Source organism: Pantoea sp. EKM10T, assembly GCF_011800685.1.
GTDB lineage: Bacteria > Pseudomonadota > Gammaproteobacteria > Enterobacterales > Enterobacteriaceae > Pantoea > Pantoea agglomerans.
The window spans coordinates 172662-229392 of sequence record NZ_JAALEU010000007.1; the positions used below are offsets into that span (position 1 = coordinate 172662).

The window sequence follows — 56731 nt, forward strand, 5'->3', positions numbered from 1 at the left end:
TATTTCGACAGGCGGGATTCGGTGTAACGCATCGCCGCGAATGACTTGGGATCATCCGGTGCCCCCCAGTTACCCTGGCCATCGACCAGCGGATAACGGTAGGAGAACGGCTGCGCCATCAGCACCATCGCTTCATAGCAGGCGCTGTCGCCGTGCGGATGGTATTTACCCAGCACGTCACCTACGGTACGCGCCGATTTTTTGAATTTTGCGCTGGCGCTCAGTCCCAGTTCGGACATGGCGTAGACGATACGTCGCTGAACCGGCTTTAATCCGTCACCAATGTAAGGCAGGGCGCGGTCCATGATGACGTACATCGAATAGTTTAAGTACGCATTCTCGGTGAATGTGTGCAGGGCAAGACGCTCTGCACCATCCTGAGTCAGTTCACTCATTAATTTCTCATCCTCACATCGTGGCCCACAACGGCGGGACACCCGGCGGTGGTTTGGCGAGGATAGTACCTTATTCGCTGGTGTTAGTCACAGGGGAAGCGCGGGAGAGCAGGCGTCCCGCCGCGCGATTTTATGTGCCGGAGGCACGCCGGATTCAGACCGGCAAGTGTCTGACCTCTCTGCGGAAGTGGATCAGGGCTTTGCGCCCATCCACTGGCGGGCAATGTCACGATATTCGCCGGTGGCGGTGCTGAGATGCAGCCACTGATCGACATAGAGCTTCCAGCTGATATCGTCACGCGGAATCATGTAAGCCTTCTCGCCATACTGCAGCGGTTTGTAGGGATTGATCGCGCAGAGCGTCGGGTAATGTTGCTGCTGAAAACGCGCTTCAGAGGCATCGGTGATCATCACATCCGCCTTGTTGTCCACCAGTTGCCGGAAGATGGTGACGTTATCGTGGAACAGCGTCAGTGAGGCCTTTGGCAGGTGGCTGTGCACAAAGGCTTCGTTGGTGCCGCCTGCCGGTTCAATCAGCCGCACGTCAGGCCGGTTGAGCTGTTCGATGGTCTGGAAGCGATCTTTATCGCTGCAGCGCACCAGCGGGATTTTGCCATCCACATCCAGCGGCCGGGCGAACCAGGCGGTCTGCTGGCGTTTCAGCGTGACGGAGACGCCGCCGACGGCGATATCACACTGCTTTGCCAGAAAATCGGGCATCAGGTTTTTCCAGCTGGTTGGCACCCACTCCACTTTCGCGCCGAGCGAGGTAGCCAGCGCGTTCGCCATGCTGATATCCAGCCCTTCATACTGACCATCGGGTCGCAGGTAGCTGTAAGGCTTGTAATCACCGGTGGTGCAGACCTTAAGCGTTTTAGAACTGAGGATGGTGTCGAGATGAGATTGTGCCTGGACAGCATTGCTGGCCAGCAGCAAAGCGAAGACTATTTTTTTCATTTTGCGTTTTTCTTTAATTGTTTTCATGGTGAGTTTGCCTGCCGATGGTGCCATAAACCGGCGCATTGTTGCTTCCACAGCAAAAGTGTTGTGATCAACCTCCCATTTTTCTGCGACCGCAGCGCGCGTAAGCTAAGCGCCATATTCAGGAAATGAGGCAAACAATTCATGAGCAAGATTTTAATTATCGATGGCGGCAAAACCTTTGCCCACTCTAAAGGCGAACTGAACCACACGCTGACCGACGTTGCGGCCAGCCAGCTGCGTGACATGGGGCATGAGGTGTCTGTGACCCTGGCTGACAGCGACTACGTGGTCGCCGATGAAGTGCAGAAATATGTCGATAGCGATGTGGTGATTTATCAGATGCCAGGCTGGTGGATGGGCGAGCCGTGGACCGTGAAGCGTTATATCGATGAAGTCTTTACCGAAGGCCACGGCTCGCTCTACGCCAGCGATGGCCGTACCCGTTCTGATGCGGCAAAGAAATATGGTTCCGGCGGTCTGCTGCAGGGCAAAAAATATATGCTGTCGCTGACATGGAATGCGCCGCTGCAGGCCTTTACCGACCCGGAGCAGTTCTTTGAAGGCGTCGGCGTCGACGGTCTTTATCTGCACTTCCACAAAGCCAACCAGTTCCTGGGTATGGAAGCGCTGCCGACCTTTATCTGCAACGATGTGATTAAAGCGCCGGACGTGCCACGCGATATTGCCGCTTATCGGACCCATCTTAGTCGCGTTTTTGCGTAAGATGGCTGGGGGACACCCCCTATTTTCCCACGAAAGAGGAATTCGCGAATGTTAACAGTCGTTGCTGAAATTTGTGTCAAACCCGGTCGCCGTCAGGCCGTGCTGGATGCGGTGAAAAAACTGATCCCGCTGGTTTTAGAAGAAGAAGGCTGCCATCAGTATGACGCGCTGCTGGACCATCAGGCGCAGGTGCCGTGGAAACAGAACTCGCCGGACTCCATTTTTATGCTGGAACAGTGGGAAACGCTGCGTCATCTGGAGCAGCATCAGCAGATGCCGCACATGGATGCGCATCGCGCCATCATTAAAGATGATGTGGTGGATGTGAAGATTCTGGTGCTGGAACCCAGCGCCTGATTCGTGCTGAAGGCTTAACCCCTTTTCGGTAAACGGGGTCAGGCTGCTGACAACCTCAAACCTGAGTGCCTCTGGCAGCAATGAATTAGCTCAACGCGAAGGGAACACGGTCAGAAGAGGAAAGCGTCCCGCGCCAGGGATGGCGCGGGTAGAGCGACCAGGGACTGGCTTGAGCGCCTTTCCGATCTGACCGTGTTCCCTGTGCAAGCACAATCTCACAGCGAATCCGGCCAGACTTGCCAGCATCTCCAAACCCCTGCCCTATGACAGGGGTTTTTTATTATGGCAGGAGAGATCATAGCAGCTGACGCCGATCAATCTCGGTGCGGAGAAAATCCAGAAAGCAGCCGATGCGCGAAGAGAGTGTGGTGTTGCGGTAATAGACCGCATGCACCGGCAACCGCAGCTCGCGGGTTTCAGCGGGGAGAACCGGCACCAGCCGGCCTGCCGCGCAATCTTCCCGGCTGACAAAGTCGGAGAGGCGTGCGATCCCCTGTCCTGCCAGCGCCAGCTGCCGGATGGTTTCGCCGCTGGAGGCAGAGATTGTGGGCTTAATGCGCATGAAATCGCCATCAGGCTGCCAGATCGGCCAGACGTTGTGCGCCTCAAGATGGCTGAAGCCGATGATTTGATGCTGCGCGAGATCGGCCACGCTCTGCGGGGTGCCCGCTTTCGCCAGATAGGCCGGACTGGCCATCAGCCGGATCGCACTGCTGCCAAGCATCCGGGCGCGCAGCGTAGAGTCGCGCAGTTCGCCGATGCGAATGGCAATGTCCGTTTGCTGCTCCAGCAGATCGATCAGGATATCGTCGGTATTCAGTTCAAGCTGGATCAGGGGATAGCGGGCGCGGAAATCGTCCACCAGCGGCACAATCACATGCAGCATAAAAGGGGTGGCGGCGTTTACCCGCAGCCGCCCTGACGGCATCTCGCGCCGCAGGGCTATCTGCTCTTCGGCCTGCTCAACCGAGGCCAGGATCTGTCGCGCATGCTCCAGAAAAACCTGTCCCTCTTCGGTCAGCGCCAGCCGTCGGGTGGTGCGATGCAGCAGGGTGGTCTGCAGCTTGCTCTCCAGCCGGGACAACGCCCGGCTGATGCCCGAACTGGTCTGCGCCAGCTGGGATGCCGCCGCGGTAATAGAACCGCTGTCCACCACCGCCACCCAGGCACGTAACTCTTCCAGGGTAATTTTCACAAGGATTACTGTCTCTGCTCTGAATCTGCCGGGTTCTCCGGGGATGTGCTGGCTGAAGCACAAAGAGAACAGGACGCTTTCGCGTCCTGTTCTTTTACACTTCGATATCGGCCTTGTCGCCTTTTTCCTGCAACCAGTTACGCCGGTCTTCGGAGCGTTTCTTCGCCAGCAGCATATCCATCATGCGCAGCGTCTGGTCGATATCCTCTTCACTGATGGTCAGCTGTACCAGACGGCGGGTATTCGGATCCAGCGTCGTTTCACGCAGCTGCAAAGGGTTCATCTCACCCAGCCCTTTAAAGCGCTGAACGTTAGGTTTGCCCTTTTTGCGTTTCAGCTGCTCCAGCACGCCCTCTTTCTCATCTTCATCCAGCGCGTAGTAGACCTCTTTTCCGAGATCGATACGGTAGAGCGGCGGCATGGCAACGTAGACGTGTCCGTTTCTGACCAGTGAACGGAAATGTTTCACGAACAGGGCACACAGCAGCGTGGCGATGTGCAGACCATCCGAGTCCGCATCCGCCAGAATGCAGATCTTGCCGTAGCGCAGCTGTGAAAGATCTTCGCTGTCGGGATCGATGCCGATCGCCACGGAAATATCATGCACTTCCTGCGACGCCAGCACCTCATCGGAAGAGACTTCCCAGGTGTTCAGGATCTTGCCCTTAAGCGGCATGATCGCCTGATATTCACGATCGCGCGCCTGCTTGGCCGAGCCGCCTGCCGAGTCCCCTTCGACCAGGAACAGTTCTGTTTTATTCAGATCCTGCGCGGTGCAGTCCGCCAGTTTGCCCGGCAGCGCCGGACCGCTGGTGAGCTTTTTACGCACCACTTTTTTGGCTGCCCGCATACGTCGCTGGGCGCTGGAGATCGCCAGCTCAGCCAGCTGCTCTGCGATCTGGATATTCTGGTTCAGCCACAGGCTGAAGGCATCTTTTACCACGCCAGAGACAAAGGCTGCGCACTGACGTGAAGAGAGGCGCTCTTTGGTCTGCCCGGCGAACTGCGGATCCTGCATCTTTACCGACAGCACATAGGCGCAGCGATCCCAGATATCTTCAGCGGAGAGCTTCACGCCACGCGGCAGAATATTGCGGTATTCGCAGAACTCGCGCATCGCATCCAGCAGCCCCTGACGCAGGCCGTTGACGTGAGTCCCGCCCTGCATGGTCGGGATCAGGTTAACGTAGCTTTCAGTTAACAGCTCACCGCCTTCCGGCAGCCACAACAGCGCCCAGTCAACCGCTTCCACATCGCCAGCAAAGCTGCCGACAAACGGTTTTTCCGGCAGCGTCGGTAAGCCATTCACCGCTTCGCACAGGTAGTCAGTCAGGCCATCTTCGTAGCACCAGGTCTGTTCGGTATTGTTCAGCTTGTCTTTAAAGACAATCTCAACGCCAGGACAGAGCACCGCTTTGGCTTTCAGCAGATGTGATAAGCGTGACACCGAAAAACGTGGGCTGTCGAAGAAGCTTTCATCGGGCCAGAAATGGACGCGCGTGCCGGTGTTGCGTTTAGCCACCGTGCCGGTAACCGTGAGATCCTGGACTTTGTCGCCATTCTCAAACGCCATGTCATAGATTTCGCCATTACGGCGCACCGTGACTTCGACGCGTTTTGACAGGGCGTTAACCACCGAGATGCCGACGCCGTGCAGGCCGCCCGAGAACTGATAGTTTTTATTGGAGAACTTGCCGCCCGCGTGCAGACGACACAGGATCAGCTCGACGGCAGGCACGCCCTCTTCCGGGTGAATATCCACCGGCATGCCGCGACCATCATCAATAACTTCCAGCGACTGGTCAGCGTGCAGAATCACTTCAACCCGCTTCGCGTGGCCGCCCAGCGCCTCATCGACGCTGTTATCAATCACTTCCTGACCCAAATGGTTGGGTCGCGTCGTATCGGTGTACATCCCCGGGCGACGGCGAACAGGCTCAAGGCCAGTCAGGACCTCAATGGCATCCGCGTTATAGTTAGATTGACTCATCGTAAATGTCTGATTAGAAGGGTGAAATGGGGTGCGATTTCCGCATTACTCAGGGATGATTCAGACCGAGAAAGTCCAGAATCTGCGGGAAATGGCGCTCGAATCCAGTAAATGCATGATTTCCGCCCTCTTCTACCGTGTGACGGCACGCGCTGTAATAGTCGAGCGCCTGACGGTAATCGAGAACTTCATCGCCGGTCTGTTGCAGCAGCCAGAGTAAATCGGGCGCTTCCAGCGGTTCAATCTGCATTACTTTCAGATCGTAAATGTGGCGTGACTCTAACACATATTGCTGGCCGGTGTAGGGATTCTGATTTTCGCCCAGGAAATCCGCCAGCAGCTCAAAAGGCCGCACCGCGGGATTGACGACCACAGCAGGCAGCATAAAGCATTGCGACAGCCAGGTGGCGTAATAACCGCCCAGCGACGAGCCTACCAGCCCCAGCGTTTCGCCACTGCGGCTCAGTACCAGATCTTCCAGCATTGCGGCGGCATCGGCCGGAAACGTCGGCAGCTGGGGCACGATCATTTCGATCTCCGGATGCTGCGCCTCTAACCATTGCCGGAACTGCGTCGCCTTAGCCGACTGCGGCGAGCTGTTAAAACCGTGCAGATAGAGTAATGCCGCCACGCGTCAGTATCCTTCTGAGTCTAAATCGGGACGAAAAGCGTCGGTGTCGAGCCGGTTAACCTCGGTCTCAAGGCCGCCATCCGGATACAGCGTGAACCAGCGCCAGCCCGGTGCCACGGTGTCGATCGTAAAGCTGGTGCAGTGCGGTTTGAACTGAACGCAGGTTGAAGGGGTGGCCAGCACACGACGACCGTGCCACTCAAGATCCAGCTCCTGGTGAATATGACCACAGACCAGCGTCCGGGCTAACGGGTAATGCTGTAACACCGCATCAAGCTGATGTGAGTTGCGCAGGCTGTGCTGATCGAGCCAGGTACAGCCAGAGGCCAGCGGATGGTGGTGCAGCAGGACCAGCGTATGACGTTGCGGATAGCGGGCCAGCGCGTTATCGAGCCACTCCAGCTGATAATCGCTCAGCATCCCGTGCGGCACACCCGAGACCTGGCTGTCCAGCAACACAATCTGCCACTGCTCACCCACCAGCACCTGCTTGTGGGCATTGATATGAGCGGCTGCCAGCGTGTCGAACATCGCGGGCTGAAAATCGTGATTACCGGGCAGCCAGACGCAGGGCCGCGGCAAACGTGAGATGCCCTCAGCAAAATGCTGATAGGCTTCGATAGAGTGATCCTGGGCGAGATCGCCGGTGGCGATAATCAGGTCGTAGTCGCGATGTTGCGCAATAATCGCATCCAGCACCGCTTTATAGCTCGACCAGGTGTTCACCCCAAGCAGCGATTCATGTTTTCCCGCGAACAGGTGGGTATCCGTGATTTGCAAAATCCTGATTTCGGAACCGTTCGCTGCAGGAAGAGTTAGCAGGCTATCCAAAGCGTTTCCTTCGTCTCCACGCCATTTACTGCATTATACGCATCAGCAGACCGGAACTGCCATCGCACCATGTGCCAGGCAGTAGCGCAGCCAGTCTGCGAGAAACTGGTTTATCTGATGTTTTTCATCGCGCTGATGCAATTTTTTATTAGGATAATCATAGCGCGCTTTGAAACGATAGATCTGTTGAGTTGAACACACTTCGGCGACCATCGCATCGTGATAGAGCCTTACCGACATCGAGGGCAGACTCCAGTAACTCACGGCAGGCGCGACCTGGCGGATCTCCACCAGCGTGGTGTAGCGTGTGGACTCCTGGATCGTCAGCTGATAACGGGCGCCACTCACCTGATAGATCACCGATTCTCCCGCCTCATCGTTACGCGGCAGCAGGCGGCGTAACTGGGCGAAATTGGTTTCGCAGAGCCGCATCATTTCGGGAAAGTCAGGGGTATAGCGCTGTTTCATTTTTGTATCCACTCTTCGCGTAGTTTCTCATGGTGCAACGCCAGCCATTGCAGGGCGATGACAGACGCCGCATTGTCAATTATCCCCTCTTCCACCCAGCGGTAAGCCTGTTCGCGGCTTACCACATGGACAAGAATATCCTCATTCTCTTCCTCCAGACCATGGCATCCCTCTGCCTGGCTGGCATCCACTTCCCCAATCAGCACCGACAGACGTTCGCTGGTGCCGCCAGGGCTGGCCAGATAGTTAAGCATGGGCTTAATCCGGCCGACCTCTAATCCTGCTTCTTCAACGGCTTCACGGCGCACGACCTGCTCAACAGATTCACCGGGCTCAATAATGCCGGCGACCATCTCCAGCAGCCAGGGCGAAGCACTGCTGTCATAAGCCGGGATGCGGATCTGTTCAATCAGCACCACTTCATCGCGTAAGGGATCATAAGGTAGCAGCACGGCGGCATGTCCGCGCTCAAAAACTTCGCGCTGTACTTCCCCACTCATTTCGCCGTTAAACTGGCGGTGGCGGAAGCGATAACGTACGACGGAAAAAAAACCATCATAGACGGTTTCGCGTGCAATAATTTCTACATCGTTTTTTGTGAAAGTCACAGGGGATTTTTTTTCTTCCGGCATCATCGGGTTCCTTATGCAGATTGAGGTGGAGCGAAAAAAGCCTGTAACCGTGCTCCATGTAAGTGGTTCTTTCTGAATTATTTACGTAAATTAGGGGGAGAAGGCACGTTCAGCCAACTTATCTCACAGTTGCCCTCTGCTAGAATCGGCGATAATTTTTTGGCTTACCCGGCAGCGCACCCACTGCAATTTGCTGCAACAAAAGGAATGCAAATGAAAAAACTGCTCCCATTTTTTATTGGGCTGAGCCTGGGCGGTTTCAGCTTCGCCAGCCAGGCCGAAGACCTGCTTCAGGTTTATCAACAAGCACGTCTGAGCAACCCGGATCTGCGCAGCGCCGCTGCCGATCGCGATTCTGCCTTTGAGAAAATCAACGAAGCGCGTAGCCCATTATTACCCCAGCTCGGCCTGGGTGCAGACTACACCTATAACAACGGCTATCGCGACAGTAGCGGTCTCCATTCCAACACGACCAGCGGCTCGCTGCAATTAACCCAGACTATTTTCGACATGTCGAAATGGCGCGCACTGACCCTGCAGGAAAAAGCTGCCGGTATCCAGGATGTGACCTATCAGGTGGCGCAGCAGGATCTGATTCTGAACACCGCGACCGCCTACTTCAACGTGCTGAAAGCGATTGATACCCTTTCTTACACCGAAGCGCAGAAACAGTCGATCTATCGCGAACTGGATCAAACTACCCAGCGCTTTAACGTTGGTCTGGTTGCCATTACTGACGTACAGAACGCCCGTGCACAATATGACAGCGTGCTGGCTAACGAAGTGACCGCGCGTAATAACCTCGATAACAACGTGGAAACGCTGCGTCAGATCACCGGCATGGACTACATGTCGCTGGCGTCGCTGAGCATTGATCGCTTCAGAACCGATAAGCCCGAACCGGTCAGCGCGCTGCTTAAGCAGGCGGAAAGCCGTAACCTGTCGCTGCTCTCTGCGCGTCTGAACCAGGATTTAGCCCGTGAGCAGATCCGCTCAGCTGAAGCTGGCCACATGCCGACGCTGGGTCTGACGGCCTCTACCGGCATGTCGAACAGCAAATATGGCGGCAGCCGTGCGAACCAGAGCCAGGGGTCTACTGACTCCATTACCGGTTCTAACCAGGTGGGTCTGAGCTTCTCACTGCCACTCTATAGCGGCGGCAGCGTCACCTCTCAGGTGAAACAGGCGCAGTACAGCTTCGTCAGCGCCAGTGAATCACTGGAAAGCGCGCACCGCTCTGCGGTTCAGACAGTCCGCTCATCGTTTAACAACGTGAATGCTTCTATCAGCAGCATCAACGCTTATAAACAGGCCGTGGTCTCTGCGCAAAGCTCTCTGGATGCGTCAGAAGCGGGCTATCAGGTTGGTACGCGTACTATCGTTGATGTGCTGGATGCAACCACCGTGCTCTACAACGCTAAGCAGCAGCTCTCTGATGCGCGCTATAGCTATCTGATTAACCAGCTGAATATCAGCTATGCGCTGGGTACGCTCAATGAGCAGAGCCTGCAGAAACTGAACAGCCAGCTGGGTAAAGAGATCCCGACCTCACCGGAAACGGTAGCACCGGAAAATGCACAGCAGACCGCGCGCGTGGATAGCGGTCCGGCAGCAACCGGCTCTTCTGAGGCAGCGCGTCCTGCGGCTCGCCACAGCAGCGGTAATCCTTTCGGTAATTAATGAGCGGACGGGCTGCTTTGCGGCCCGTCTCTCTGTTGAACGTATAACTAAGTAAAGATCCCTGTTGTATCAGGCCTCCAGCTTCAATTTTACCCCCCCATCCCCTATTCTATGCGCTACCTTTGGGCACAGGATAATCATAATGAAACGCACAAAATCTATTCGCTATGCCACTTTTCGCAAGAGCTGGCAGGCACGCCATTTAACGCCCGTTGCTATCGCCGTTTCGGCGGTATTTATGCTGGCTGGTTGTGAACAGAACGACGAAACAGTTTCGATGTACCAGAATGCCGATGACTGTTCAAAAGCCAATCCGGGCCAGAGTGCCCAATGTACTACCGCATTCAATGAAGCGAAAAAAGAGGCGGAACGCACCGCGCCAAAATATGCCACGCGTGAAGATTGTGTCGCTGAATTTGGTGAAAACCAGTGTCAGCAGACACCGGCTCAGGCGGGCGTGGGCACCACTAATGCCGAATCGCAGCAGAGTGGCGGCAGCTTCTGGATGCCACTGATGGCAGGTTACATGATGGGTCGCATGATGGGCGGTGGTTCGGGCTTTGCACAGCAACCGCTCTTCTCACCGAAAAATGCCCGCAGCCCGGCCAATGGTCAGTTTGTTGATGCATCAGGCCGTAATTATGGTGCAGCAACATCCGGCAAAAGCATGACCGTGCCGAAAACGGCGCTGGCACCAAAACCGGCTACCACCTCCACCATTACCCGTGGTGGCTTTGGTGAAACCGTCGCGAAGCAGAACAGCATGCAGCGTAGCAGCGCCAGCGGCACTTCCAGCCGCTCAATGGGAGGCTAACGCCCCGATGGAACGCATTGCCATTTCAGAGCGCCCAGGCTGGCGCGAAAAAGCCACCGAGTTCGGTTTTCGTTTTCACACCATGCATGGTGAACCCTACTGGTGTGAAGATGCTTATTATCAGTTCACGCTGGCGCAAATCGAGCATCTGGAAGATGTGACCGCTGAATTACATCAAATGTGCCTGCAGGTGGTGGAAAAAGTGGTTAACAGCGAAGCGCTGCTGGCTAAATTCCGCATTCCTAAACACACCTGGGACTTCGTGCGCGATTCATGGCATCAGCGTCAGCCTTCGCTTTACTCTCGTCTGGATCTCGCCTGGGATGGCAAAGGCGATGTAAAGCTGCTGGAGAACAATGCCGATACGCCGACCTCGCTGTATGAAGCGGCATTTTTCCAGTGGCTGTGGCTGGAGGACCAGCTTAACGCCGGTCAGCTCCCCGCAGGCAGCGATCAGTTTAATAGCCTGCAGGAAAAGCTGATTGAACGCTTCGCCGCGTTACATCAGCAGCACGGCTTCAACTGGCTGCACTTCGCCTGCTGCCGTGATACTGACGAAGATCGCGGCACCGTGCAATATCTTCAGGATTGCGCCACCGAAGCGGGATTGCCGAGTGAGTTTCTCTACATGGATGAAATTGGACTGGGCGAAAAAGGGGAATTTACCGACGCCCAGGATCAGGTGATTAGCAACCTGTTCAAGCTCTATCCGTGGGAATTCATGCTGCGTGAGATGTTCTCCACCAAGCTGGGCGATGCTGGCGTGCGCTGGCTGGAACCGGCCTGGAAAAGCATTATCTCGAATAAAGCCTTGCTGCCGCTGCTGTGGGAGATGTTCCCGAATCACCCTAATCTGCTGCCCGCCTGGTTCGCGGAAGATGACGTGCCGCACATGGACAAATATGTGGTGAAGCCGCTGTTTTCACGTGAAGGTGCCAACATTCGCATCGTGGAAAATGGTCAGGAGATCGCCCGCGTCGATGGGCCGTATGGCGAAGAGGGAATGATCGTCCAGCAGTTCCATCCGCTGCCTAAGTTTGGCGACAGCTATACGCTGATCGGCAGCTGGCTGATTGACGATCAACCGGCCGGTATCGGCCTGCGGGAAGATCGCGACCTGATCACGCAGGATCTTTCCCGTTTCTATCCGCACGCTTTTATCGGTTAATGCACCGCAATAATCTCCGTTTGGTTTAGCGGTTAGACCGAGCCTGCGCAAAGAACACGGTCAGATCGGAAAGACGCAAAAGCCGTCATCCATGACACGCTCGGCCCGCGCCGTCCCTGGCGCGGGACGCTTTCCTCTTCTGACCGTGTTCCCTGCACAATAAGCTCTTCTATGGCTGTCAGCTTCGCCCTAACCTACCTGAACCGACAACATGCTGATCGCCCCCATCTCCATGCCATCAACCGGAATGCTGATGGCGTCATCCGGCTGACGTGCGCCAAGTACATAGAGCAGCGGCAGATAGTGCTCAGGTGTCGGATTAGAAAGCGCCGCACCAGGATGATCCATAAAGTTAACCAGCGGATGAGAAGCAGCATCGCTCTGCACCGCCAGGTTATCGCGGACGAACTGTTCAAAACTGCTGGCCCATGGATAAACTTCGTTGTTGCCATCCCAGCGCACTTTACGCAGGTTATGTACCACGTTGCCGCTGGCGACAATCATCACGCCCTGATTGCGCAGTGCAGCCAGTTTCTGACCCATCTCAAAGTGCCATGCCGCAGGTTTGGTGCCATCAATGCTTAGCTGGACCACCGGAATATCGGCCTCCGGATACATCTTGATCAGCACACCCCAGGAACCATGATCCAGTCCCCACTCGTGATCCAGCGTCACCGCAACGGGCGCTAACTGCTCCACCAGCTGCTGCGCCAGTTCAGGCGATCCCGGAGCCGGATAGCGCGTATCAAACAGCGCCTGCGGAAAGCCCCCAAAATCATGAATGGTCTCAGGCTGTGCCATTGCCGTCACGGCGGTGCCGCGCGTATACCAGTGCGCCGAAACCGCAATAATCGCGCGTGGACGTGGCAGAGTATCGCCCAGGTGACGCCACGCGGCGGTATAGCGATTCTCTTCAAGGGCATTCATCGGGCTGCCGTGACCCAAAAACAGCGCTGGCATTCGTAACTGGCTCATTCGTGATCCCCGGGATCGAGTATTTGATAGCCATTACGATACGCGCATCCGCTGCTTTATCACGCGGATAACCATGATGGTGATCATCAGGAAATTTGAATGAAATTTAACGTGGCCGGTTTAACAGGGTTTTCGGCATGAAGGAGAGAGGAGAAGTCAGCGGTCAGGCCGCGCCATTCCGGGTATCAGGAAGAAAAACAGGCCCGGGAGGGGCCTGTTTATCGCAGCAGCCAGATTAGCTGGCGTGGCGTGTTTCGTGCGCGCGACGCCAGGCGATCAGATCTTCAATGGTTACCACCGGCATGTTGTGCTGACGGGCGAACGCAATCGCTTCTGGCGCATGGGCCATGGTGCCATCGTCGTTGGTCAGTTCGCACAGCACACCTGCGGGCTTAAAGCCGGCCAGGGTGACTAAATCAATAGTCGCTTCGGTATGCCCGCCACGGGTTAATACGCCGCCTTCGCTGGCACGCAGCGGGAAGACATGACCAGGGCGATGCAGATCGGTGGGTTTGGCATTGTCGGCAATGGCGGCGCGGATGGTGGTAATACGATCCTGCGCGGAGACGCCCGTGGTGACGCCTTCTGCGGCCTCAATGGTCACGGTGAAGCCAGTGCCGAAAGAGCTGGTGTTGTTTTCCACCATCATTGGCAGATCGAGCTGCTGGCGACGCGCTTCGGTCAGGCAAAGGCAGACGATGCCGCTGCCGTGACGGATAGTCAGTGCCATCTGTTCAACGGTCATGGTTTCTGCGGCGAAGATCATGTCGCCTTCGTTTTCGCGATTTTCATCGTCGAGTACCATCACACCGCGTCCCTCACGCAGGGCGGCGATAGCACGTTCTACACGCTGTTCAGGCGTGCCAAATTCAGAAAGTAGCGTCTGATTCATGGTAATAAAAACCTTAAAATGTATGGGTTACCAGAATCAGGGCGTGCTTAGGAGTGACGTCAAAAAGACGTGGCAATAACGTGAAGCAGACACAATTGTCCGACAGATGTCGTTACCCTCTCCCATCCGGACTGTAACCGTCGGCCCCGGAATTACACCGGATCTGCTGACCTTTACCTCTCTTTTCATCAAGATAAAGCGCTCGCGGGCTTTCAGCCGAAGCTGATTTACCGCCGGTGGGGAATTGCGCCCCGCCCTGAGAATAAGCACTTTAACTATAACGCCGATCGTTTGAGGCGGCAATCATCAATAGCGCAATTGCTTTTGCATTTCCTGCGTTACCGATTTGAGGTTTATCCTTTTCATTTCTGGCATTACACTTAACACTTATTACGTTGGTAAACACGCTGACACAGCTCCCCGTAACCAGGAAATCATCATGATCGACACGAAAAAAATTGAACAACTTGCCCGTCAGGTTCACGAAGCGATGCCTAAAGGTGTTCGTGAGTTTGGTGATGATGTCGAAAAGAAAATTCGTCAGGTTCTTCAGGCGCAGCTGACCCGGATGGATCTGGTCAACCGTGAGGAGTTTGATGTGCAGACGCAGGTATTACTGCGTACACGTGAGAAGCTGGCGGCGCTGGAGCAGCGTCTGGCGCAGCTTGAAAGTCAGGGTTCATCAGCCGGTACGCCGCCGACGGCAACCGCACCAGTAACACCTGCTGCGGCGACCACACCATCAGCCGCCGTAGCGACCTCACCTGCAGCCTCGCCGTCACCGATTGCGGACGTGGTGAAGCCTGTTGCGGACAACAAGCCAGAATAAGCCTTTAAGCGGGAGCGCGGCTCCCGCTTACGCCGCGCTTTAGCTGCCGCGGATGGTTTTGATAATGTTGGTAGTGGAGATACCATCTTCGAAGTTCAGCACCTGAACGTCGCCGCCATTTGCCCACACTTCTTTGCTGCCCGCGATATCTTCCGGCTTGTAATCTCCCCCTTTGACCAGCAGGTCAGGGAGAATGCCCGCAATCAGCCGCTGCGGCGTATCCTCTTCAAATACCACCACCCAGTCGACTGCTTCCAGCGCGCCCAGCACGATCATCCGGTTTTCCTGCGGATTCACCGGACGGCTTTCGCCTTTCAGACGTTTAGTCGATGCATCGCTGTTCACCGCGACAATCAGTCGATCGCCGAGCTTGCGGGCATTTGCCAGGTAGGAGACATGACCGGCATGCAGAATGTCGAACACGCCGTTGGTCATCACCACTTTTTCGCCTCGGCGGCGGGCCATCTCAACGGCGGCTTTTAACTGCGCTTCGGTCATGATGCCGAAACCCTGTTCCGGGCGGGCATGAATCGCATTTTCCAGCTCAACGGTGCTGACGGTGGACGTACCCAGTTTACCCACCACCACACCCGCAGCCGCGTTGGCCAGGAAACAGGCTTCTTCCAGCGAATCACCGGCCGCTAATGCCGCCGCCAGCACGCCAATCACCGTATCGCCCGCACCGGTCACGTCATAGACTTCCTGTGCCTGGGTGGGCAGATGCAGAGGCGCTTTGCCCGGCTGCAGCAGCGTCATGCCATTTTCTGAACGGGTCACCAGCAGCGCGGAGAGGTCAAAATCGGCGATCAGCTGGGTGCCGCGCGCCACAATTTCCTCTTCGTTTTTGCATTTACCGACCACGGCTTCAAATTCAGAGAGGTTCGGCGTCAGCAGCGTCGCGCCACGGTAGCGCGCAAAATCGGTGCCTTTCGGGTCGATTAATACCGGTACGCCCGCTTCGCGCGCCAGAGTAATCATGGTCTGCACGCTGGAGAGCGCGCCTTTGGCATAATCGGACAGCACCAGCGCACCCGCGGCAGCCAGTGAATCACGCATTTTCTGGTGAATCGGCTCCGGATCGACCTGATCAAAGCCCTCTTCAAAATCGAGGCGGATCAGCTGCTGATTACGGGAAAGCACGCGCAGTTTGGTAATGGTCGGATGGCTTTTGATCGCCACGAAGTCACAATGCACGTTGACGTCTTTCAGCGTGTTACTCAACACACGCGCCGCATCATCTTCGCCAGTCAGGCCAATCAGTCGCGACGCGGCACCGAGTGCTGCAATGTTCATCGCCACGTTTGCCGCGCCGCCAGGGCGCTCTTCAACCGTGTCCACTTTCACCACCGGAACCGGCGCTTCAGGGGAGATACGGCTGGTTGGGCCATACCAGTAACGATCCAACATTACATCGCCAACAACCAGCACTGAGGCTTGGCCGAACGCGGGCAGAGTCACTTTCATTCCAGACACTCCAGACTGCATTAAAAATAGTGCGCGGATGATAGCACAGTTGCGATTTGTGCTATCAGCATCACGCCAGGATAGACGCAGGCGTTATCAGCCAGCGCTGCCAGCTGCTCAGAACCGTCTGCCGCTCCGCTGCATAGGCCTCTGGCTCAACGTGGCCGGGCTGTTCCTGCAGGGCGCGATGGTGCAATGCGTCGCGCAGCGTCACATAAGCCTGCGTCAGCGCCTGTGCTTCATCGGCGGGCATTTTATGGTACTTCGCCATCAGCTCGAAAATGCGCACATTGTCAGACCAGCGCGTCAGTTCAGGCTGCTCAGCGGCGTAGCGTAAGACAAGATATTGGGCGATGAATTCAATATCGGTGATGCCGCCCGCGTCGGCTTTAATATCCCAGCGACCTTTATGTTTGTTGCTGAGGTGAGCGCGCATCTTTTCACGCATCTCACGCACTTCAGTTTGCAGCGCTTCGGCGGCACGTGGCAGCGACAGAATCGCCTGACGAATCACGCTGAAACGTTCACCCAGTGCCGCCTCGCCAAAGACGACGCGTGCCCGGACCAGCGCCTGATGCTCCCAGGTCCAGGCTTCACTGCGCTGATACTCTTCAAAGGCCTCAAAGGTACTCACCAGCATGCCCGCCGCGCCCGAAGGGCGCAGGCGCGCATCCACTTCATAGAGAATGCCGGAGGAGGTGCGGGTACTGAAGAGATGCATGATGCGCTGGGCGAGGCGCAGATAGAACTGACGGCCATCGATGCTGCGCTCCCCTTCTGTCACCGCATCTGCCGGGCAGTCATGCAGGAACACCAAATCGAGGTCAGAACTGTAACCCAGCTCCCAGCCCCCCAGTTTGCCGTAGCCCAGCACGGCAAAACCGCGTTCATGTTCATTACTCAGATGCGAAGGACGGCCGTAACGCTGCACCATCATATTCCACGCCTGGCGCACCACAGATTCGATAATCGCTTCTGCCAGCCAGGTGAGATGATCGCTGACTTTCATCACCGGCAGCGTTCCGGCGATGTCGGCGGCAGCAATACGCAGATGCTGTGCCTGCTTAAACTGCCGCACCGCTTCCAGCTGCTGCTCTTCGTCCTCGGTAGGGATGCGCAGCAGATATTGTCGCAGCTCATCGCGATAGGCATCGGTGGCGGTTGGCTGATAGAGCGTGGCGGGATCGAGCAGTTCATCCAGCAATAAGGGATGACGCGCCAGCTGGCTGGCTACCATCGGTGAGGCGGCGCACAGGCGAATTAAGTGGCGCAGCGCACCGTGATATTCGGTCAGCAGCTCCAGATAGGTGCTGCGGGTCAATACGCCGATCAGCAGCGGCGTCAGGCGGCCGAGCGTCACCGCCGCATCTTCACGCGGGCAGACTTCGCTCAGCAGACGCGGCATCAGCTGGTCCAGCGCCTGACGGCCACGCGGGCCGATGGTGCGCCGGTTGATATCCTGACGAAACGCCTCCAGCGTCTGGTGCAGCGTAATCCGCTGCTCGTCACTGAGCTGCGGCACCAGCGGCGCCAGTTCGCTATCCTCCAGCTGGTCCTGCCACAGCACCTGAAACTCTGCCAGCTCACGCTGATCGCCAATCTCAGGGGTATCTTCGCCAATCAGCTCGTCGAAGATGGCGCGCACCGCCGCCATCTGGCCGTCGAGCCGGGTCATCAGAGCAGGCCAGTCGGCACAATCCATCGCCCACGCCAGCCGGGCGCGATGCAGTTCATCCTCTGGCAGGGTCTGGGTCTGCTCGTCCCCCAGGCTTTGCAGCAGATTCTCCAGCCGCCGCAGAAACAGGTAGGCAACACGCAACGCATCGACCTGTTCCGCGGGCAGCAGGGCCAGGGTTTTGATCGCCTCCAGCGTCGGCAGCAGTGAGCGCAGCTGTAACGAGCGCTCACGCCCGCCGCGAATCAGCTGGAATACCTGCACGATAAATTCGGTTTCACGGATGCCGCCCGCGCCCAGTTTGATATTGTTCTTCAGCCCACGTCGCCGCACTTCGCGGCTGATCATCCCTTTCATGTTACGCAGTGACTGGATCACGCTGAAGTCGATGTAGCGGCGGTAAACGAATGGCCGCAGCATCTGCTGCAGCTCCAGGCTCCAGCGATCGTGGTCATCACCCATCAGCCGCGCCTTGACCATGGCGTAACGCTCCCAGTCGCGTCCCTGCTCCTGGTAATAATCTTCCAGCGCGGCAAAGCTCATCACCAGCGGGCCGCTGTCGCCAAACGGGCGCAGACGCATATCCACCCGATAGACAAAACCATCCATGGTGGGTTGATCCAGCACTTTAATCAGCCGCTGTCCCATGCGGGTAAAGAACTGAGCGTTGTCGAGTTCACGCCGTCCGCCACGCGTTGTGCCGTTTTCCGGCCAGGCAAAAATCAGGTCAATATCAGAAGAAAAATTGAGTTCGCCGCCGCCCAGCTTGCCCATGCCCAGAATCAGCATCGGCTGCGCGTCGCCGTCCGCATTACAGGGCGTACCAAAATCACGACAGCAATCCTGATAAACCCAGTCACGCGCCCGGCTGATCAGCACTTCGGCTAATGCGCTGAGCTGTTGCAGGCTCTGTTCGGTTGTGGCGTGCTGCAGAGACTGCATCCAGGCGATGCGTACCAGCATACGGCGACGAAACAGCCGCAGTTCACGCATCAGGCTCGCTTCACTGTCGATGCCGCTAAGCGCCTGATTGAGCCACGCAGAGTAGTGTTGCCACTCATCAGGCTGCGGCGGCTGGTCGAGCATCGCCTGCCACCAGTCGGGATGTTGTTGCAGGTTTTCCAGCACAAAATCGCTGAAAGCCAGACCGGCAGCCTGCTCCGGGCTTAACGAAGCCAGCGGAACCCCAAGCTGTCGGGCGGCCTCTTCGGCCTGGTCGCGTAGCAACGCGGGAAGTGCTGACAACATAACTCCCTCCTTGATGGCGTGACGGAATACCCGTTAGCGACCAGCGCCGCTGGTGAGCCAGAACGGAGGCTGTTTCAGCGCCTGCATCGCCAGCCAGGCTAACCCGGACGTCTGTTTTTCATGAATTGCCGACAGCAGTTGTTGCCACGGGTCGAGCCAGCTCACGACCGCCTCAGACGGATAGAATCCCGCCAGCAGGTGGACGGTAAGCAATTGACGCGCCAGACGGGTGGCTTTGTCCTGATACTCGTTGGGTTGTTTTACCGTGATGAACGTTTCTCTCAGATCGGCATTGACGCGGCTCAGCATAATGTCGCTGAAGCGTTTATAGGACCCCTGCAGCTTGGCTTCCCCTTTGGCATCGATCCACTGACGCCACTGAGATTCAGCCAGCCAGTGTGTCAGCGCCAGCTGCGTCTCAACCGAGAGGGAAGATAAGCAGAAAGTAGCAGCATCCTGCTCTTCATTCACCAGCGTCTCTTCCAGCGTAGTCAGCTGCTGACGCAGCGCACTACTGGCTTTACGCGGCACCAGCGCACCAAACAGGCTGAACGCCTGACGCAGCAGATCCAGCGCTTCGCGCACCGCATCCTGGGCCGCCGCATTGCCGCGCAGCCAGACTTCTTCATGATATTGCCAGTGATGAAGTCCTGCCGACATCGCGGCCACCATGCCCTGCTCTACGGTGGCTTTGGCGCCCGCTTTCAGCAGCGGGAAAGGCTGTATCTGGCGCGGCGGATTACCCTGCGCCAGCTGATAGCCGCGGGCAGCTTTGCTCAGGCTGCCCATACGCAGACCGCCCAGCGCCACCAGCTGCTGTGCGAAGGCCAGCAGATCCTGGCGTTCGCCACGTTTCAGCTCCAGCTCGATCTCGCACAGCGGTTCGCTGAGATCACCTGCCGTGACCCCGCCCTGATCAAACGCCACTTCAATTTCACTGTTGCCTGTGGTGATCAGCCAGATCTCGCGCTGGAAATGGGTGGTGAACAGGGGCTGCAAGCGCGGCTGCAACGCCGCGACATCGGTGCCCTGCGGCCAGATCTCTGCCGGCAGGCGTGCAATGTCCAGAACCGGTTCGCTGAGCTCAACGTTGTATTCCGGGCGCTGATGCAGTCCGCCGAGCGTCTGCCCCGCCGCTTTCAGCGTCATTTCATAACGCTGGTCTACGCCGCGGATACGCAATCCCATATCCCAGCGTCGTAGCTGGTTGTCGTCGGTTTCAAAGTAGATGTTGGTCAGCTCGCGAGCAGCCTGATGCTGATGCGGCAGAGTGGAGAGCAGTTCAGCCAGTTTCCCGGCCGCCTGTGGAGTTGCAATGAACTTTAGTTCGATTTCGATGGTCATAATTTTTTATTCACTACGCCGCTGGCACTTAAGAGGGTGTTTCCTGCATATTTCAGGCGATTATCAGCAGGTTACTCAAGCTGTCGCCTGGAGGGCAAGGGGTTATCAGGCGAAGATTAATGCACAGAAGCCGCGCTGTCTCTGCTTTCTTTGCTCTTTCGCAGACCTTTTCGCACTCTCATGAGACCAGGATAGTTCTCATTCAGATTTATGCGAGGCCTCTCCAGACTGTGCCGGTAAATTTTTAGTCAGACTAAGCCAAACGAAATCGAATGAAAAAAATTACTCTCGCTGGACTCACTTTGCTGGCCCTTAGCACCCTTGCACCTGCCCATGCCGAAGAAAAACGCTATGTTTCTGATGAACTTTCAACCTGGGTTCGCAGTGGACCGGGCGATCAGTTTCGCCTGCTCGGTAAGCTGAACGCCGGGGAAGAGGTGCAGCTGTTACAGACCAACAATGACACGCATTATGGCCAGATCCGTGATTCGGAAGGCCGCACCACCTGGATCCCCCTGTCGCAGCTCAGTGCTAATCCGAGCCTGCGCACCCGGGTGCCTCAGCTTGAGCAGCAGGTGAAAGATCTGACTGCCAAACTGGATAACATCGACAACAGCTGGAACCAGCGCACGGCTGAGATGCAGAACAAAGTCGCCAGCAGCGACGGCGTTATCAACGGGCTGAAAGGCGAGAATCAGAAGCTGAAAAATGAGCTGATCGTCGCGCAGAAGAAAGTCAGCGCCGCTAACGTTCAGCTGGATGATAAGCAGCGCACCATCATCATGCAGTGGTTTATGTATGGCGGCGGCGTGCTGGGCGTCGGCCTGCTGCTGGGCCTGTTACTGCCGCACATGCTGCCGCGCCGTAAGAAAAGCGATCGCTGGATGAACTGACACCATTTAGCCGGATTTGAGCAGGGGATCGCAGGATCCCCTTTTTGGCATGTCTGCAATCCGGGGAATCTGTGCAACAATAAAATGATATGCACCGCTGATTTCAGGCGCGGGACGCGCCCGGCGTGCAGGCCATTTCTTTTTCTCTGGAGTTTTGCGTGAAGACGTTTCTTGTTGGCGGTGCGGTGCGTGATGCGCTGCTGAATCTGCCGGTTACAGACAAAGATTGGGTGGTGACAGGTTCCACGCCCGAAGCCATGCTTGAGCAGGGCTATCACCAGGTCGGTCGCGATTTTCCCGTTTTCCTGCATCCCGTCAGTCGCGAAGAATATGCGCTGGCACGTACCGAGCGGAAAAACGGGAAAGGCTACACCGGTTTTGTCACCTGGTCCGCGCCCGACGTGACGCTGGAGCAGGACTTACAACGCCGCGATCTGACCATCAATGCGATTGCGCAGGATGAAAACGGTGAGCTGGTCGATCCTTATAATGGCCAGCGTGATATTGCCCTGCGCCTGCTGCGTCACGTCTCTGACGCCTTCAGTGAAGATCCGCTGCGGGTACTGCGCGTTGCGCGCTTTGCGGCGCGTTTTGCCCATCTCAACTTTCGTATTGCCCCCGAAACCCAGCTGCTGATGCAGCAGATGGCCGAAAGCGGCGAGCTGTCGAATCTCACTGCTGAGCGGGTGTGGAAAGAGACGGAAAAGGCGCTGAGTTCCCGTAATCCGCAGGTCTATTTTCAGGTCCTGCGCGACTGCGGTGCATTGCAGGTGCTGTTTCCTGAGCTGGATAATCTGTTTGGTATTCCTGCGCCGATTAAGTGGCACCCGGAAATCGATACCGGCGTCCATACGCTGATGACACTGGCGATGGCCGCCGCCCTTTCCAGTGAGATCGAGGTGCGCTTCGCCACGCTGTTCCATGACGTCGGCAAGGCGCTGACGCCGCCTGAGTTGTGGCCCAGCCACCACGGTCATGGCCTGGCCGGCGTTCCCCTGGTCGGGGCGCTGTGCCAGCGACTGCGGGTGCCAAATGCGATTCGCGATCTGGCGCTGATTGTGACCGAATTTCACGACGTGGTGCACACCATTGAACGGCAATCTGCCGCGTCGCTGGTAGCACTGTTTGACCGAATCGATGCCTGGCGTAAGCCACAGCGCGTTGAGCAGATGGCGCTGACCAGTGAAGCGGATGCGCGCGGGCGAGCCGGACTGGAGAGCATGCCTTATCCGCAGGGCGACTATCTGCGTCGTGCTTTTGCACTGGCGCAGGCGGTGCCGACCAAAGCGGTGGTCGAAGCGGGATTTAAAGGTGCAGAAGTGCGGGAAGAGTTGACGCGACGACGGATTGACGCCGTCGCGCAGGGTCTGGCGATTACGCAGCCTGACTAGCAGGCTGCGTGGGCTTTACATGAAGACCATGTAAACCGCGGCTGCCACAATAAAGCGGTAGATCGCGAACGAGACAAATGAGATGCGTTTGATCAGCTGAAGGAAGGCTTTAATCGCAATCAGCGCCACGATAAACGCCGTGACAAAGCCCACCGCAAACATCGGGAAATCCGCCATCGTCAGGAAGCCGATGCTCTTGTACAAATCCAGTACGGTTGCACCCATCATCATTGGCACTGCCAGGATGAAGGAGAACTCCGACGCAGCATAGCGGCTCACGCCCATCAGCATGCCACCGGAGATGGTTGCACCGGAACGTGAGAAGCCCGGCCACAGCGCTAAGCACTGGAAACAGCCAATCATCAACGCCTGACGATAGGTAATATCATCGACGCCCACCGCTTTCGGCTGTTTCGGCTTAAGGTACTCAGCTGCCAGCAGCAGCACACCCCCTACCACCAGGGCGTACATCACGTTGATCGGATTAAACAGCGTTTTGATCTGATCGTGCAGCACCAGACCCACGACCACCGCCGGTACCATACCCAGCAGGATATGGATCAGCGACAGACGGCCAGTGCCGACGCCTTCATGTTTGACTTCGCCAAAGTGGATGCCGATCAGGCCAAACAGACGGCGCCAGAACATCACTACTACAGCCAGAATCGATCCTAACTGGATCACAACTTCAAAGGTCTCGGCTTTTTCACCCTCAAAGCCCAGCAGGTGACCCACTATAATCATGTGCCCTGTGGAAGAGACCGGTAAAAATTCGGTCAGCCCTTCCACAACGCCCAGGATTGCAGCTACCCAAAGCTGATGAATATCTGCCATCAAATGTTTCCTCTATCCGTTTCAAAACCATTAAAAAGGCGGTAGCGCGTGGCTATCGCCTGAAATCATGCCGCTATCAGCCTGAATTAAACCTTAAGGTCTACACCATTTCGCCTGCTGTAACGAAACGGTACACGCTATGACAGACAGTAATTTGGTTTGGTTTCATTGTGATGGCAATCACATCGTATTTATTTAGGAATAGTCCCGCGCTCAATTCGCACGCCAACCTGTGCTGCCTGGGCTACAGCCCCCGGTTTGCTTACCTTTATGCGGACGCCAGGCGAATTGAAACGGTTCATCAACAGATCCGCGATTTCTTCAGCAACCCGTTCAACCAGCGCAAAACGACTGCCGGTAAGATGCGTCAGAATCGCCGAGGAGACATCCGCATAGCTGAGACAATCTTTCACATCGTCGCTGCTGGCCGCCAGACGGTTATCCCAGGCCATTTCGACATCGAGCACCAGCTTCTGCTGTATGCCCTGTTCCCAGTCGTAAACACCAATGGTGGTGAAAACCGTGAGTTGTTCTATAAATACGATATCCATGATGAGAGTCTCTGTTTTTGGCTAAGCCGGATACCACTTCCGGCTGATTATGCGTATTATCCACGGTTAAAGAGATCAAAACGACCCTAAAGGGAACGGTACGGTGTTATGAGTGCTTTCGCGCTTGGTATGATTATTTTCGCGTATCTTTGCGGTTCGATTTCCAGTGCGATTCTGGTTTGCAAACTCGCTGGCCTGCCCGATCCGCGCACACACGGTTCCGGCAATCCGGGTGCCACCAACGTCCTGCGTCTGGGCGGTAAAACCGCAGCAGCCAGCGTATTAGTATTTGATGTGCTGAAAGGGATGGTGCCGGTCTGGCTGGCCTATCTGATGCACGTGACTCCGCTCTATCTCGGCCTGACCGCCATTGCCGCCTGTCTGGGTCATATCTATCCGGTGTTCTTTCACTTTCGCGGTGGCAAGGGTGTGGCGACGGCATTTGGCGCGATTGCGCCGATTGGCTGGGACTTAACCGGGCTGGTGACCGGCACCTGGCTGTTAACGGTCTTACTCAGCGGCTATTCCTCGCTGGGTGCCATCGTCAGCGCGCTGATCGCGCCTTTTTATGTCTGGTGGTTCAAACCGCAGTTCACCTTCCCGGTTTCTATGCTCTCCTGTCTGATCCTGCTGCGTCATCACGATAATATTCAGCGGCTGTGGCGGGGTCAGGAAGGCAAGATCTGGAAGCGCAAAAAGAAATCTCAGCCATAAAAAAAGCTGGCCTGAAGGTGTCGACAAAGTCTGGCTTTATGTCCGCGACTGCGCAGGAAACAGGGTCAGATCGGAAAGACGCAAAAGCCGTCATCCCTGACCGCTCGGCCCGCGCCATCCATGGCGCGTGACGCTTTCCTCCTCTGACCCTGTTCCCTGCGCGTTGAGCTTATCCGTTACGGCCAGATTCCCCCAGATGCAGGCTTGTGAGCCGGCTTTTTTCACATCAGATGGCGGGCAGTTCCGCCAGCGGCCAGCGCGGTCGCACGCTGACGCTTAACTCTCCCCGCGTTCCGCCTTTTAACCGCACCATGCCCGCATACGCGATCATCGCACCGTTATCGGTACAGAACTCCGGGCGGGCGTAGAACACTTCGCCGCCGCGCTTTTGCATCATGATCGCCATCTGCTCGCGCAGTGTGCGGTTAGCGCTGACGCCACCGGCAATCACCAGACGCTTAAAGCCGGTCTGATCCAGCGCACGCTTACATTTGATCGACAGCGTATCCACCACCGCGTCTTCAAAGGCGCGGGCGATGTCAGCACGGGTCTGAGCATCATCATCATTGGCGCGGATGGTATTAGCGGCAAAGGTTTTCAGGCCAGAGAAGCTGAAATCCAGGCCCGGACGATCGGTCATCGGACGCGGGAAGGTAAAACGTCCCGCCGTGCCCTGCTGCGCCATCTTCGACAGCATTGGCCCGCCCGGATAATCCAGCCCAAGCAGCTTGGCCGTTTTGTCGAACGCTTCACCCGCGGCATCATCGATCGATTCACCCAGCAGCGCGTATTCACCAATGCCGGTGACGCTAATCAGCTGCGTATGTCCGCCCGACACCAGGAGTGCAACAAACGGAAATTCCGGCGGATTCTCTTCCAGCATCGGTGCCAGCAGGTGGCCTTCCATATGGTGGACCGGCACGGCGGGGACTTTCCAGGCAAACGCCAGGGCGCGGCCAATGGTGGCACCAACCAGCAGCGCACCGACCAGTCCAGGGCCTGCTGTGTAAGCCACCGCGTCGATCTGCTGCGGCTCCAGACCGGCCTCTTTCAGCGCAGCCTGAATCAACGGCACGGTTTTCCGCACGTGATCACGTGAGGCCAGTTCCGGCACCACACCGCCATAATCGGCGTGCAGTTTTACCTGGCTGTAGAGTTGGTTAGCCAGTAATCCGGCCTCGTCATCATAGATTGCGATGCCGGTTTCATCGCACGACGTTTCAATACCCAGAATTCGCATTGCATCACCTCATTCTTGCGGCGCGCAGTTTATCACAGCAATTGGATGTGCAGCGCGGGCATCCACCGTAAAAAGTCATTTTCTGTCGGCTAAAGAGTGCGCTATACTCCCGCCCCTGGAAAAACCGGCAGCCGCACAGGCAAACGCTCCTGTTGGTTTCAAATTATCCATGGTGCTTTACAAACCAACTTGAGTTGGAGTAAAATGCTGCACCATTTTGAAATGTGCTGGCGCCGCAGTCAGCAGCAAAAACCGAATTTTATCGAGGTGAGAGTTACATGCCGGTAATTAAAGTACGTGAAAACGAGCCATTTGACGTAGCACTGCGTCGCTTCAAGCGTTCATGCGAGAAAGCAGGCGTTCTGGCTGAAGTTCGTCGTCGTGAGTTCTATGAAAAACCGACTACAGAACGTAAGCGCGCTAAAGCGTCAGCAGTTAAGCGTCACGCCAAGAAACTGGCTCGCGAAAACGCACGCCGCACTCGTCTGTACTAAGTCGTTCCGGAGGTTCGCCTCCACCGCGTGATTCACGCAGACAGAGTCAAGTAAAAGGCCGTGCTTTCCGAAAGGAAGCGCGGCTTGTTGCCGTTTATGAGCTGAAAATCTGGGGCGTATGGCTGGACGAATTCCACGCGTATTTATCAACGATTTACTTGCCCGCACGGATATCGTGGATCTTATCGATGCCCGCGTTAAGCTGAAAAAGCAGGGTAAGAATTTCCATGCGTGCTGTCCTTTCCATAATGAAAAAACGCCCTCTTTCACCGTAAACGGCGAAAAGCAGTTCTATCACTGTTTCGGCTGTGGTGCACACGGCAACGCTATCGACTTTTTAATGAACTTTGATCGTCTGGAGTTTGTGGAAAGTATTGAAGAGTTAGCCACTTCCCACGGTTTAGACGTGCCTTACGAAGCAGGCAGCGGGCCCAGCCAGATGGAACGCCATCAGCGCCAGAGCCTGTATCAGCTGATGGATAACCTGAACGGTTTTTATCAGCAGGGTCTGCAGCAATCCAGTGCGCAGCCAGCACGCGACTATCTTGATCGTCGTGGTCTGAGCGCCGACATCATCAATCACTTCGCCATAGGTTACGCGCCAGCCGGCTGGGACAATGTTCTCAAGCGTTTTGGTAAGCAATCGGAAGATCGCGAGTCATTGATGGAAGCGGGCATGCTGGTCAGCAATGACAAAGGCCGAACTTATGACCGGTTTCGCGACCGCGTCATGTTTCCGATTCGCGATAAGCGTGGACGCGTCATAGGTTTTGGCGGACGCGTGCTGGGTAACGATACGCCGAAGTATCTGAACTCGCCGGAAACACCTATTTTTCATAAAGGCCGCCAGCTCTATGGCCTTTATGAAGCCGTTAAGAACCATCCTGAACCCGCCCGCCTGTTAGTGGTTGAGGGATACATGGACGTGGTTGCGCTGGCGCAGTACGGGATAGATTATGCCGTTGCGTCATTAGGCACCTCCACCACTGCTGAACACATTCAGTTGCTGTTCCGCAGTACCGACACCGTGATCTGCTGTTACGACGGCGACAGGGCTGGTCGTGAAGCGGCATGGCGTGCACTTGAAACCGCATTGCCTTACATGAATGATGGTCGTCAGCTACGCTTTATGTTTTTACCCGATGGTGAAGACCCGGATACGCTGGTACGCAAAGAGGGTAAAAACGCCTTCGAAGCGAGGATGGAGCAGGCAATGCCGCTCTCTTCGTTTTTATTTGATAGCCTGCTGCCGCAGGTGGATCTGAGCTCACGCGACGGAAAAGCGCGCCTGAGCACGCTGGCTTTACCGCTGATTACGCAGATCCCTGGTGAGACCTTACGTATTTATATGCGTCAGGAACTGGGGAATAAACTGGGTATTCTTGACGACAATCAGCTTGAAAAGCTGATGCCGAAGCTGGCCGCAAGCGGAACGACGCCGGTAGCACCACCGCTGAAGCGTACCACTATGCGCGTGCTGATCGCGTTGCTGATTCAGAGTCCGCAGCTGGCCACCCTGGTGCCTTCGCTTGATGGGCTGTCTGAGTCAAAAATGCCGGGTTTACCGCTATTTATTGAATTAGTGGGCCGTTGTAATGAGAATCCTGGATTGACCACCGGTCAGCTACTAGAGTTATATCGCGGAACAAATTTTAGTCAGACGCTTGAAACACTGGCGATCTGGAACCACATGATAGTAGATGAGGAAGCCGAAGCGGTGTTCCAGGACTCGCTGGCCAGCATCTACGACTCTGCTCTTGAAGAGCGCCTGGAGTTTTTGATTGCGCGTGAACGCACCCAGGGACTGAGCGCCGATGAGCGCCGGGAACTCTGGACTCTCAGTCAGGCGTTTGCCAGAAAGTAACTGTTTTCAGCACGCTGCCCGTTCTGACAGATGAAAGGGCAGATTGCCTGTTTTAGTGCCGCGGACACCCGTTTCGCTACCGTGAGTGATGCCGGTACCGAAATAGTCCGCAGTACCACAAGTTAAAGGCCGCAGGCGTTTACGCCAGTCTGGTCACCGCCAGCGCACAGCTTCCGGAACGTACTGAAGTACGTAAGGAAAGCGAGCACTGCCGGGGAGCAGAATGGCGAGTAAGCCAGGCCAGCAGCACAAAATTTAAAGGCCGCAGGCGTCGAAGCCAGTCTGGTCACCGCCAGCGTACCGCTTCCGCAGCGTACTGAAGTACGTGAGGAAAGCGAGCACTGCCGGAGAGCAGAATGGCAAGTAAGCCAGGCCATTAGCACAGAGTTTATACAAGCGGCTTAAGTGCCGAATACTGATGGGCAAAGCCCACGCCGCGACGAAGGCAGCGGCAAGAATTAAATGCCTTTACTGCTATTGTTGGCTCGCTGCCGACCGACACCAATCTAATTTAACAGAAGTGTGGATACCGTCTTATGGAGCAAAACCCGCAGTCACAGCTCAAGCTTCTTGTCACCCGTGGTAAGGAGCAAGGCTATCTGACCTATGCTGAGGTCAATGACCATCTGCCGGAAGATATCGTCGACTCAGATCAGATCGAAGACATCATCCAGATGATTAACGACATGGGTATTCAGGTGGTTGAAGAAGCCCCGGATGCCGACGATCTGATGCTGAACGAAAACAGCTCCGATACTGACGAAGATGCCGCGGAAGCTGCCGCTCAGGTGTTATCCAGCGTTGAATCTGAAATCGGGCGTACCACTGACCCGGTCCGCATGTATATGCGTGAAATGGGTACCGTTGAACTGCTGACGCGCGAAGGCGAAATTGACATCGCTAAGCGTATTGAAGACGGTATCAACCAGGTTCAGTGTTCTGTAGCCGAATACCCTGAAGCGATTACGTATCTTCTGGATCAGTACGACAAAGTTGAAGCAGGCGAATCACGCCTCTCCGATCTGATCACCGGTTTCGTCGATCCTAACGCAGAAGAAGATATCGCCCCAACGGCAACGCACGTGGGCTCTGAACTCTCTGAAGCCGATCGTAAAGACGATGAAGAAGAAGATGAGGAGGATGATGACAGCTCCGACGACGATAACTCAATCGATCCGGAACTGGCGCGCGAGAAGTTTTCTGACCTGCGTAAGCAGTATGAAACTACCCGCGCAGTGATTAAAAGCAAAGGTCGCAGTCATGCTGCCGCCGTTGCTGAAATCCAGAACCTCTCTGATGTCTTCAAGCAGTTCCGCCTGGTACCGAAGCAGTTCGATTACCTGGTAGGCAGCATGCGCACCATGATGGAACGCGTCCGTACGCAGGAACGTCTGATCATGAAGCTCTGTATTGAGCTGTGCAAAATGCCGAAGAAAAACTTCATCACGCTGTTTACCGGCAACGAAACCAATGAAACCTGGTTCAAAGCCGCACTGGCCATGAACAAGCCGTGGTCTGAAAAGCTGCTGGAAGTGCAGGATGACGTGACACGTTCCCTGCAGAAACTGGCGCAGGTTGAAGAAGAGACCGGTCTGACCATTGAACAGGTCAAAGACATTAACCGTCGCATGTCGATCGGTGAAGCCAAAGCACGTCGCGCCAAGAAAGAGATGGTGGAAGCTAACCTGCGTCTGGTTATTTCGATTGCCAAGAAATATACCAACCGCGGTCTGCAGTTCCTTGACCTGATTCAGGAAGGTAATATCGGCCTGATGAAAGCGGTAGATAAGTTTGAATATCGCCGTGGTTACAAGTTCTCAACCTATGCGACCTGGTGGATCCGTCAGGCTATCACCCGCTCTATCGCCGACCAGGCGCGTACCATCCGTATTCCGGTGCATATGATTGAGACCATCAACAAGCTCAACCGTATTTCACGCCAGATGCTGCAGGAGATGGGCCGCGAACCCACGCCGGAAGAGCTGGCTGAACGTATGCTGATGCCAGAAGATAAAATCCGCAAGGTGCTGAAAATCGCTAAAGAGCCGATCTCTATGGAGACGCCGATTGGTGATGATGAAGATTCACATCTGGGCGATTTTATCGAAGACACCACGCTGGAGCTGCCGCTGGATTCTGCTACCTCAGAGAGCCTGCGTTCTGCGACCCATGACGTGCTGGCTGGCCTGACCGCGCGCGAAGCGAAAGTGCTGCGCATGCGTTTCGGTATCGATATGAACACTGACCATACGCTGGAAGAAGTGGGCAAACAGTTCGACGTTACGCGTGAACGTATTCGTCAGATTGAAGCCAAAGCTCTGCGTAAACTGCGCCATCCGAGCCGTTCGGAAGTGCTGCGCAGCTTCCTCGACGATTAAGTCAGACAAAAACCCCGGTTCGCCGGGGTTTTTTATGCCTGCCTGTTACTGCCTCTCCCCTGCCCTGCGCAGATTCATTCGCTCCCCGCATGCAGTTCCACATAGAGCTGACGATACGCCTCTACCATCTCGTCCAGAGATGCGCGATTAAGGCCGCTGGGATTCGGCAACACCCACACCTGCGTTTTTCCCATACATATCGGCTGTTTGCCCCATTCGACTTTGCTCTGTTTAAAAGCACGACGAAACGCATCCTTACCCAGGATAGCCAGCGCAGCCGGCTGGTAATCCAGTACCTTTTCCATCAGCCGTTTGCCGCCATCGCGCAGCTCATCAGGCGCTAACTCACTCGCCTGCACCGTGGGCCGCTCAACCAGCATGGTGATGCCGCAGCCGGTCTCCGTTAATCGCTGCTCCTCTTCCGGTTTCAGCTGCTGCTGGGTGAATCCCGCCAGATGGATCACTTTCCAGAACCGGTTGCCGGGATGCGCAAAGTGAAACCCCTGATGAGCGGTTGACTGACCCGGGTTAATGCCACAGAACAACACATCAAGATCGGAGGTGATGATGTCGCGGATAGCGTGTTCACTCATGCCGCCACCTCCAGCATACGCTGCTTCAGCGCATCGCGGCTGCGTTGCAGCATCTGGCTGGCCTGCTCTGCATCCGGACAGGCTCGCGCCAGTGCCAGCGCGCCAACCATCTCTGCCAGCATGCTGGAGGCCAGCGCTTCCGCCTCGGGCAGCCTCAGCTCACGCAATATCTGCGTCAGGCTGCTGTGCATCGCATTAAAACCCTGTGCGAAGATCTGCCGTGTCGGCTGTGGAAGATGAGCCACTTCACTCACCAGAGCGGCTAATGGACAGCCCTGCGCCGGTGCATTGCGATGCGCCTCGGAAAGATAGCTATCAATAAAATCTGCCAGCTGCTGCGCTGGCTCTGTCACGGACTCCGTGGGCTTGAAGGTATCGGCTTCAGCAAACATATGCTTCAGCACCTCCTCAACCAGCTCCTCGCGTGAGGTAAAATGCGCATAAAAACCGCCGTGTGTCAGACCGACCCGCTTCATTAGCGCCGCCACACCAATTCCTTCGGTGCCGGTTTCACGCATTACGCGCGCCGCCTCATCAAGGATACGCTGCCGCGTATGCGCTTTGCTGCTCTGCTTCTCCATCTCATCTCCTGCGGTGTCTGCTACGTAGCGTCTGGCTATTATAGTAATTATTACGGTCATCATATTCCAGCTTGACGACAGATATGATGATCGTCATATTGATGGCTATTATGACGACCATCATACGAGGAAAAAGAGATGTCACAATCAGGCACAGCTTTAATTACCGGCGCATCCAGCGGTATCGGCGCGACCTATGCAAAACGACTGGCAGCACGCGGTTATGATTTGATTCTGGTCGCGCGCGATCAGGGGCGGCTCACCACCCTGGCTGACGCACTGGCAAAGCAGCACGATATTCGGGTGACGGTTATGGCGGCTGACTTAACGCATGAGCAGGATCTGCAACGCGTGGAGTCGGAGCTCACGAACAACGCACAGATTACGCTGCTGCTGAACAACGCGGGCATGGGCGTTGAGGGTGAGTTTCTGGAGGCGGACATCACACGCATTAACAGCATGCTGGCGTTAAATATTCTGGCACCCACCCGTCTGGCACAGGCGGCTGGCCGGGCTTTCAAAGCGCGCGGAAATGGCATCATTATCAATATCGCGTCGGTGCTGTCGCTGGTGCACGAGATGTTCAACGGCGCCTATAACGCCACTAAGTCTTACATACTGACTCTGACGCGTGCGATGCAGCGTGAACTTGCAGAGAGCGGCGTGCAGGTACAGGCGGTGTTGCCCGGTGCGACCCGTACGGAGATTTTCGATCGCGCAGGCCAGTCTATTAATGACATCCCGGCTGAAATGCTGATGGACGTTGATGAGATGGTGGACGCCGCGCTTGCCGGACTCGACAGCAAGGAGACGGTAACCATTCCGGCACTGGAGGATCTGCAGATGTGGCACGACTACGATCAGGCTCGTGGCACAATGGTTCCCCACCTTTCACGGAATCAATCAGCATCCCGTTATCGTCAGCGCTGAGTCAGCCATCAGCCATAACGACTGAAGTCCGGTTTCACTAAAGGCACGGAGAAGCATTATCCGTGCCTGTTTGCGACTTCGGGATCGCGGTTCGCCAGATTTGTTATAGAAATCAGCAGGTAAATCACTGCTGCTTATTTCAGCAACCGGTGGCTGAGTGCTGGATTGCCCTGAAGAGATACTTTATAATCCCCGCTCCGCTGGCCCCTTAGCTCAGTGGTTAGAGCAGGCGACTCATAATCGCTTGGTCGCTGGTTCAAGCCCAGCAGGGGCCACCAAATTTAGTCATAAAAAACATATACTTAAGCCGCTCATTGAAGCGGCTTTTTTGTTCCTGGCTTTTCGAGTGGCGGCAAAATGGCGGCACATTTTCACCGCCACCGCCTTCCCCCGACTGATTCGCCAGACAAACTCACCTCAAAAGGACGTTTGATAATGCGATTACATTTGGCCCTGATCAGCTCAGCGTTGATATTTTTTCCAGTTGCTGCGGCGCAAGCTTCAGACGTAAGTACCCTCAAAAATAAACTTAAGCCCTGGCAACCAACGGAAATCAGCCTTAAGGATGACCAGCTAACTGTTGTTATACCCGCCGCCAGTATTGATGATGAAACTTATAAAGTAATCACCTCCAGCGGGATATGTTCCCCTATCTGGACAAAAGACGTTCCTGCTGATTACCTTAAAAAAATTAAGGCAATCAACGTGACCAACAAATTTAAAGCCAGCGGATATTCTTTTGAAAACCCGCTATCGACCTGTAATAAAATGGGTAAATTGATGGATAAGCCCGCAATGGCATTGCTGCTTGGCAATACTCACATTTTCAAGGGCAGCGAATAGCGCGCACAAAAAACCCCGCTAATGTGGGGTCTTATGGACTGCTCAAGTTAGTGCAGTAAGGATGGCTGGGATTCATGCCCGGTGAAGATCGGCACACGATTAACCTGGCCGGGCGTTACAATAATCATCGCTAACGTTTCGTGCGTTTTGAAAGAACAGCTGCAATTGATGTTCTGGCACTGGTGATAACGCTCTTTTGTTTCTTTTGAAATGTATCTGCTGCTTTTAGCGTGTGCGGCGGTCTGGCATAACGGACAATGCATCATCGGTGGCGTCTCCCTGTAAGCTCGAAGCTTTAATACCCTTAAATGCCAAAATGAGCAACAACTTTCACTTATTGTGAATCATCTTCGTCTGATTCTGCCTGATACTCCACATCGGATAGTAAGACTTCAAATTCAAGCTGCGTGGTATACCCGCTGCCGCTCAGGCTATGCGTCACCTTACTGATAATCCACGGCTGCGCATCGATCACCGACTTAAAGCCGTTCACCCTGACGGGCGTCTCCGGGTACAGGTCGGCACGTCCCATCGCCAGCGTAAGCGAGAACTCAGCGACGCCGCGCTGCAGCTTATCCCACTTTGCTTTAGCTGCCCGCATCGCGGCCGCTTTCGTCGCATACACGGTCGTCAGCGTAAAAATGTTGTCTTCAGTCCCTGCGAGATAATCGCCCTCTCTGGCCTCCGGTGTTTTGGTCGCAGTCGCCTTTTTCTTCTTCGCCGCGGGGTGCTCCAGCGCGCGCAGGTGCTTTACCTTCGGCTTACGCTTCACCTTAACTTTCTTTGGCTTCGGGTCTTTGGTATGCAGCCAGCTCGCAGAGACGCCCGTGTATGCGCCTCGGTCGGCAATGCTGAAGCTGTGCCGGTCGCCATCCTGCCGCGTGATAGTCATCTGCGGAATCGGCTTGCCGCTGGCAGTGACGCCGTTACCGGGCTTAATAAACAGAAGCCGCCCGGCCTTTACTGCCGCAACAGCGCCGTAAAGTGTGGCGAGTCGCGTCAGGAATTTAGCGTCAGTCTCCTGCGTCTGGTCAATGTGGGCCACTGCAATTCCGGCGAATCCATCGGCCAGCATGGGCTTTAAGTTATTGCGCGCGGCTATCTGCGTGACGACTTCCCCCAGGGTTGTATCGTGGTAGGACACCTCCCGGCGGGAATTGAGCGAGCCACGGAAATCAGCGCTGCGGGCGCGAATAGTCATGGTGTCCGGCGCGCCGTGGTGCTCTACCTCATCAACGGTGAAATTACCTTTTCCGAAAAGCGTCTGGCCTTTCCAGCCGAGAAACAGCGTTATCACTGCGCCGCGTACCGGCATAGCCAGCTGTCCGTCGGCGTCGTCCAGCTCAATATCCAGCTGGTCAGCCTCAAAGCCGCGATTATCGGTCAGCGTCATCGAGATAAGGCGATCCCGGATATTGGTTGTGACGTCTTTGGAATTAACCTTCAGCATGAAATCCGGCGTCAGCTGCGCCCCGGCCTGCACCGGCAGGCTGCTTATCCCGATCATCCGAGCAGCCCCCCGGCAGATGAAATCAGGCTACCTGCCGCCGACTTCACGCCGTCGATTGCTGACGTGAGCTGCCCTGGCAGGCTGGCGGATCCGCTGATAAGTCCGTCAGCCTGCTTTTTCAGATCGCCAAACATGGACGTCAGAGACTCATCAACGCGCTTCAGGCTCAAGGTAAACATGATTTTACTGGCCGTCCCGTTGGGGTAAAACTCGCTGAAGGTGTTAGAAATACTCTCGATCACGTACATGCCGTAAATCATGCCGCTGCCGCCAATCAGCGGCCACGCCATTCCCTCGTCGGCCATCAGGCGGACGGTCATCAGCGACACCGAGCCGCCCGTGATTTCCGGGCGAAGCTCCCCGGAAAGCGTAATTTTCTCATCGCCCGGACCGATAAACTGCGCCGACGGACGCTGCCCGAACCGGCTGTTAGTGGGCCAGCGATAGTCGATATTCTGCTGCATATCCCCGTAAGGCAGGGTCTGTCGCATAAACGGCATCATGCCGTAAATCATCATCATCGTTTAATCCTCCCAGCCCATTTTGCTGCGGTTCTGCGCCTGCCGGTTGCGCTGCTCTTTAGCCTGGTGCTGCGCCATCAGCGCCATTGCGTCGTCTTTGGTCATACCCTCATGCATGTTGATTTCATACTGATAAGTATTCTGGCTGCGGTCGGTGAATCCGCCCCCGCCTGACGGGGCTGAAACCGGGCGGTAAGGCGCGCCACCATAGGCGATGTTGTATTGCAGCCCGCCGGTATCTGCGCCCGCGCCGCCGGTTGCTACCGGATCCGGGGACGGGACTTTGTCTTTGAGGCCATCGGATTTCGTGTCGATAATGCCGAGCTTATCCAGCACCCAGTTGATGCCGCCCATAAGCTGATCGAGCGCGTGGCTGGGGATTTTCAGCGCCTCGGCCAGCATGTTGCCGAACTTCTTACCCATGTCTCCGGCGGTGGCAAGTTCGGTCTGCGTGGATTTAACCGGCTCCAGCAGTTTGCCGAACCAGTCCCAAAGCTCTTTGACCTTGCCGCCTACCCAATCAAACACCGGCTTCAGCGAACCGAAGGAATCACTGATCGGCCCCATCGCTGCGGTAAAGCCTTCGGCCACGCCCGCTATAAAGGCGCTGATGGGTTCCCAGTATTTGCGTACCAGCAGCGCACCGGCCACGATTACCGCCGCGACAGCCAGAACCGGCAGCGTGATAGCGCCGAGCGCTGCCCGCGATGCCGAATGCCGTGCCGAGGAATCCCGCCCCGGCAATCAGGGTATTCACGCCCGCTATCACCGGCCAGGCTACCAGCCCGATTGCGCCCAGCGCTCCGGCTAACATCAGCCCGCCCATTACCACTTTTGCGATACCGCCAGCCAGCTCCGGGTTAGCCTTAATCCAGCCATCCACCTTGAGCAGCAGCGCCGCCGTGTCCTGGGTAAGCGTGCGCAGGCTGCCGTCGTTCTGATCAAACAGGTCGGTGCCGATAGCCTCATAAGCAGACTGCAGCTCTTTCAGGTCGCCGCCGAGATTATCCTGCATGACCTGGACCAGCTCGGCGGTTTTGCCATCAGAGGCTTTAAACGTGGCGGTCAGCTGATCGAGCTTGCCGGTTGAGGCGGCGGTCATCAGTACGGCCGCCGATGAGCTGGCCTCCTCGCCGAAGATGGTCTTCATGTACTCGGCGCGCTGGCCCGTCCCCAGTTTGTGACTATCAAAACTCGCCTGCATTTCTTTCAGGATGGTGAATATCGGGCGGGTATTTCCTTTGCCGTCTGCGGTTTTAATCCCCAGCTCTTTGATAGCCTTGAATGATTCGCCGGTAGGAGCCTGCAGCCTGCTCAGCACGGCACGGCCTCCCGTACCGGCCATTGAGCCGGTGATTTTGGCATCGTGTAAAGCGCCTACCATTGCCGCCGCCTGCTCGATGCTGACGCCCGCGTTTTTCGCTACCGGGGCGACGTAGGTCAGCGCATCGCTCAGCCCGTCAAAGTCAGCGGCCGTTTTATTCATGGTCATCGATAGCACGTCGCCGATATGTGCAACCTTATCGTTTGAAAGCTGGAAGGCTGATTTCATCCCCATCAGCAGCCCGGCGTTTTCCTCCATCGTGCGCTTATTTGCCAGTGCCATATTGAGCGTAACCGGCGTTACCGCCTCAACGGCAGCGGCATCGCCGCCCCCTTTGGCGATAACGATTTGCGCGCCTGCCGCATCATCGGCAGAGGCAGCGGTTGTATCACCCAGCTGGCGCGCCTGCGCACGCAGGGCCGTCATTTCCTTTGAATCTTTCGCCACGCCAAGCACGGCCTGCAGCTCAGAGTTTTTTTGTGCAAACTCAAAGCCCGGCTTCAGCAGCGAGGTTGCCGCCATGCCGCTGACCGTTGCCGCACCGATACCGGCCGCGCCCATATTGCGTACTTTGCCCGATAGCTCCTGCCCTTTACGGTAGCGCTCGCTGGTCTGGTTCAGCCGCTCCTGCTGTGCATTCAGCCGCTGCAGCTCCATTTTCTGGCGGCTCAGGCTGACGGTTGCCTGCGCCGAAGCGGATTTCAGGCGCTGCTGCTCGCTGCTCAGGGCTTTGGTGGAAATCCCCGCCGCGTTAAGCGCCTCGCGCTGCTGCTGCACCGAAAGGCGCAGGCTGTTGGTTTTGGTCTGCAGCTCTGCCGCCGCCTGCCGGGCCTTTTCCAGTGCGCGGGCCTGCTGCGTCGTCGGGCGCTCGGTGTTTTTAAACTGCACGGCCAGCGCGGCCGCCTCCTGCTTCGCGTCCTTCAGGCTCTGCTGCGTGACGCCCATCCGCTCCGGGTTAGCGGCACTGGCGGCCATGCTTCCGACTTCAGCAGTAGCCTTAAGCACGTAGGACGGAAACTTTTCTTTTGCCAGCTCATTAACCGGTACGCATGGCAGGCAATGCAATTGAGCCAGCGCACCATCTATCAGCGTTGCGTCTTCGGTCAGATCGGTAAGCAACAGCAGTTCTGAAACAGTCAGCTGATGAACCTGATCCGGGTTCAGCTTGTTGCGCAGGGTCTGTGCTTTCATGCCTGCACGTTGCGACAGCTCAACCATGCTGTGTGTCAGCGCAAACTTGCGGCAGGCGTCGTCATAGTGGTTATGGGTGGAAGTCTTGAAATCAAACATGTACGAATCTCCCTATTCACTTAATGTGAATTAGCCGCCAATAACGAGCTGAAAACGGGAATGCCCGAACGCCTTGCGCAGTTGTTCTTCTTTCCAACGTGCGTAATAGATACGAATTGGTCCACCCGCTTTCTTACAGCCTTTGCGGATAGTACGGGGTTCTATAGGCAGTTGCGGGTTGTCACCGGTAGTCCAGCGATAAACAGTGCGGCGTGAAACGCCTTCCAGTTCAGCGAACTGCTCAGCCGTGACAATCGGTGCTGGAACTTTGATGATTGCGATTTCAGAAGCCATATAGCATGATTCCTAAATTGATAATATTTAGACAATGAGTGCATAGTTTTTGCCTACTTTTGCCACTTAATGCCACCGTCAATGTCGATACTAATGCTAATTTTAGTATCTAGCAATACAGGAATGCTAATTTTAATGTTAGATGCCAATTTCAATAACGAAGAGTTACTAAACAGAATCTGCGAGGTTTATGGATTTACTCAGAAAATTCAGCTCGCTAATCACTTCAAAATCGCAGCCAGTTCCTTACAGAACCGTTATACACGGGGCAACATGTCGTACGACTTTGCTGTGCATTGTGCACTTGAAACCGGCGTAAACCTCAAATGGCTAATGACTGGTGAAGGTGAAAAAAGCATCTCAGCTGATGAGAACCCAACATCAACCAATCTTCCTTTATTCGAATTAAGTGAAGGTGAATTGAGCAATACTGGAACTCTATTGTTTGATCGACAGTTTTTTACCAAGCAGCCAAAAAATGGAAGTTGTGTGAAAAGTGATAACAGTACATATGTCATAGAGCAGGAAGCCTCTATGTCGGACGGTCTTTGGTTAGTTGATATTGAAAGCGCAATCAGCATCCGTGAGATAACAGTTCTCCCTGGCAAAAGATTGCATGTTGCAGGCGGTAAAGTACCTTTTGAGTGTGGCGTTGATGAAATAAAACTGATTGGCCGTGCGATAGGTGTTTTCAGCGAGGTTAATTAATGACTGTGCGTAAAAATCCTGGTGGCGGCTGGATTTGTGAGCTTTACCCAAACGGTGCAAAAGGGAAACGCATCAGGAAGAAATTCGCCACTAAAGGTGAGGCACTGGCATTTGAGCAATACACCGTTAAAACTCCATGGCAGGAAGAAAAGGAAGACAGGCGCACTTTAAAGGAACTGGTTGATTCATGGTATGGCGCTCATGGCATTACTCTGAAAGATGGCTTAAAACGCCAGTTAGCTATGCACCATGCTTTTGAGTGTATGGGCGAACCACTCGCTCGCGACTTCGATGCGCAGATGTTTTCCCGCTATAGGGAAAAAAGGCTAAAGGGTGAATATGCCCGCTCAAACAGGGTTAAAGAAGTATCGCCTCGTACGCTTAACCTTGAGCTGGCTTACTTTCGCGCGGTATTTAATGAGCTAAATCGACTAGGAGAATGGAAAGTTGAAAATCCGCTGAAAAATATGCGCCCTTTCCGCACCGAAGAAATGGAGATGGCTTGGCTTAATCACGACCAGATTTCGCAACTGCTCGAAGAGTGTAAACGGCATGAGCACCCTGATTTAGAAATCGTGGTAAGGATCTGTCTTGCCACTGGCGCACGGTGGTCTGAGGCTGAAAGTCTTAAAAAAAGCCAGCTCGCGAAATACAAAATCACATACACAAACACGAAAGGCAGAAAAAATCGCACTGTTCCAATCAGCAAAGAACTATACGATTCTCTGACTGATGATAAAAATGGTCGGTTATTCAGTGATTGTTATGGCGCCTTCCGGTCTGCTCTGGAAAGGACTGACATCGAACTACCGGCAGGACAGCTTACACACGTTTTGCGTCACACCTTCGCCAGTCACTTTATGATGAATGGCGGAAATATTTTGGTCTTACAGAGAGTGCTTGGCCATACAGATATAAAAATGACAATGCGATACGCTCACTTCTCGCCTGATCATTTAGAAGATGCTTTGAGGTTTAACCCACTTTCTCGCCATATTAGTCTTTAAAAGGAACTTTAAATGTCAATATTAACCATAATAAACTGTAAAACTGCTAAAGAGTTTCTAGATCTACTAACACCTTGGAATACAGATTACAAGTTAACTGATTATGTATTTAGGGGGCATACAGATGAAAATTTCAAATTGCACCCCAATATAATGAGAAGAAAAAACAACCCTGATCTACTAAAAATTGCCAAAATGATTATCAAAAAAGGGAAACACCAAAACGCTATAAAAAGTGTTGGCCCAACGAACATCAAAGACTATCATGCCACAATTGAAATGACTATTTTGAGAAGATTTTATAGATCAGCGAATGAAAATGGATTGTATGTACCAAACTCTAAGTTAATGAGTTCTCAAATGGAAATAGATGGTTATATTAACTTCAGCTATGTTATGAAGACATTTAATGTTGATAAATGGTTAAACGATGACTCTATTGAGATAGCAGCCCTAGCACAGCATTATGGACTACCTACTAGGCTGATTGATTGGTCATACAATCAATATGTAGCATCATTTTTCGCCACTAATTTTATGAAAAAACCAGCTAATAACAATAAAATAAGCATATGGATGTTGAACTACAAAAAATTAAAAAACCTATTTCCCTCTCCTCTTTCAGATGTTAAAATATTTAGCCCACATTATCAATGGAACGAAAATGCAAAATCACAAAGAGGTTTGTTTACATTTATTCAATCGAAACATGACATCAAAGAAGGACCTTTATTGGGTGAATATTTAGATCACTTCACAACAAATAACTCATTCAGTACAGACCCAAAATTTGATATTATCAAAACAGATCAACGCACTATGGATATTGCACTTGAAGATGCTATAACCGAATATAATTCAAAGAAAACAGTTCAAATTAACACTGATGACATCTTAATTAAATTAACATTACCAAGCTCAGAAGCACTGAAAGTTAACAACTTCCTTAGAGAGATGCAAATCAGCGAAGCAACTATTTTCCCTGGCTACGGCGGGGTTGTCGAAAACTTGAATTCGAGAATACGATTTTAATTCAATTAATGTGTATTCATTAAGCAAACAATAATCGCTATTTTAACGACTTTTAACCATCATATTTCCAGTGGCGATAAAGTGGCGGTGGAAATGGCTAATAATGGAAAATCATTGGCAAAGACTGGCAATCTATGTCAATGATAAATAGAAAAAACCATTGATTTTCGGCTAATGTAGTAGGAACTCATAATCGCTTGGTCGCTGGTTCAAACCCAGCAGGGGCCACCAAATAAAACAAGGAGTTAGATGAGAAATCGTCTAACTCCTTTTTCTTTGGGCGCGAATCAGGTGATGTAGTGGGTGACGTAAGTGAATGGCTGGGTGACGTAAGTAGTGTGGGTTTAAATGTCTGGCTGGCCGGTTGCCAGAAACCTGATTTCCTTTTTCGAAAAGCCTGACAGCCATCCAGATTCAATCATTAAGACAGCCTTATCTGCCCCCCAGGATTGCAGGACAAAAACAAGCCATGAGTTTCGACGATTCCATTCAGCAATTGCGTAATGAGCAACTCGCGCGCCGGTCTGATACAGAACGCTTCATCAGTGTTAAGACTCTATTTGAACAGCTCAAACAGCGTTATCCAGATCAGAGCTACAACGCCCTGTGCCTTTTAGCGCTGAAAAAGTATCGACGTTCAGAGCATCAGCCTCCGCTGTATTGGTTTAGATATGAAAGCTGGTATGACACTTCACCCGTTGCCCCATACCAGCTCTTGGATAAACATGGCGCACCAAACATCGGTGCTCCTGACTATTATCCTAATGCCGAGGCGGCACTGCGGGCGGTAAGTGATGATGTCATGAATACTGATAAGCTGGCTAATTGTGGTTTTCTGCGGACAGAAATTGCTGACGTGCTTGGAGTTCCGCTTGATACTGCAAGGCCAGAAGCACCGATGTGTGAACAAGATACCTCGGACCTAAAGGCTGAAAATCTAGCACTAAAAGAAAAGATTGAGTCGCTGGAACAACGCCTGACTGCCCCTATAGATAAAGCCGAAACCTATGCAGCTAAACGGGAAGAGTTTCTCATCGCTGTCATAGCCAGTTTGTACGACAAAAACAGGCTCATCTCATCAAAGGATTTACTGCCAAAGGCACCGGAGCTTTTGAGATTGGTCGAAAGAAAGATCTCGCTCTTCTGGCCAGCGGAAGGATGTTTTCCAATGAGTGAAGAGCAATGCCTAAAAAATCTCCGCGAAGCGATTAGCCTGCTTGAACGCGACGTAACTGATCTTCATCAATTGCGGGCCGAAAAGAGACAGATGCAAAAAATAAGAAAAATTAAATCTGCTTAATCAGTAGGATAGCAAAGGTCACTAAGGTATCTTTCCAGGGTAACCACGACATAGACACTCTCGGTTTTTAAGATACGTTTCGTCTTTATTCGTTACCGAGAGGTTTAACATGAAACACATCAATTCTTTATCAACGACCGTCAGTCACCTTCCTGGCCCGCAACGCCTGATTCGTATCTGTGAGATGCTTGACCTTCTGAATTGCAGCCGAACCACCCTTTACCGCTGGGTGATCAGCGGTGAGTTTCCTGCGCCCAAAAAACGTTCAGGGAGAACCATGGGCTGGACAGTCACGCAATATGAACAGTGGCTTGATAACTGCTGCTAAACCTCTAAGTAGGGCTGGGATTTCCAGCCTTTCTTTTATCTGCTGATGCAACCATTTGAAACAACCAGCGCATCAAATCGTTACCAATCCATGATTCTTATACAGCCGTAACCCTATGATAAACAGTAAAACTGGCAGTCTGCATTCAGCCATTCAGGAACCGGTAATTAATAATATTACGCGCAGTACGGTTTATCCGGATATCCGGACTAACGGCGAGTTTCTGTATGACAATATTCTCTGGCCAGTCATGCCTGAAGAGAGTCAGCAGGATGTGAAGATCATGAATTCTCTTTTCAGAGCAGTTGATAGAACTTATGCCAGTTGCTCTCGTTTTCTGGCAATCCGTTATGATTTTCATCTGCCTCAGTACACGGCTGACAACCGCGTTATTACCCGCTTTCATCAGCTATTGATTCCTGCTCTAAGGAAGGAGTATCCCAAAAGCTTTGCTCGGGTGTTTTGGGTCAGAGAACAGAATCAGGCACCAGCACAGCATTATCATTACTTACTGATGGTTGATGGTAACTGCGTGCGTCATCCTCTTAAAATTAACAAGCTGGTGGAAAGCTGCTGGAAAATAGCAACGGGCGGAACGGTCTGGTTTCCAAAGCATGGTTACTATTTAATTCGAAAGAATGACACCGAGGCCATGACCGCATTGTTACTGCGGGTGAGTTATTTTGCTAAGCAGCACTCTAAGGAAGGAATTGCTAAAGACATTGCGTGTTCCGGAACTCGGCATTACCCGTATTTAAAAAAAGCCAAACATACTAAAACTACGCAATTACGTACTCAGATTGCTGATTTTGATCGGGCACAAGCGCATTGCCCTCTTCCCGGAAAGCTGGATTCGCTTTTCAATCCCGCAGAGCCTTCTGCTGGTAAGCCTGCGACATTGCCTCTGAAAGATAGCCAACGATTGGATGAGGCTGCCTTACTGCCAATGAAGGCGCTCAGACGAGCGCTGCAGCGTTTTAGTAAAATCAGGGGCCGCCTGCGTGACGGTAATAGCGTCGTGGCTGGCACTAAACTGAGCCCTCACTGGCACCGTCATTTTGAGCGCTACTATCGCTATTACTGGCCATTCAATATCAGCGTTTCACAGTATTGCCGCTGGTATTACCTAAATCCGTCTACAGCAAGCCGCTATTTGTGTAACTACCCGGCTAATCTGGTTAATCCATGGTTGTTAGCGTGCTGGCTGTAAATATTTTGAAAGTTGATAAAAATGAAAAACAAAATAAGCAGAAACGTTAAAATTTCGGTGCCCCACTCACTTAATCGTAAGATGAAGACTTATGTAGGCGGCATTGACTGGCTAACCGGTTATGAAATTGTGCCGCTGACTGATGAACAGCGGCTGCAAAGAAAGCAGCATCTGCATGCTCTGCCTGCAACGCTGGATGAGTTGTTTGAGCGTTTCCTGCTGCCTGCTATAGAGTGCGACGTGCATTACAAGGACTACAACTTCTGGAGCGATACGTGGCGTATCCAATGGGCTTACCACAAACAAAATTATCGTCGTGAAGCAATATTAAGTGGCATAACGCAGCAGCAATATGCAAAAGCACGTAAGCTCCCTAAACGTGTGATGTATGACCATTTGCATAAATGCGGTGGCGCGGCAATTCGTGTGCTGTTTTGGGTTTATCATCGCCGGCAGTTCCACCAGCAGCAGCGGCTTACGGTTCAGGAATACATTTCTGAGCATCAGCTTCCCCAACGCACAGCGTATCGTCAGTTGTCGCGACAGCCACTGAGTGATATCTGGGCTCAGCATTTTGATAACTATTACAGTGATGCATGGCTGAGGCATTGTAACGTCAGAGAATATGCGGATTTCTATGGTTTGAACGTTACCACTACCCGCCAGTATCTGTTTAACTTCCCCATTGGGCTTTTTGACCCAATGTTGATTAAACCCTGGATGTGATTTTTCAAGACAGTCGCTGAAGAATTTGGTCATGAATTCTGATCACTAGATAGTGATCAAAACCGTCAAACGGTAAACAACGCAATGATCAGAATTTGAAAAGCCTAATATCAACCTCCGTATATGAAATGCGCATGCTTTAGCTGGTGTGGGAAAGACATATACCTTGTGCTTTAACTTAGTGACGGGCACTGTAAATCAGCAGCTGATGGCATTTAAGGTGCTTGACGATGAAAAACATGACTTTGCAGCAACTGACCGTCTGCATAAGGCAGTAAACTACTGGTGGAGGAAAACTCTGAGGCGGAAATCACCAACTCTATTCTGTGAAAAATAAATTTTATCCGATTAAGATAAGAGCCTAATTGGATTTTTTGCCCCGGCGTTATGTCAGATTCTTTGTAAGAATGGCAATGATCAATCAGCCAACGAAAAGAGGCCACTAGTGCTGGGATATGCAGCCCGAAATGGTGAAAAGGAATAAAATGATTACGAAAATATGGACGCTCACGAGATTGATGCGGAAGAAGATACAGGAAATCCGCTTGCCGATAGTCCCGGAAATACAGAACCTGAAGAAAGCCTAGTACCTGCATTGGGACCTCACTTTGATGCTATTAAACACAATAAGACTGACGATTGACTTTTCACCACAATTATACATGAACTGGAGTAGCAGCTGATATTCATGATGCTATGTAAAAAAATGGCTTACATATCACGATTGAACACATATAAAGGGGATATAGGCGTCTAGCCATGTTTACCAGCTTTCTTGTTAATGGAGTCGGCTAATGGCTTGAGAGGTTAAATGGCAGAGACGGAAGGAATTTATAGCAAAGTCTCTTACTTTGAAGTAAGGATGACCAGTTTCACGTTAATTAAAAAATTATAATGTCAGTAATTTCTTGCAAAATTGTGCTACTCGCCTTCAGAGTTTCTTGCCCTGTTGCAGGTCCGCTTAGTGCTAGAAACGGAAGTTGCTAATACCTGGCCGATTTAATCAATATAGAGCCGATCATACTGGCCTAGTATAATGAATAACATGTCGGCATTTAGTTAAAAAAGAGAAAATTCACATGACAATGTTACGCAAATAAAAGGCTGGCTATCATATGAGCCAGCCTTTTTATTTAAAAAAATTATTTGTCAGAAAATGTATTTACGCCTGTCAGATTAGCCGTAAATTTCCACAATTTTAAAGCCTCTTCTGGGTCAACAGCATATTCGCAAACACCAACAAAAGGCTCTGGATATTCAGATGCGAGCGCGGATACATCACAATCTTCACAGTAAAGCCCGCCAAGACCATTCAGTTGAGGACTGGTAGCCGCCCAGACTTCGGTTGCTGCTCCCTGAGCTGTGGATTTGAAAGTGGGATCAATTGGATTTCCATCTTTGTCCATCCATCCTTCTCCAGCCATCTCTTCATTTGTCAGATGTCGCTGCAACGGAGTAAATATTTTTCCAGGATGCAGTGAGAATGCTCGAATATCACGACTCTTACCGTAGCTGTCGAGCTGCAACGCGAACAAGATGTTGGCTGTTTTAGACTGGCCATATGCTAGCCATTTGTCGTACCCGCTGGTGAACTGAATATCGTCCCACCGGATTGGCGAGTTGTGGTGTCCTGCTGATGAGACACAGACTACTCGTCCACCTGAACGAATGTTATTCCAGATTAAGTTTACCAGCACATAATGGCCTACATGATTGGTTGCAAACTGGGATTCCCAGCCCGGCCCTACTCTTCGTTCAGGGCATGCCATGATACCGGCATTACACAGCACGTAATCGAATACATAGCGGTTAGCTGAAACAATGGCGGCCACGTTTTTAACAGAGGCGATATCAGACAGATCCAATGGGAGGATAGTGACATTTTTCTGTTCACTGAGATTTTGGGCAGCTGATTTAACATCTCTTGCTGCCACAACAACATGAACTCCCGCAGCAGAAAGGGCCTTTGTTGCCTCAAATCCCAGACCAGAATGTCCCCCCGTGATAAATGCAGTTTTTCCTACAAGGTCGAGACTTTTGAGCACATCAGATGCTGTTGAGGACGCATCAAATCCTGACTTTACCGGTTTCTGAACTGCCATCTTATCCTCCTGACTTTACTGTAATTCTGCTGTGGCATGAGGGGTGTAAAACTCTTCCAAAGCAGCTATCTCACGTTCATCCAGATTGATTTCGACGCTCCGGATATTATCAGTGAGTTGTTCAACCGAAGTGGCCCCAATGATGGGTGATGCCACACCTGGACGGGAAAGAAGCCATGCGAGTGCAACATGTGCAGGCTTGCATTCTTTATTTCTGGCAATCTCATTGAGTACGGTAATGACTTTCACATCGCTGGCTTTAGCCGACTCATACAGCCATGACTGGACTTTATCTGATCGGGAACGGGCAGTTTCCGCGTTTTTAGCAAGCCTCCCTCGAGCCAGTGGGCTCCAAGGTGTTACACCAATTCCCTCAGACACACAATAAGGAAGCATTTCACGTTCCTCTTCTCTGTTAATGAGGTTGTAATGGTTTTGCATACTGATAAACGGCGTCCAGCCATTATTGCGCGCAACATTTTGTGCCTGAATGAATTGCCATGCCCTCATCGAGGAAGCACCAATATAACGAACCTTGCCAGAACGGACTAAGTCATTAAGTGCTGACATGGTCTCTTCAATTGGCGTATTGGGGTCCCAACGATGAATAATATATAAGTCAATGTAGTCCGTTTGCAGACGCTTTAAACTCTGGTCAACCTGTGAAAAAATTTCTTTGCGTGACAATCCACCTGACTGTGGTGAATCACTCATTTTTTCATAAACTTTAGTTGCAATCACGACATCATCACGTTTTGCATGTCTTTTCAGACATTCACCCAAGATCTCTTCGCTCGATCCTAAAGAATAAATATTTGCGGTATCGAAAAAATTGATTCCTGAATCTAGTGATTCAACAATGATTCTTTCACTTCTGGCGAAGTCAAGTGTCCAAGGGTGTGCTCCCCTAGACGATTCTCCAAATGACATACATCCTAGGGCAATACGAGACACGACCAGGCCTGATTTACCGAGGTGAGAATAAATCAACCGCTACCTCCTTAATTGTTTAATTCTGTAAGGCGTGACCAGGATGTCTCCTGCTCATCTAAAGGTATGTCCAGACTTGAAAGATACATGGCTGTCATCCAACAGTGCCCTGCCAAATGTGTTGCATCTGCAATCTCGCCTTGGGAATAAAATTCGTTAAGCTTGCGAAACGCATCAGGTGAGGCTTTGCCATTATTAATACATTCGGTGATGTAGTGAACCATAGCCTGACGACGAGGTTCCATCGCACTATAATTGCCATTTTCAATATCACTTATTTCTTGCTCTGATAAACCAGCTTTAATCGCTAAAGGATAGTGAATGAGTCGCTCGAACTCACTGTCAACGAGTTTAGCCACACGCATCACAATTATTTCGCGCTCATAATCATTGAGATAACCTTTTGTGATGGCACCTCCCAATGCAAGATGAGGGCCAGCGGAGCATTTTGTGAGAAGCAGACTACGAGTCAGATTTGACGGGAACTTCTCATAAACGCTAAGCTGTTCTTGAGTAAAGTCTTTAACATCTGTCAATTTAACAAGTGGCTTATTCATAAATTATCCTCATGCAGGTTGTTGATTAATTTTACTGTTCAAAATACCGAAAACTTCATTTGAAGTGTTTTCGCTGATCTCTATCAAGTCGCTGATAAATCCATCCGGGCGTACAACGATGCAAACAGACTTACTGGGCAATAGGTCCTTCAATAAACCGAGTACCTTTCCGCTTAAATTTACAAGAGTGGCACCTCTCACGGCCGCTGAAGCTTTTTCAAAGTAGGATAGCCAGTCTGAATAGATGTAATGGTTTCCCGGCCAGAATAAAACCGTATGCGTTGTCAGACTCAGATGCGGAGAAAGGAAACTACTACGCCATTCAAGAGGTACTCGTCGTCCTATTTCCAAGCGGTTTTTACCTTCAGGAAGTTCACCGTGTGGAATATCGATTTGAGCAATTCGAGGTGAAAGGAATTTATCAACTAGCCCGGTTCTGGAGGCCATTCTGAATGCTACGTCACGTGCAAATATGGCCTGACGATTTTTATACAGGCTGACGTTGGCTAGGAATGTGGAAAGTTTAGATGTGCGGTTAATCCCATTCATTCTTTCCTCAGAATACGACTCAAGAAGTGATGGATTGTATTCACCGCGGATGACACCGGCGAGTTTCCAGCCAAGGTTTACCGCGTCCTGAAAACCACTGTTCATCCCCTGCGCACCTGAAGGACTCATAGCATGCGCCGCATCCCCCACAAGAAAGACATTCTCATTTCTGTAAGAGGATGCAGAGCGAACATTAGCGTTAAAAATTCCGCAGAAATTCATGTGCCCCAGTGTTTTGTTTCCAGGAACACGGTCTCCTAAAATTTTTTCGAAGAACTCACGATTGATCTCACCTTGGTAGTCAGCAGGCACACTTGCACCTACTCGGAAAAGGCCATCACCTATTGGAGCCAGCACCATGTTTCCCTTGCGATGCAGGTAATATCCTACCTCACGGCTAGTTGATTCACTGACCAGCTCCGCATCAGTGATAGCAAGTCTGGTTTCCATCTGAAAGCCATCAAAAGTGAAACCAAAACACTCCCTGACTTTACTGGAGTAGCCATCTGCACCAATCACCCATGCAAAGGATTCGTGAGTTATGTTTCCATCCGGATTGCGCAAGGTGACATTAACGCGCTCATGGTCGTTATGGCCGTCGATAAATTCACATCCGTATTCAATTTGGATTCCTTCTTCATTGAGTTGGTCTTCCAGAACCTTTTCCGTTTTCCACTGAGGTATCGTAATTCCATAGCGGTAATTAGTGAACTTCAAGCGATCGAAGCAGATATTGCCGATCATCTTCTTGTTTGAGTAATAATTCATCTGGTCAAAGTAATGACCAGACTGGATGACACCCTCTGAAACACCGGTGCGGGATAGCAACTCCAGCACTCGTGGCCATATAATCGTCGCTTTTGAATGCGGTGAATATCGCTCATGCTTGGAAATAATCCTTGCCTTGATTCCAAAAAGCGATAATTCCAGCGCAGTCAGCATTCCCACTGGGCCACCACCAACAATTAATACATCACCTTCATTCTTTTCAGGAAACTTCATTAATTTGATCCCCCTTTTTACTAGCATGATAAAGATTAATAATCATCACAGAAAAGATAAGGCACAGTGCTGATATAGCCATGAGTAATAGAGATGCAGATGTAATGAAGATTTTATGCGTGCTGTCAATTACATTGTCACCTATAATGAAAACATGCTCAAGCCGCCCACTAAAATTGCCATTCAACAATGTAGCCATTGAAGAAGTTAGAGGAATGAAAATAGACTCGCCACCTATCCTGAAAGTATTAAATGTTCCTGCTGCTAGCCCGGTTTGATGAGATGGAACAGAGTTGACGGCCACTCCATCAATATAGGAAAGAGATATACCAAAAGAACTGCCAAAAACAAACATTGCTATCTGGTGAAGGAGAACGCTTTCACTACCTAACACGGCCGTTAAAATAATCGGTGCAATAACAATCGATAGAAGAGTAATCTTCAATAGAAATTCGTCGCTGAATTTCATTCTGAATTTCGCAATCACTGGCGGGAATACTAGCGACGGGAGTGTCGCCACAGTCATAATAGAGCCAATTTGAAGAGTTGAGAAGTCGGTCGCCTTACTCAGATAGAATGGAAAATAAAACAGCACACTTATATATCCAAAACCAAGGAGTAAAGACGTGATGCTCATTGCTGAGAAATCCTGATTTTTGAAGATACGAATGTCAATCAATGGAAATTTTGATTTTTGCTCTACACGGCAAAGCAAAAATCCAAGTAAAACGGATGTGAACAGTAAAACTAGCGTTCTGGGATCGCTAATCGTCCAGTCAGAAAGGAATGACACCATCATTACAGATGTCAGCAAAAACATGGTCAATAGTACCCCGCCAGCCCAGTCAAAAGGATGGCTTGCACGATGCGCTTTTGCAGAAATTAAAATCAATGAAATGAACAGGGCGATCAGTATCAGAGCCATGATCGTACTGAAAATCAGCCATCCATGCTCTATATAGTTTAACAAAGATGCAAGCAGTGGACCGCTAATCATTCCCATTCCCAGAAAAACACCAAAAATGGAAAAAGCACGTGCTTTCTTCGTTTCATTAAGATGAGTCGCCAGCAGAGCGGTTGCTGAAGTTGTGACCGCGGCCGCAGCTACACCACTAATGGCACGGCATGTGAGCAGAAGCACATAGTCATTCACAAGCCCCCCTGAAAAAAAGCCAATGGAAAAAAGGAGAAGGCCGAACAGGAACACATTTTTTTTACCAATATAGTCAGATAGTGATCCTGTTACTGGAAGGAATGCAGCATACATGACCATGAATATATTAATAAACCATTGCGCTTTCTGATAATTCAATGCGTAATCTTTCATAACTGAAAGATTCAGAATGCTAGAAGACGTAATTGTCAATGGGATAATGAACATAGACAGGCATACTGTCAGCAGTACATGTAATTCCCTTCTGTTAAAACTGACTTCCGCCATGCTAACCTCTCACAGTAATCGCTAAATATTTTCCAGTTTGAAAACTTCTGTTTCTTCAAGATGCGCTTTTGTCTGACGGATAAATTCTTTTGTGTACGCTTCTTCCATATGTGCATCAATGGCCGCCTTGTCTGCCCAGCGTTCAATCAATACATATTTGTTCTCAAACCTGTAGAAATCGAAAATGTCACAACCACTTTCTCTTAAGGTCATTTCTTTCAGAGCTGCAAGTTTTTTTCCAAAATCTGTGAAAAAATCGGCTTCTGGTTTAATAAAAACCACGATATTAAGGCTCATATATTTCCTTTTAAAATGATGTATTCAACGTATTAACGAAAAACTGCTGGCCCGGTCCGGCAGTCAACGTGTGAAAAGCACAGTTGTCCAGAAATGTGAAATTAGAATCAACCATCATGACATATTTCATAAAAAGTGAGATCACTCCGCCATGAGAGATAATTAAAATATTGCCAGCATGCTCCCTCGTCACAAGTTCTAGCGCCCGTGAAAACCGACCTATACAAGCATCAACAGATTCACCCTCAGGCGGTATAAATTCCTTTTCTCCCAACATGGCAACCAGAGCAGAAAATTCCGGATTGTGTTTAAACTTCCCATCCATCACCCCTAGATGTCGCTCTCTAAAATCCTTATGGATACTGAAAAAGGTATCCATGGAAGATGCCAAAATATCAGCTGTCTGAAGAGCGCGTAGATAAGGTGAGCTGAAAATGAAATTTATATTCAGCTCTGCAATCGCACAGGCAGCCTGCTTAACTTTTTCAACACCGATTGGGCATAACGGGATATCTGTTTGCCCCAACAATCGGCCTTCAACGTTAAACAGAGTATCACCATGCCTCATCAGATAAATCATGCAGCATCCGCATTGTTACCAAGAATGACACTCACTGAATGGCCAATCGACATTTCTGATTCAACAAGTCCATCAGGTATTTTAAGGTCAAATTCTTTTTCTAAAGCGACTGAGATTTCCAGCAAGACTAGTGAGTCTAGTTCAAGATCGTCATACACAACCTCGGCTGTTACTTTTTGGGAAGGCACGTAATACTTATCAACTAGCATTTCTTTGATACGGCTAAATATTTTATCTTCCATTTTTCTACCTCTATTTTTCGCTAATATCAGCATTGATTTTCTCATTGGGCCACCGGAGTACTACTGCTCCCCAAGTAATGCCTCCTCCAAACGCAGTCAAAACGATTTTTTTTCCAGAATTGATTGTTCCTGCTTTAACATGTCGTGCCAAAGTAATGGGAATTGAAGCTGCCGATGTATTTCCATAATCTTCAAGACTCGTCAACGCCTGGTCTTCTTTTAGATCAAAAAGTTGACTGAGAGTGTCGATAATCCGCTTATTTGCCTGATGGGGAACCAGATAGTCCATGTTTTCTTTAACCAGGCCACCCCTCTTCAGCACTTCATTAATCGACTCTTTCATTTGCGAAATAGCTTTGGTGAATACTTCTCTGCCCTCCATTCTGAAAAAAACATCCGCACCGTCATTATCCTGCTTGAGCGCTGATTCCGTACCGCCATCAGGAATGGTGATAAGGTTTTCATATTCTCCGTCGCTGCCTGTGAAGGTTGCAAGAATGTTGTCATCGTCACTGCGGGTTAAAATCATGGCGCCTGCAGCGTCACCAAACAAGGGATATGTCGTTCGATCCTGCTTGCTTAAAATCGACGTAAATACATCGGCACCAATCAGCATTAGCTTCCTTGATTTGCCAGACCGGATTAAGGCATCAGCAAGCTCTAAGCCGTAGACGAACCCTGTGCATACTGCATTGATATCAAAAGCACTGATTTTTCCTAGGCCCAGCATCGTAGCAACTTTCGGGGCGGTTGCTGGGCACTTTCTGTCAGGAGTAGAGGTGGCAACAATTAGAGTGTCGATGTCACTGCTATCATCATGGGTGAGACTCTTCATTGCCGCCTCGCCAGCTTTGTATGCGAGGTAGCTGGTTGTCTCAAGTGGAGAAGAATGGTGTCTCCTTTTTATTCCAGTTCTCGTTGTGATCCACTCATCACTTGTATCAAGGCTCTGAGATAGCTCTTCATTTGTCACTGATTTCGTCGGTACAGAAGCACCAAGTCCGATTATTTTCACGCCCATAATGACCTCAGCGATTTAACTGGTGAGTAACTGAACATTTGACTTGGATATGATTTAAGTTTGCAACGATATCTGCACTTCGCCATTCAGCATCATGTTTTCGTATGAGTGTTGTATTTTCCAGAACAACATCCAAATGGTTTGAATTCGATGTGGTTTCTTTCGAATGAAATTTAAAATTGACACTCCTCATCCAAAGATTATTGGACCCTTCTCGGGTTATATCATCGAGTTCGTATAATAGTATTTGGCCTAGCTGGAGACCTGAAACAAAAGCATCAATGTAATCGAGTTTTTTAGCTCTTTCACCATTAATGGTTTTTATGACGAGTGCTTCGCTTTCAAACTTACTTTTAATCCTGATGTTTTTAATAGACTGAACTGAATGCTTGAACCCTTCAATATTAAAAGCTGGAGATAGTTGAAGATCGTGTTCTTCATGTCTGATAACTTCGAGGTTGACACTCATATTTCCAACTTTCCCGGAAAAAAAGAGCGTATTCTCAGACTCAGATATAACGTCAAAAATTATTTTGATATAATCGAGTTCCTCTATTGGTTTCTTTGAGGCCCGGATAGTTATACATGATATTTCGAAATTAAAGTTATTTCTTGTTGATAATATTTTTCCGCACGCGCGTGCGGACATAAGCATGACGTCAATACTACTCAGATGAGGTCGAAGCTTATTCTTCTTGACGGACCAATCTTCAGGGTAAATAATTTTAAAGCTAGATGCATACCCATTATCTCGGGCTGACTCATCCGCAATATCATAACTGACCCTTTTGTATCCAGAACTAAAAAAACGATTTCCCGATGGTCCCAGATATGCATCAGCATCTGCGATTAATGTCATGGTAAGTGGTCCTTTTATATCAATTACGAAATGAAGCAGGCTACTTCCTTTGATTTATTTCTGAAGTAAAAGTGGTCACCTTTAAATGTCGTGGTTTTGAACTCGTTCAACGTATAGTTTTTCCAGTTCAACATTTCCTTATCTGATGCAAGTGAATCATCGGTTGCAGCCAGTGCATGAATCGCGCAATTAATTTTGGGGTAATCATCTCTTTTGTAGTTGCCAAGTAACTTGAGATCATTTGCCAGTTTGGATTTTGCTTCTTTAAGCCGTGAAGGGCTTTCAGCAATAACCTGCGGGATGCCCCCCAGTTCTACGATATTGTTGAACCCATTGTCAGCACCTGTACTGAAGATCTTGGAGTTCACAAGCAACTCTGGGGGTTTACAGGCTGACACGACCAGCTTTTTTATGTTGAGTTGGTTGCTAAGTATCACCGCCATTTCATACGCAACAATCGCCCCCATGCTGTGCCCAAAAAACGTAATGGGCGCCTCAATGCTATTTAGCTGTGATTTCAGCCCCTCCAGCATGCGGTTGAAACAGTAAGGTGATTTTGCCAGCTCGATATCGTTCTTTTTGCCTGAATAGGTCAGTGATAGCACTCTTGCACCATATGTAAAATGTTTCTTAAGTATATCGAAAGATGATTTACCACCACCGGCATACGGAAAGCACACAATCACATTTTCCTTACTCATGAACACTCCTATTACAACAATAAAATCAATAGGGAATTCGCACCAACAAAATCACCTCATCTTCTACACGACAAATCTTTACATTTGTTAAACACATGCGTCAACCTTCAATCATTAGCCGCAACGATTAATTCACGAATACTTTACAAAAATTTTCGTGAAATTGCGGTTGATTTGACTTCTTTATAAATTTACTATTATTATCAAAAGCTTAAGTGATTTCGCTCGTTAAATAATTTTTTCATATACATAAGATTATTATATTAATGATTGGCGCAATGTTTTATGGCAGGGCTTTAACTGCGCGGCATTGTGCACGATGCGCTGGCTTCGATTATCAGTAATCGATGGATCTGGATCTTTACTCAATACAGACTCTTACTGACAATGCCTTACAAACACCCGAATTAAACTCATGCCATTGAAAAATATATAAAAAAATTAATTTTATGCTTTTTTTTTCGTAAACTTTTAAAAATGGAAAATTTTCTCCATGAATTAAGTTCCAACATGCAAAACTTGCAGACTACATTCTTTAATAAACCTCAATTAGCCTAGTTGTCCGCTCCTAGCTCATAACAGACGTTCAAGAACACAGATCCGCTTTGTGCCATAAGCGGACACTGCTTACATCGTGATAGGGTGATTTATGTGGAGAAGTAAGCGAAAGTAATGCCTTCAGGTAAAAACGGGTGTCGGATGAACTTAGAAACTGCGCGTTTAAGGCTTGAGCCCTATCATGACTCACACTATGAAGACTTAAGGGTAATGGAAAACGACTCCGGCGTGATGCGGTATATCAGCAACGGCATTGTTAAAACACTAGAAGAGACTTGGGAAAGTATCAGGCGTGTTTAGGCCAGATGGCAGAAATATGAATTTTCGTGGTGGGCTATTAAAGAGAAGGCGTCCGGGGCCGTAGTTGGGGCAGCATGCCTCTAATATCTGGCAAACGTTGAAGGTGCCCACTTAGAGATTGGCTGGCGGCTCGTCCCGGAACACAATGGCAAAGGCTATGCAACAGAAGCTGCTAAAGCGATTACTGATTTCGCAGCAGAGCAGATAGGCGCGACGTATTTAATGGCTGTTGCCGACCCTGAAAATGCGGCTTCTCAACAAGTGATGCAGCGATTAGGCATGACTTACAAAGTAATAGAACAGCATTATCATGTGCCTTACGTAGTCTATGAAATCAGCATTCAGCCCGCTCAATCATATTGAGAATATGAACTCCCAGCTCATAGCGGACGTTAGCCTGAACCCAGTCCGCTTTGTGCCAGAAGCAGACTTTACTAGTCTTCGTCTATGTTGATTAATAGGGACAAGATCAGCCGGTTACTGCCGTCGGGCTGACGACCCGGCAACGCTAGGGAGTTGAAGAAGGAGAGTAAAATCCGCTTGTCTGAAAGATGAAAGAACCCGCGCTGAAACTCAGCTCTTAAAAAGACAGAGACAGGCTTTGCAGTTAAGAAGCTAAGGATATGCATCGAATATTGGCGGGAATAAACATTAGAATGGCACTGAAATTTTTTGTATTCT

General features: G+C 51.7%; 56 protein-coding genes, 1 tRNA gene, 1 pseudogene and 1 riboswitch (1 of these 59 running past the window's edge). Of the genes and pseudogenes, 23 read left to right on the plus strand and 35 right to left on the minus strand.

The genetic code is table 11. The features are described 5' to 3' along the window. Together parC and HFD95_RS14890 are read right to left on the minus strand one after the other, a co-directional pair. Window positions 1-395 carry the 5' end (the start) of a DNA topoisomerase IV subunit A gene (gene parC / locus HFD95_RS14885; protein ID WP_010671122.1) on the minus strand. It extends 1879 nt beyond the left edge of the window, so only the first 395 of its 2274 coding nucleotides appear in the window; it begins with the start codon at window positions 393-395; the stop codon falls past the left edge of the window. A 192-nt stretch (window positions 396-587) separates the two neighbouring features. Beyond that, on the minus strand, window positions 588-1406 hold the full coding sequence (locus HFD95_RS14890; RefSeq protein ID WP_167430419.1) for a transporter substrate-binding domain-containing protein: 819 nt from the start codon (window positions 1404-1406) through the stop codon (window positions 588-590). Between the two features lie 114 nt (window positions 1407-1520). Between HFD95_RS14890 and HFD95_RS14895 the strand changes: the two genes are divergently transcribed. Both HFD95_RS14895 and HFD95_RS14900 read left to right on the plus strand, forming a co-directional pair. Further along, on the plus strand, window positions 1521-2102 hold the full coding sequence (locus HFD95_RS14895) for an NAD(P)H-dependent oxidoreductase (RefSeq protein ID WP_010249028.1): 582 nt from the start codon (window positions 1521-1523) through the stop codon (window positions 2100-2102). A gap of 48 nt (window positions 2103-2150) precedes the next feature. Then, window positions 2151-2459: a putative quinol monooxygenase gene (locus tag HFD95_RS14900; protein WP_010249029.1), complete on the plus strand. Its 309-nt coding sequence runs from the start codon at window positions 2151-2153 to the stop codon at window positions 2457-2459. A 295-nt stretch (window positions 2460-2754) separates the two neighbouring features. Here the strand turns inward: HFD95_RS14900 and HFD95_RS14905 are convergent, their stop codons facing one another. From HFD95_RS14905 to nudF, 6 genes are all read right to left on the minus strand, one after another. Next, window positions 2755-3654: a LysR substrate-binding domain-containing protein gene (locus HFD95_RS14905; protein WP_010671124.1), complete on the minus strand. Its 900-nt coding sequence runs from the start codon at window positions 3652-3654 to the stop codon at window positions 2755-2757. Between the two features lie 94 nt (window positions 3655-3748). Continuing rightward, window positions 3749-5644, minus strand: a complete 1896-nt coding sequence (parE, locus tag HFD95_RS14910; protein ID WP_010249031.1) for a DNA topoisomerase IV subunit B — start codon at window positions 5642-5644, stop codon at window positions 3749-3751. 49 nt (window positions 5645-5693) lie between these two features. Continuing rightward, the gene (gene yqiA, locus HFD95_RS14915; RefSeq protein WP_010249032.1) at window positions 5694-6275 is read right to left on the minus strand and encodes an esterase YqiA; all 582 of its coding nucleotides are present in this window, start codon (window positions 6273-6275) and stop codon (window positions 5694-5696) included. Between the two features lie 3 nt (window positions 6276-6278). Then, a complete protein-coding gene (gene cpdA, locus HFD95_RS14920; protein WP_022623882.1) occupies window positions 6279-7106 on the minus strand; it encodes a 3',5'-cyclic-AMP phosphodiesterase in 828 nt (275 codons plus the stop codon). Window positions 7107-7148: 42 nt separating this feature from the next. Next, window positions 7149-7574, minus strand: a complete 426-nt coding sequence (locus tag HFD95_RS14925) for a DUF1249 family protein (protein WP_008925735.1) — start codon at window positions 7572-7574, stop codon at window positions 7149-7151. Continuing rightward, on the minus strand, window positions 7571-8206 hold the full coding sequence (gene nudF, locus HFD95_RS14930) for an ADP-ribose diphosphatase (protein WP_010671126.1): 636 nt from the start codon (window positions 8204-8206) through the stop codon (window positions 7571-7573). Before nudF ends, HFD95_RS14925 begins: the two co-directional genes overlap by 4 nt. Window positions 8207-8419: 213 nt before the next feature. On the opposite strand from nudF, the gene tolC reads away from it, so the two are divergent. The 3 genes from tolC (at window position 8420) to HFD95_RS14950 (ending at window position 11868) form a co-directional block, all read left to right on the plus strand. Beyond that, entirely contained in the window at window positions 8420-9886 is a 1467-nt protein-coding gene (gene tolC / locus HFD95_RS14940; protein WP_010249035.1) for an outer membrane channel protein TolC, read from the plus strand. 142 nt (window positions 9887-10028) lie between these two features. Next, window positions 10029-10700 carry a DUF1190 family protein gene (locus HFD95_RS14945; protein WP_167430420.1) on the plus strand — a complete coding sequence of 224 codons (672 nt, stop codon included), beginning with the start codon at window positions 10029-10031 and terminating at the stop codon, window positions 10698-10700. 7 nt (window positions 10701-10707) lie between these two features. Continuing rightward, window positions 10708-11868: a glutathionylspermidine synthase family protein gene (locus HFD95_RS14950; protein ID WP_033769850.1), complete on the plus strand. Its 1161-nt coding sequence runs from the start codon at window positions 10708-10710 to the stop codon at window positions 11866-11868. 189 nt (window positions 11869-12057) lie between these two features. Here the strand turns inward: HFD95_RS14950 and ygiD are convergent, their stop codons facing one another. Next, the gene (ygiD, locus tag HFD95_RS14955; RefSeq protein WP_061703108.1) at window positions 12058-12843 is read right to left on the minus strand and encodes a 4,5-DOPA dioxygenase extradiol; all 786 of its coding nucleotides are present in this window, start codon (window positions 12841-12843) and stop codon (window positions 12058-12060) included. Window positions 12844-13078: 235 nt separating this feature from the next. Then, window positions 13079-13735, minus strand: coding sequence for a 3,4-dihydroxy-2-butanone-4-phosphate synthase (gene ribB / locus HFD95_RS14960; RefSeq protein WP_022623886.1), 657 nt, complete (start codon window positions 13733-13735; stop codon window positions 13079-13081). A gap of 110 nt (window positions 13736-13845) precedes the next feature. Further along, window positions 13846-14003, minus strand: a riboswitch (FMN riboswitch). A gap of 171 nt (window positions 14004-14174) precedes the next feature. Between ribB and HFD95_RS14965 the strand changes: the two genes are divergently transcribed. After that, entirely contained in the window at window positions 14175-14564 is a 390-nt protein-coding gene (locus tag HFD95_RS14965) for an accessory factor UbiK family protein (protein WP_167430421.1), read from the plus strand. Between the two features lie 39 nt (window positions 14565-14603). Here HFD95_RS14965 and hldE read toward each other — a convergent pair whose 3' ends face one another. From hldE to HFD95_RS14980, 3 genes are all read right to left on the minus strand, one after another. Then, on the minus strand, window positions 14604-16028 hold the full coding sequence (hldE, locus tag HFD95_RS14970) for a bifunctional D-glycero-beta-D-manno-heptose-7-phosphate kinase/D-glycero-beta-D-manno-heptose 1-phosphate adenylyltransferase HldE (protein ID WP_167430422.1): 1425 nt from the start codon (window positions 16026-16028) through the stop codon (window positions 14604-14606). A 70-nt stretch (window positions 16029-16098) separates the two neighbouring features. After that, on the minus strand, window positions 16099-18951 hold the full coding sequence (glnE, locus tag HFD95_RS14975; RefSeq protein WP_163843884.1) for a bifunctional [glutamate--ammonia ligase]-adenylyl-L-tyrosine phosphorylase/[glutamate--ammonia-ligase] adenylyltransferase: 2853 nt from the start codon (window positions 18949-18951) through the stop codon (window positions 16099-16101). Between the two features lie 33 nt (window positions 18952-18984). Continuing rightward, window positions 18985-20295, minus strand: a complete 1311-nt coding sequence (locus HFD95_RS14980; RefSeq protein WP_167430423.1) for an inorganic triphosphatase — start codon at window positions 20293-20295, stop codon at window positions 18985-18987. Between the two features lie 272 nt (window positions 20296-20567). Here HFD95_RS14980 and HFD95_RS14985 point away from each other — a divergent pair, with 272 nt between their 5' ends. Both HFD95_RS14985 and HFD95_RS14990 read left to right on the plus strand, forming a co-directional pair. Next, window positions 20568-21188: a TIGR04211 family SH3 domain-containing protein gene (locus tag HFD95_RS14985; RefSeq protein WP_010671133.1), complete on the plus strand. Its 621-nt coding sequence runs from the start codon at window positions 20568-20570 to the stop codon at window positions 21186-21188. 158 nt (window positions 21189-21346) lie between these two features. Then, window positions 21347-22579 carry a multifunctional CCA addition/repair protein gene (locus tag HFD95_RS14990; RefSeq protein ID WP_167430424.1) on the plus strand — a complete coding sequence of 411 codons (1233 nt, stop codon included), beginning with the start codon at window positions 21347-21349 and terminating at the stop codon, window positions 22577-22579. Window positions 22580-22594: 15 nt separating this feature from the next. On the opposite strand, the gene bacA is transcribed toward HFD95_RS14990, so the two are convergent. Together bacA and folB are read right to left on the minus strand one after the other, a co-directional pair. After that, window positions 22595-23413, minus strand: a complete 819-nt coding sequence (gene bacA, locus HFD95_RS14995) for an undecaprenyl-diphosphate phosphatase (RefSeq protein ID WP_010671134.1) — start codon at window positions 23411-23413, stop codon at window positions 22595-22597. 191 nt (window positions 23414-23604) lie between these two features. Further along, window positions 23605-23964, minus strand: a complete 360-nt coding sequence (gene folB / locus HFD95_RS15000; RefSeq protein ID WP_010249061.1) for a bifunctional dihydroneopterin aldolase/7,8-dihydroneopterin epimerase — start codon at window positions 23962-23964, stop codon at window positions 23605-23607. A 108-nt stretch (window positions 23965-24072) separates the two neighbouring features. On the opposite strand from folB, the gene plsY reads away from it, so the two are divergent. Beyond that, a complete protein-coding gene (gene plsY, locus HFD95_RS15005; RefSeq protein ID WP_010249063.1) occupies window positions 24073-24678 on the plus strand; it encodes a glycerol-3-phosphate 1-O-acyltransferase PlsY in 606 nt (201 codons plus the stop codon). Between the two features lie 226 nt (window positions 24679-24904). Here the strand turns inward: plsY and tsaD are convergent, their stop codons facing one another. Continuing rightward, the gene (gene tsaD / locus HFD95_RS15010) at window positions 24905-25918 is read right to left on the minus strand and encodes a tRNA (adenosine(37)-N6)-threonylcarbamoyltransferase complex transferase subunit TsaD (protein WP_010249066.1); all 1014 of its coding nucleotides are present in this window, start codon (window positions 25916-25918) and stop codon (window positions 24905-24907) included. A 278-nt stretch (window positions 25919-26196) separates the two neighbouring features. Between tsaD and rpsU the strand changes: the two genes are divergently transcribed. From rpsU to rpoD, 3 genes are all read left to right on the plus strand, one after another. Beyond that, window positions 26197-26412 carry a 30S ribosomal protein S21 gene (gene rpsU / locus HFD95_RS15015; protein ID WP_001144069.1) on the plus strand — a complete coding sequence of 72 codons (216 nt, stop codon included), beginning with the start codon at window positions 26197-26199 and terminating at the stop codon, window positions 26410-26412. A gap of 118 nt (window positions 26413-26530) precedes the next feature. Then, window positions 26531-28276 (plus strand): DNA primase, encoded by a 1746-nt coding sequence (gene dnaG / locus HFD95_RS15020; RefSeq protein ID WP_167430425.1) that lies wholly within the window; start codon window positions 26531-26533, stop codon window positions 28274-28276. Window positions 28277-28812: 536 nt separating this feature from the next. After that, on the plus strand, window positions 28813-30654 hold the full coding sequence (gene rpoD, locus HFD95_RS15025; protein ID WP_010699749.1) for an RNA polymerase sigma factor RpoD: 1842 nt from the start codon (window positions 28813-28815) through the stop codon (window positions 30652-30654). Window positions 30655-30728: 74 nt separating this feature from the next. On the opposite strand, the gene mug is transcribed toward rpoD, so the two are convergent. Continuing rightward, the gene (gene mug, locus HFD95_RS15030) at window positions 30729-31247 is read right to left on the minus strand and encodes a G/U mismatch-specific DNA glycosylase (RefSeq protein WP_167430426.1); all 519 of its coding nucleotides are present in this window, start codon (window positions 31245-31247) and stop codon (window positions 30729-30731) included. Then, a complete protein-coding gene (locus HFD95_RS15035; RefSeq protein WP_167430427.1) occupies window positions 31244-31828 on the minus strand; it encodes a TetR/AcrR family transcriptional regulator in 585 nt (194 codons plus the stop codon). The genes mug and HFD95_RS15035 overlap by 4 nt, the downstream gene beginning before the upstream one ends. Before the next feature lie 138 nt (window positions 31829-31966). On the opposite strand from HFD95_RS15035, the gene HFD95_RS15040 reads away from it, so the two are divergent. The 3 genes from HFD95_RS15040 to HFD95_RS15050 all read left to right on the plus strand — a co-directional run bounded on the left by HFD95_RS15040 (window position 31967) and on the right by HFD95_RS15050 (window position 33601). After that, window positions 31967-32758, plus strand: a complete 792-nt coding sequence (locus HFD95_RS15040; RefSeq protein ID WP_167430428.1) for an SDR family oxidoreductase — start codon at window positions 31967-31969, stop codon at window positions 32756-32758. A gap of 202 nt (window positions 32759-32960) precedes the next feature. Next, window positions 32961-33036: transfer RNA gene (locus HFD95_RS15045), tRNA-Ile, on the plus strand. Window positions 33037-33115: 79 nt separating this feature from the next. After that, window positions 33116-33601 (plus strand): hypothetical protein, encoded by a 486-nt coding sequence (locus HFD95_RS15050; RefSeq protein ID WP_243208632.1) that lies wholly within the window; start codon window positions 33116-33118, stop codon window positions 33599-33601. Between the two features lie 47 nt (window positions 33602-33648). Here HFD95_RS15050 and HFD95_RS15055 read toward each other — a convergent pair whose 3' ends face one another. The 5 genes and pseudogenes from HFD95_RS15055 to HFD95_RS15080 all read right to left on the minus strand — a co-directional run bounded on the left by HFD95_RS15055 (window position 33649) and on the right by HFD95_RS15080 (window position 38540). Then, window positions 33649-33867, minus strand: a complete 219-nt coding sequence (locus HFD95_RS15055) for an ogr/Delta-like zinc finger family protein (protein WP_010678536.1) — start codon at window positions 33865-33867, stop codon at window positions 33649-33651. A gap of 68 nt (window positions 33868-33935) precedes the next feature. Beyond that, the gene (locus HFD95_RS15060; RefSeq protein ID WP_167430429.1) at window positions 33936-35108 is read right to left on the minus strand and encodes a phage late control D family protein; all 1173 of its coding nucleotides are present in this window, start codon (window positions 35106-35108) and stop codon (window positions 33936-33938) included. Then, entirely contained in the window at window positions 35105-35632 is a 528-nt protein-coding gene (locus HFD95_RS15065; RefSeq protein ID WP_061704108.1) for a phage tail protein, read from the minus strand. Before HFD95_RS15065 ends, HFD95_RS15060 begins: the two co-directional genes overlap by 4 nt. 3 nt (window positions 35633-35635) lie before the next feature. After that, a pseudogene (locus HFD95_RS15070) lies at window positions 35636-38246 on the minus strand (phage tail tape measure protein). Between the two features lie 30 nt (window positions 38247-38276). Continuing rightward, window positions 38277-38540 carry a hypothetical protein gene (locus tag HFD95_RS15080; RefSeq protein WP_033772647.1) on the minus strand — a complete coding sequence of 88 codons (264 nt, stop codon included), beginning with the start codon at window positions 38538-38540 and terminating at the stop codon, window positions 38277-38279. A gap of 135 nt (window positions 38541-38675) precedes the next feature. Here HFD95_RS15080 and HFD95_RS15085 point away from each other — a divergent pair, with 135 nt between their 5' ends. The 7 genes from HFD95_RS15085 to HFD95_RS15115 all read left to right on the plus strand — a co-directional run bounded on the left by HFD95_RS15085 (window position 38676) and on the right by HFD95_RS15115 (window position 44851). Then, window positions 38676-39248: a phage repressor protein CI gene (locus HFD95_RS15085; RefSeq protein ID WP_167430430.1), complete on the plus strand. Its 573-nt coding sequence runs from the start codon at window positions 38676-38678 to the stop codon at window positions 39246-39248. Further along, the gene (locus HFD95_RS15090; RefSeq protein ID WP_167430431.1) at window positions 39248-40255 is read left to right on the plus strand and encodes a tyrosine-type recombinase/integrase; all 1008 of its coding nucleotides are present in this window, start codon (window positions 39248-39250) and stop codon (window positions 40253-40255) included. The genes HFD95_RS15085 and HFD95_RS15090 overlap by 1 nt, the downstream gene beginning before the upstream one ends. 12 nt (window positions 40256-40267) lie before the next feature. Further along, on the plus strand, window positions 40268-41287 hold the full coding sequence (locus HFD95_RS15095) for an FRG domain-containing protein (RefSeq protein ID WP_167430432.1): 1020 nt from the start codon (window positions 40268-40270) through the stop codon (window positions 41285-41287). A 469-nt stretch (window positions 41288-41756) separates the two neighbouring features. Then, complete coding sequence (locus HFD95_RS15100) at window positions 41757-42587, plus strand: hypothetical protein (protein WP_167430433.1); 831 nt, start codon at window positions 41757-41759, stop codon at window positions 42585-42587. A 109-nt stretch (window positions 42588-42696) separates the two neighbouring features. Beyond that, the gene (locus HFD95_RS15105; protein ID WP_167430434.1) at window positions 42697-42915 is read left to right on the plus strand and encodes an AlpA family transcriptional regulator; all 219 of its coding nucleotides are present in this window, start codon (window positions 42697-42699) and stop codon (window positions 42913-42915) included. A gap of 115 nt (window positions 42916-43030) precedes the next feature. Beyond that, window positions 43031-44125 (plus strand): inovirus-type Gp2 protein, encoded by a 1095-nt coding sequence (locus HFD95_RS15110; protein ID WP_167430435.1) that lies wholly within the window; start codon window positions 43031-43033, stop codon window positions 44123-44125. 21 nt (window positions 44126-44146) lie between these two features. Then, a complete protein-coding gene (locus tag HFD95_RS15115; RefSeq protein ID WP_167430436.1) occupies window positions 44147-44851 on the plus strand; it encodes a hypothetical protein in 705 nt (234 codons plus the stop codon). Window positions 44852-45066: 215 nt separating this feature from the next. On the opposite strand, the gene HFD95_RS15120 is transcribed toward HFD95_RS15115, so the two are convergent. From HFD95_RS15120 to HFD95_RS15175, 12 genes are all read right to left on the minus strand, one after another. Next, on the minus strand, window positions 45067-45447 hold the full coding sequence (locus HFD95_RS15120; RefSeq protein WP_167430437.1) for a hypothetical protein: 381 nt from the start codon (window positions 45445-45447) through the stop codon (window positions 45067-45069). 546 nt (window positions 45448-45993) lie between these two features. Next, window positions 45994-46953, minus strand: a complete 960-nt coding sequence (locus HFD95_RS15125; protein ID WP_167430438.1) for an oxidoreductase — start codon at window positions 46951-46953, stop codon at window positions 45994-45996. 15 nt (window positions 46954-46968) lie between these two features. Further along, window positions 46969-47943, minus strand: coding sequence for an aldo/keto reductase (locus HFD95_RS15130; protein WP_167430439.1), 975 nt, complete (start codon window positions 47941-47943; stop codon window positions 46969-46971). A gap of 11 nt (window positions 47944-47954) precedes the next feature. After that, the gene (locus HFD95_RS15135) at window positions 47955-48500 is read right to left on the minus strand and encodes a carboxymuconolactone decarboxylase family protein (RefSeq protein WP_167430440.1); all 546 of its coding nucleotides are present in this window, start codon (window positions 48498-48500) and stop codon (window positions 47955-47957) included. Window positions 48501-48509: 9 nt separating this feature from the next. After that, window positions 48510-50051 (minus strand): NAD(P)/FAD-dependent oxidoreductase, encoded by a 1542-nt coding sequence (locus HFD95_RS15140; protein ID WP_167430441.1) that lies wholly within the window; start codon window positions 50049-50051, stop codon window positions 48510-48512. After that, window positions 50038-51492 carry an MFS transporter gene (locus HFD95_RS15145; protein WP_167430442.1) on the minus strand — a complete coding sequence of 485 codons (1455 nt, stop codon included), beginning with the start codon at window positions 51490-51492 and terminating at the stop codon, window positions 50038-50040. The genes HFD95_RS15140 and HFD95_RS15145 overlap by 14 nt, the downstream gene beginning before the upstream one ends. Window positions 51493-51513: 21 nt before the next feature. After that, complete coding sequence (locus tag HFD95_RS15150) at window positions 51514-51789, minus strand: putative quinol monooxygenase (RefSeq protein WP_167430443.1); 276 nt, start codon at window positions 51787-51789, stop codon at window positions 51514-51516. Window positions 51790-51799: 10 nt separating this feature from the next. After that, the gene (locus tag HFD95_RS15155) at window positions 51800-52369 is read right to left on the minus strand and encodes a histidine phosphatase family protein (protein ID WP_167430444.1); all 570 of its coding nucleotides are present in this window, start codon (window positions 52367-52369) and stop codon (window positions 51800-51802) included. Further along, a complete protein-coding gene (locus HFD95_RS15160; protein WP_243208633.1) occupies window positions 52366-52656 on the minus strand; it encodes an acyl carrier protein in 291 nt (96 codons plus the stop codon). Before HFD95_RS15160 ends, HFD95_RS15155 begins: the two co-directional genes overlap by 4 nt. Next, entirely contained in the window at window positions 52622-53632 is a 1011-nt protein-coding gene (locus HFD95_RS15165; RefSeq protein ID WP_167430446.1) for a beta-ketoacyl-ACP synthase III, read from the minus strand. The genes HFD95_RS15160 and HFD95_RS15165 overlap by 35 nt, the downstream gene beginning before the upstream one ends. 7 nt (window positions 53633-53639) lie before the next feature. Beyond that, window positions 53640-54491: an AvrD family protein gene (locus HFD95_RS15170; RefSeq protein ID WP_167430447.1), complete on the minus strand. Its 852-nt coding sequence runs from the start codon at window positions 54489-54491 to the stop codon at window positions 53640-53642. Between the two features lie 23 nt (window positions 54492-54514). Beyond that, window positions 54515-55192, minus strand: coding sequence for a thioesterase II family protein (locus HFD95_RS15175; protein ID WP_167430448.1), 678 nt, complete (start codon window positions 55190-55192; stop codon window positions 54515-54517). Window positions 55193-56137: 945 nt separating this feature from the next. Here HFD95_RS15175 and HFD95_RS22160 point away from each other — a divergent pair. After that, window positions 56138-56413, plus strand: a complete 276-nt coding sequence (locus tag HFD95_RS22160) for a GNAT family N-acetyltransferase (protein ID WP_256378169.1) — start codon at window positions 56138-56140, stop codon at window positions 56411-56413. Window positions 56414-56731: the final 318 nt, after the last annotated feature.

Excerpts from the sequence above, each read along its gene's own strand:
- HFD95_RS15145 (WP_167430442.1), bottom strand. The coding sequence starts at position 51,492 with ATGGCGGAAGTCAGTTTTAACAGAAGGGAATTACATGTACTGCTGACA.
- HFD95_RS15050 (WP_243208632.1), top strand. The coding sequence starts at position 33,116 with ATGGCGGCACATTTTCACCGCCACCGCCTTCCCCCGACTGATTCGCCA.
- HFD95_RS14890 (WP_167430419.1), bottom strand. The coding sequence starts at position 1,406 with ATGGCACCATCGGCAGGCAAACTCACCATGAAAACAATTAAAGAAAAA.
- HFD95_RS15160 (WP_243208633.1), bottom strand. The coding sequence starts at position 52,656 with ATGAGAAAATCAATGCTGATATTAGCGAAAAATAGAGGTAGAAAAATG.
- HFD95_RS15090 (WP_167430431.1), top strand. The coding sequence starts at position 39,248 with ATGACTGTGCGTAAAAATCCTGGTGGCGGCTGGATTTGTGAGCTTTAC.
- dnaG (WP_167430425.1), top strand. The coding sequence starts at position 26,531 with ATGGCTGGACGAATTCCACGCGTATTTATCAACGATTTACTTGCCCGC.
- HFD95_RS15105 (WP_167430434.1), top strand. The coding sequence starts at position 42,697 with ATGAAACACATCAATTCTTTATCAACGACCGTCAGTCACCTTCCTGGC.
- HFD95_RS15135 (WP_167430440.1), bottom strand. The coding sequence starts at position 48,500 with ATGAATAAGCCACTTGTTAAATTGACAGATGTTAAAGACTTTACTCAA.
- HFD95_RS15095 (WP_167430432.1), top strand. The coding sequence starts at position 40,268 with ATGTCAATATTAACCATAATAAACTGTAAAACTGCTAAAGAGTTTCTA.
- nudF (WP_010671126.1), bottom strand. The coding sequence starts at position 8,206 with ATGCCGGAAGAAAAAAAATCCCCTGTGACTTTCACAAAAAACGATGTA.
- hldE (WP_167430422.1), bottom strand. The coding sequence starts at position 16,028 with ATGAAAGTGACTCTGCCCGCGTTCGGCCAAGCCTCAGTGCTGGTTGTT.
- tolC (WP_010249035.1), top strand. The coding sequence starts at position 8,420 with ATGAAAAAACTGCTCCCATTTTTTATTGGGCTGAGCCTGGGCGGTTTC.
- plsY (WP_010249063.1), top strand. The coding sequence starts at position 24,073 with ATGAGTGCTTTCGCGCTTGGTATGATTATTTTCGCGTATCTTTGCGGT.
- HFD95_RS15040 (WP_167430428.1), top strand. The coding sequence starts at position 31,967 with ATGTCACAATCAGGCACAGCTTTAATTACCGGCGCATCCAGCGGTATC.
- HFD95_RS15170 (WP_167430447.1), bottom strand. The coding sequence starts at position 54,491 with ATGACATTAATCGCAGATGCTGATGCATATCTGGGACCATCGGGAAAT.
- HFD95_RS14985 (WP_010671133.1), top strand. The coding sequence starts at position 20,568 with ATGAAAAAAATTACTCTCGCTGGACTCACTTTGCTGGCCCTTAGCACC.
- ygiD (WP_061703108.1), bottom strand. The coding sequence starts at position 12,843 with ATGAGCCAGTTACGAATGCCAGCGCTGTTTTTGGGTCACGGCAGCCCG.
- HFD95_RS14945 (WP_167430420.1), top strand. The coding sequence starts at position 10,029 with ATGAAACGCACAAAATCTATTCGCTATGCCACTTTTCGCAAGAGCTGG.
- rpoD (WP_010699749.1), top strand. The coding sequence starts at position 28,813 with ATGGAGCAAAACCCGCAGTCACAGCTCAAGCTTCTTGTCACCCGTGGT.
- ribB (WP_022623886.1), bottom strand. The coding sequence starts at position 13,735 with ATGAATCAGACGCTACTTTCTGAATTTGGCACGCCTGAACAGCGTGTA.
- HFD95_RS14925 (WP_008925735.1), bottom strand. The coding sequence starts at position 7,574 with ATGAAACAGCGCTATACCCCTGACTTTCCCGAAATGATGCGGCTCTGC.
- HFD95_RS15175 (WP_167430448.1), bottom strand. The coding sequence starts at position 55,192 with ATGAGTAAGGAAAATGTGATTGTGTGCTTTCCGTATGCCGGTGGTGGT.
- HFD95_RS15100 (WP_167430433.1), top strand. The coding sequence starts at position 41,757 with ATGAGTTTCGACGATTCCATTCAGCAATTGCGTAATGAGCAACTCGCG.
- glnE (WP_163843884.1), bottom strand. The coding sequence starts at position 18,951 with ATGTTGTCAGCACTTCCCGCGTTGCTACGCGACCAGGCCGAAGAGGCC.
- HFD95_RS14980 (WP_167430423.1), bottom strand. The coding sequence starts at position 20,295 with ATGACCATCGAAATCGAACTAAAGTTCATTGCAACTCCACAGGCGGCC.
- HFD95_RS14900 (WP_010249029.1), top strand. The coding sequence starts at position 2,151 with ATGTTAACAGTCGTTGCTGAAATTTGTGTCAAACCCGGTCGCCGTCAG.
- HFD95_RS14965 (WP_167430421.1), top strand. The coding sequence starts at position 14,175 with ATGATCGACACGAAAAAAATTGAACAACTTGCCCGTCAGGTTCACGAA.
- parE (WP_010249031.1), bottom strand. The coding sequence starts at position 5,644 with ATGAGTCAATCTAACTATAACGCGGATGCCATTGAGGTCCTGACTGGC.
- bacA (WP_010671134.1), bottom strand. The coding sequence starts at position 23,413 with ATGGCAGATATTCATCAGCTTTGGGTAGCTGCAATCCTGGGCGTTGTG.
- HFD95_RS15155 (WP_167430444.1), bottom strand. The coding sequence starts at position 52,369 with ATGATTTATCTGATGAGGCATGGTGATACTCTGTTTAACGTTGAAGGC.
- HFD95_RS15140 (WP_167430441.1), bottom strand. The coding sequence starts at position 50,051 with ATGAAGTTTCCTGAAAAGAATGAAGGTGATGTATTAATTGTTGGTGGT.
- tsaD (WP_010249066.1), bottom strand. The coding sequence starts at position 25,918 with ATGCGAATTCTGGGTATTGAAACGTCGTGCGATGAAACCGGCATCGCA.
- HFD95_RS15065 (WP_061704108.1), bottom strand. The coding sequence starts at position 35,632 with ATGATGATGATTTACGGCATGATGCCGTTTATGCGACAGACCCTGCCT.
- HFD95_RS15035 (WP_167430427.1), bottom strand. The coding sequence starts at position 31,828 with ATGGAGAAGCAGAGCAGCAAAGCGCATACGCGGCAGCGTATCCTTGAT.
- HFD95_RS15060 (WP_167430429.1), bottom strand. The coding sequence starts at position 35,108 with ATGATCGGGATAAGCAGCCTGCCGGTGCAGGCCGGGGCGCAGCTGACG.
- HFD95_RS15165 (WP_167430446.1), bottom strand. The coding sequence starts at position 53,632 with ATGGGCGTGAAAATAATCGGACTTGGTGCTTCTGTACCGACGAAATCA.
- folB (WP_010249061.1), bottom strand. The coding sequence starts at position 23,964 with ATGGATATCGTATTTATAGAACAACTCACGGTTTTCACCACCATTGGT.
- HFD95_RS15125 (WP_167430438.1), bottom strand. The coding sequence starts at position 46,953 with ATGGCAGTTCAGAAACCGGTAAAGTCAGGATTTGATGCGTCCTCAACA.
- HFD95_RS15080 (WP_033772647.1), bottom strand. The coding sequence starts at position 38,540 with ATGGCTTCTGAAATCGCAATCATCAAAGTTCCAGCACCGATTGTCACG.
- HFD95_RS15115 (WP_167430436.1), top strand. The coding sequence starts at position 44,147 with ATGAAAAACAAAATAAGCAGAAACGTTAAAATTTCGGTGCCCCACTCA.
- HFD95_RS15120 (WP_167430437.1), bottom strand. The coding sequence starts at position 45,447 with ATGCAGGTACTAGGCTTTCTTCAGGTTCTGTATTTCCGGGACTATCGG.
- HFD95_RS15110 (WP_167430435.1), top strand. The coding sequence starts at position 43,031 with ATGATAAACAGTAAAACTGGCAGTCTGCATTCAGCCATTCAGGAACCG.
- HFD95_RS14950 (WP_033769850.1), top strand. The coding sequence starts at position 10,708 with ATGGAACGCATTGCCATTTCAGAGCGCCCAGGCTGGCGCGAAAAAGCC.
- rpsU (WP_001144069.1), top strand. The coding sequence starts at position 26,197 with ATGCCGGTAATTAAAGTACGTGAAAACGAGCCATTTGACGTAGCACTG.
- HFD95_RS15150 (WP_167430443.1), bottom strand. The coding sequence starts at position 51,789 with ATGAGCCTTAATATCGTGGTTTTTATTAAACCAGAAGCCGATTTTTTC.
- mug (WP_167430426.1), bottom strand. The coding sequence starts at position 31,247 with ATGAGTGAACACGCTATCCGCGACATCATCACCTCCGATCTTGATGTG.
- HFD95_RS15055 (WP_010678536.1), bottom strand. The coding sequence starts at position 33,867 with ATGATGCATTGTCCGTTATGCCAGACCGCCGCACACGCTAAAAGCAGC.
- HFD95_RS14895 (WP_010249028.1), top strand. The coding sequence starts at position 1,521 with ATGAGCAAGATTTTAATTATCGATGGCGGCAAAACCTTTGCCCACTCT.
- HFD95_RS15085 (WP_167430430.1), top strand. The coding sequence starts at position 38,676 with ATGTTAGATGCCAATTTCAATAACGAAGAGTTACTAAACAGAATCTGC.